The 57,425-nt window shown below is 59.0% G+C and carries 54 protein-coding genes (1 of these 54 running past the window's edge); 23 read left to right on the top strand and 31 right to left on the bottom strand.

Going from position 1 to position 57,425, the window contains the following annotated elements; translation table 11 throughout:
• The first annotated feature begins 275 nt into the window (after positions 1-275).
• A complete protein-coding gene (locus JZX89_RS07500) occupies positions 276-479 on the top strand; it encodes a hypothetical protein (RefSeq protein ID WP_188356049.1) in 204 nt (67 codons plus the stop codon).
• Between the two features lie 49 nt (positions 480-528).
• Here JZX89_RS07500 and JZX89_RS07495 read toward each other — a convergent pair whose 3' ends face one another.
• Positions 529-1,374 (bottom strand): endonuclease/exonuclease/phosphatase family protein, encoded by an 846-nt coding sequence (locus tag JZX89_RS07495; protein WP_207133697.1) that lies wholly within the window; start codon positions 1,372-1,374, stop codon positions 529-531.
• Between the two features lie 16 nt (positions 1,375-1,390).
• Positions 1,391-2,851: a phospholipase D-like domain-containing protein gene (locus JZX89_RS07490; RefSeq protein WP_153516456.1), complete on the bottom strand. Its 1,461-nt coding sequence runs from the start codon at positions 2,849-2,851 to the stop codon at positions 1,391-1,393.
• Between the two features lie 213 nt (positions 2,852-3,064).
• On the opposite strand from JZX89_RS07490, the gene pdxY reads away from it, so the two are divergent.
• Positions 3,065-3,940 (top strand): pyridoxal kinase PdxY, encoded by an 876-nt coding sequence (pdxY, locus tag JZX89_RS07485; RefSeq protein ID WP_207133696.1) that lies wholly within the window; start codon positions 3,065-3,067, stop codon positions 3,938-3,940.
• 174 nt (positions 3,941-4,114) lie between these two features.
• Positions 4,115-4,756: a carbonic anhydrase gene (locus tag JZX89_RS07480; protein WP_149899832.1), complete on the top strand. Its 642-nt coding sequence runs from the start codon at positions 4,115-4,117 to the stop codon at positions 4,754-4,756.
• Between the two features lie 33 nt (positions 4,757-4,789).
• On the opposite strand, the gene JZX89_RS07475 is transcribed toward JZX89_RS07480, so the two are convergent.
• From JZX89_RS07475 to JZX89_RS07465, 3 genes are all read right to left on the bottom strand, one after another.
• Entirely contained in the window at positions 4,790-5,605 is an 816-nt protein-coding gene (locus JZX89_RS07475) for a lytic murein transglycosylase (RefSeq protein WP_149899831.1), read from the bottom strand.
• 214 nt (positions 5,606-5,819) lie between these two features.
• A complete protein-coding gene (locus JZX89_RS07470) occupies positions 5,820-6,854 on the bottom strand; it encodes an aspartate-semialdehyde dehydrogenase (protein WP_149899830.1) in 1,035 nt (344 codons plus the stop codon).
• A gap of 111 nt (positions 6,855-6,965) precedes the next feature.
• Positions 6,966-7,196 carry a hypothetical protein gene (locus tag JZX89_RS07465; RefSeq protein WP_207133695.1) on the bottom strand — a complete coding sequence of 77 codons (231 nt, stop codon included), beginning with the start codon at positions 7,194-7,196 and terminating at the stop codon, positions 6,966-6,968.
• A gap of 167 nt (positions 7,197-7,363) precedes the next feature.
• Here JZX89_RS07465 and JZX89_RS07460 point away from each other — a divergent pair, with 167 nt between their 5' ends.
• The 3 genes from JZX89_RS07460 to JZX89_RS07450 all read left to right on the top strand — a co-directional run bounded on the left by JZX89_RS07460 (position 7,364) and on the right by JZX89_RS07450 (position 12,463).
• Positions 7,364-9,247, top strand: coding sequence for an MFS transporter (locus JZX89_RS07460; protein ID WP_174373201.1), 1,884 nt, complete (start codon positions 7,364-7,366; stop codon positions 9,245-9,247).
• A 191-nt stretch (positions 9,248-9,438) separates the two neighbouring features.
• The gene (locus JZX89_RS07455; RefSeq protein WP_207133694.1) at positions 9,439-11,010 is read left to right on the top strand and encodes a Re/Si-specific NAD(P)(+) transhydrogenase subunit alpha; all 1,572 of its coding nucleotides are present in this window, start codon (positions 9,439-9,441) and stop codon (positions 11,008-11,010) included.
• A gap of 19 nt (positions 11,011-11,029) precedes the next feature.
• The gene (locus JZX89_RS07450) at positions 11,030-12,463 is read left to right on the top strand and encodes an NAD(P)(+) transhydrogenase (Re/Si-specific) subunit beta (RefSeq protein ID WP_207133693.1); all 1,434 of its coding nucleotides are present in this window, start codon (positions 11,030-11,032) and stop codon (positions 12,461-12,463) included.
• Between the two features lie 204 nt (positions 12,464-12,667).
• Here JZX89_RS07450 and rutF read toward each other — a convergent pair whose 3' ends face one another.
• From rutF to JZX89_RS07415, 7 genes are all read right to left on the bottom strand, one after another.
• Positions 12,668-13,192 (bottom strand): NADH-dependent FMN reductase RutF, encoded by a 525-nt coding sequence (rutF, locus tag JZX89_RS07445; protein WP_149899826.1) that lies wholly within the window; start codon positions 13,190-13,192, stop codon positions 12,668-12,670.
• A gap of 26 nt (positions 13,193-13,218) precedes the next feature.
• A complete protein-coding gene (locus tag JZX89_RS07440; protein WP_149899825.1) occupies positions 13,219-13,827 on the bottom strand; it encodes a malonic semialdehyde reductase in 609 nt (202 codons plus the stop codon).
• Positions 13,828-13,844: 17 nt separating this feature from the next.
• Complete coding sequence (gene rutD / locus JZX89_RS07435; protein ID WP_207133692.1) at positions 13,845-14,636, bottom strand: pyrimidine utilization protein D; 792 nt, start codon at positions 14,634-14,636, stop codon at positions 13,845-13,847.
• 13 nt (positions 14,637-14,649) lie between these two features.
• Positions 14,650-15,036 (bottom strand): pyrimidine utilization protein C, encoded by a 387-nt coding sequence (gene rutC / locus JZX89_RS07430; RefSeq protein ID WP_149899824.1) that lies wholly within the window; start codon positions 15,034-15,036, stop codon positions 14,650-14,652.
• 26 nt (positions 15,037-15,062) lie between these two features.
• Positions 15,063-15,803 (bottom strand): pyrimidine utilization protein B, encoded by a 741-nt coding sequence (rutB, locus tag JZX89_RS07425; RefSeq protein ID WP_153516453.1) that lies wholly within the window; start codon positions 15,801-15,803, stop codon positions 15,063-15,065.
• On the bottom strand, positions 15,800-16,891 hold the full coding sequence (rutA, locus tag JZX89_RS07420) for a pyrimidine utilization protein A (RefSeq protein ID WP_207133691.1): 1,092 nt from the start codon (positions 16,889-16,891) through the stop codon (positions 15,800-15,802). The genes rutB and rutA overlap by 4 nt, the downstream gene beginning before the upstream one ends.
• 403 nt (positions 16,892-17,294) lie before the next feature.
• Complete coding sequence (locus tag JZX89_RS07415) at positions 17,295-17,906, bottom strand: biliverdin-producing heme oxygenase (RefSeq protein ID WP_174373192.1); 612 nt, start codon at positions 17,904-17,906, stop codon at positions 17,295-17,297.
• 313 nt (positions 17,907-18,219) lie between these two features.
• Here JZX89_RS07415 and JZX89_RS07410 point away from each other — a divergent pair, with 313 nt between their 5' ends.
• The 9 genes from JZX89_RS07410 to JZX89_RS07370 all read left to right on the top strand — a co-directional run bounded on the left by JZX89_RS07410 (position 18,220) and on the right by JZX89_RS07370 (position 27,149).
• A complete protein-coding gene (locus JZX89_RS07410) occupies positions 18,220-19,104 on the top strand; it encodes a dihydrodipicolinate synthase family protein (RefSeq protein WP_207133690.1) in 885 nt (294 codons plus the stop codon).
• Between the two features lie 21 nt (positions 19,105-19,125).
• Complete coding sequence (locus JZX89_RS07405) at positions 19,126-19,782, top strand: GntR family transcriptional regulator (protein WP_207133689.1); 657 nt, start codon at positions 19,126-19,128, stop codon at positions 19,780-19,782.
• 103 nt (positions 19,783-19,885) lie between these two features.
• On the top strand, positions 19,886-21,217 hold the full coding sequence (locus JZX89_RS07400) for an ABC transporter substrate-binding protein (RefSeq protein WP_149899818.1): 1,332 nt from the start codon (positions 19,886-19,888) through the stop codon (positions 21,215-21,217).
• Positions 21,217-22,155, top strand: a complete 939-nt coding sequence (locus JZX89_RS07395; protein ID WP_207133688.1) for a carbohydrate ABC transporter permease — start codon at positions 21,217-21,219, stop codon at positions 22,153-22,155. Before JZX89_RS07400 ends, JZX89_RS07395 begins: the two co-directional genes overlap by 1 nt.
• A complete protein-coding gene (locus JZX89_RS07390) occupies positions 22,155-22,991 on the top strand; it encodes a carbohydrate ABC transporter permease (protein WP_207133687.1) in 837 nt (278 codons plus the stop codon). The genes JZX89_RS07395 and JZX89_RS07390 overlap by 1 nt, the downstream gene beginning before the upstream one ends.
• A 27-nt stretch (positions 22,992-23,018) precedes the next feature.
• Positions 23,019-24,077, top strand: a complete 1,059-nt coding sequence (locus tag JZX89_RS07385) for an ABC transporter ATP-binding protein (protein WP_207133686.1) — start codon at positions 23,019-23,021, stop codon at positions 24,075-24,077.
• Positions 24,078-24,098: 21 nt separating this feature from the next.
• Positions 24,099-25,061 (top strand): sugar kinase, encoded by a 963-nt coding sequence (locus JZX89_RS07380; protein ID WP_207133685.1) that lies wholly within the window; start codon positions 24,099-24,101, stop codon positions 25,059-25,061.
• A gap of 142 nt (positions 25,062-25,203) precedes the next feature.
• Positions 25,204-26,262: a P1 family peptidase gene (locus tag JZX89_RS07375; RefSeq protein ID WP_207133684.1), complete on the top strand. Its 1,059-nt coding sequence runs from the start codon at positions 25,204-25,206 to the stop codon at positions 26,260-26,262.
• Positions 26,263-26,282: 20 nt separating this feature from the next.
• Positions 26,283-27,149: a D-amino-acid transaminase gene (locus JZX89_RS07370; RefSeq protein ID WP_207133683.1), complete on the top strand. Its 867-nt coding sequence runs from the start codon at positions 26,283-26,285 to the stop codon at positions 27,147-27,149.
• 7 nt (positions 27,150-27,156) lie between these two features.
• Here the strand turns inward: JZX89_RS07370 and JZX89_RS07365 are convergent, their stop codons facing one another.
• From JZX89_RS07365 to JZX89_RS07335, 7 genes are all read right to left on the bottom strand, one after another.
• Positions 27,157-28,053: a LysR substrate-binding domain-containing protein gene (locus JZX89_RS07365; protein WP_207133682.1), complete on the bottom strand. Its 897-nt coding sequence runs from the start codon at positions 28,051-28,053 to the stop codon at positions 27,157-27,159.
• Between the two features lie 87 nt (positions 28,054-28,140).
• Complete coding sequence (locus tag JZX89_RS07360) at positions 28,141-29,652, bottom strand: serine hydrolase domain-containing protein (RefSeq protein ID WP_207133681.1); 1,512 nt, start codon at positions 29,650-29,652, stop codon at positions 28,141-28,143.
• Positions 29,653-29,879: 227 nt separating this feature from the next.
• Complete coding sequence (locus JZX89_RS07355; protein WP_207133680.1) at positions 29,880-30,620, bottom strand: ABC transporter ATP-binding protein; 741 nt, start codon at positions 30,618-30,620, stop codon at positions 29,880-29,882.
• Positions 30,617-31,447, bottom strand: a complete 831-nt coding sequence (locus JZX89_RS07350) for an ABC transporter ATP-binding protein (RefSeq protein WP_006312136.1) — start codon at positions 31,445-31,447, stop codon at positions 30,617-30,619. The genes JZX89_RS07355 and JZX89_RS07350 overlap by 4 nt, the downstream gene beginning before the upstream one ends.
• Before the next feature lie 3 nt (positions 31,448-31,450).
• Positions 31,451-32,353, bottom strand: coding sequence for a nickel transporter permease (nikC, locus tag JZX89_RS07345; protein WP_080807181.1), 903 nt, complete (start codon positions 32,351-32,353; stop codon positions 31,451-31,453).
• Positions 32,350-33,363, bottom strand: coding sequence for an ABC transporter permease (locus JZX89_RS07340; RefSeq protein WP_207133848.1), 1,014 nt, complete (start codon positions 33,361-33,363; stop codon positions 32,350-32,352). Before JZX89_RS07340 ends, nikC begins: the two co-directional genes overlap by 4 nt.
• A 2-nt stretch (positions 33,364-33,365) precedes the next feature.
• On the bottom strand, positions 33,366-34,961 hold the full coding sequence (locus JZX89_RS07335; RefSeq protein WP_207133678.1) for an ABC transporter substrate-binding protein: 1,596 nt from the start codon (positions 34,959-34,961) through the stop codon (positions 33,366-33,368).
• A gap of 236 nt (positions 34,962-35,197) precedes the next feature.
• On the opposite strand from JZX89_RS07335, the gene JZX89_RS07330 reads away from it, so the two are divergent.
• The gene (locus JZX89_RS07330) at positions 35,198-36,238 is read left to right on the top strand and encodes a dipeptidase (RefSeq protein WP_207133676.1); all 1,041 of its coding nucleotides are present in this window, start codon (positions 35,198-35,200) and stop codon (positions 36,236-36,238) included.
• A gap of 59 nt (positions 36,239-36,297) precedes the next feature.
• Here the strand turns inward: JZX89_RS07330 and JZX89_RS07325 are convergent, their stop codons facing one another.
• Positions 36,298-36,591, bottom strand: coding sequence for a hypothetical protein (locus JZX89_RS07325; RefSeq protein WP_142840594.1), 294 nt, complete (start codon positions 36,589-36,591; stop codon positions 36,298-36,300).
• A 277-nt stretch (positions 36,592-36,868) separates the two neighbouring features.
• Here JZX89_RS07325 and mprF point away from each other — a divergent pair, with 277 nt between their 5' ends.
• From mprF to JZX89_RS07305, 4 genes are all read left to right on the top strand, one after another.
• Positions 36,869-39,469: a bifunctional lysylphosphatidylglycerol flippase/synthetase MprF gene (gene mprF / locus JZX89_RS07320; RefSeq protein WP_142840595.1), complete on the top strand. Its 2,601-nt coding sequence runs from the start codon at positions 36,869-36,871 to the stop codon at positions 39,467-39,469.
• On the top strand, positions 39,466-40,836 hold the full coding sequence (locus tag JZX89_RS07315; protein WP_207133674.1) for a virulence factor: 1,371 nt from the start codon (positions 39,466-39,468) through the stop codon (positions 40,834-40,836). Before mprF ends, JZX89_RS07315 begins: the two co-directional genes overlap by 4 nt.
• Before the next feature lie 285 nt (positions 40,837-41,121).
• Entirely contained in the window at positions 41,122-42,453 is a 1,332-nt protein-coding gene (gene telA / locus JZX89_RS07310) for a telomere resolvase TelA (RefSeq protein WP_207133672.1), read from the top strand.
• Between the two features lie 311 nt (positions 42,454-42,764).
• On the top strand, positions 42,765-45,089 hold the full coding sequence (locus tag JZX89_RS07305; protein ID WP_207133670.1) for a DUF1217 domain-containing protein: 2,325 nt from the start codon (positions 42,765-42,767) through the stop codon (positions 45,087-45,089).
• Between the two features lie 105 nt (positions 45,090-45,194).
• Here the strand turns inward: JZX89_RS07305 and JZX89_RS07300 are convergent, their stop codons facing one another.
• The 7 genes from JZX89_RS07300 to graD form a co-directional block, all read right to left on the bottom strand.
• Positions 45,195-46,481, bottom strand: coding sequence for an MFS transporter (locus JZX89_RS07300; RefSeq protein WP_207133669.1), 1,287 nt, complete (start codon positions 46,479-46,481; stop codon positions 45,195-45,197).
• 220 nt (positions 46,482-46,701) lie between these two features.
• Positions 46,702-47,040: a YciI family protein gene (locus JZX89_RS07295; protein WP_207133667.1), complete on the bottom strand. Its 339-nt coding sequence runs from the start codon at positions 47,038-47,040 to the stop codon at positions 46,702-46,704.
• Positions 47,037-47,924 (bottom strand): hydroxyquinol 1,2-dioxygenase, encoded by an 888-nt coding sequence (graB, locus tag JZX89_RS07290; protein WP_207133847.1) that lies wholly within the window; start codon positions 47,922-47,924, stop codon positions 47,037-47,039. Before graB ends, JZX89_RS07295 begins: the two co-directional genes overlap by 4 nt.
• A 15-nt stretch (positions 47,925-47,939) precedes the next feature.
• Complete coding sequence (locus JZX89_RS07285; RefSeq protein WP_207133665.1) at positions 47,940-48,995, bottom strand: maleylacetate reductase; 1,056 nt, start codon at positions 48,993-48,995, stop codon at positions 47,940-47,942.
• A 3-nt stretch (positions 48,996-48,998) separates the two neighbouring features.
• The gene (gene tsdA / locus JZX89_RS07280) at positions 48,999-49,982 is read right to left on the bottom strand and encodes a gamma-resorcylate decarboxylase (protein ID WP_207133663.1); all 984 of its coding nucleotides are present in this window, start codon (positions 49,980-49,982) and stop codon (positions 48,999-49,001) included.
• A 45-nt stretch (positions 49,983-50,027) separates the two neighbouring features.
• On the bottom strand, positions 50,028-51,254 hold the full coding sequence (graA, locus tag JZX89_RS07275) for an FADH(2)-dependent resorcinol hydroxylase oxygenase component (protein WP_207133653.1): 1,227 nt from the start codon (positions 51,252-51,254) through the stop codon (positions 50,028-50,030).
• A gap of 51 nt (positions 51,255-51,305) precedes the next feature.
• Positions 51,306-51,845 carry an FADH(2)-dependent resorcinol hydroxylase reductase component gene (gene graD / locus JZX89_RS07270; RefSeq protein WP_207133650.1) on the bottom strand — a complete coding sequence of 180 codons (540 nt, stop codon included), beginning with the start codon at positions 51,843-51,845 and terminating at the stop codon, positions 51,306-51,308.
• A gap of 205 nt (positions 51,846-52,050) precedes the next feature.
• Between graD and JZX89_RS07265 the strand changes: the two genes are divergently transcribed.
• Positions 52,051-52,482, top strand: a complete 432-nt coding sequence (locus tag JZX89_RS07265) for a MarR family winged helix-turn-helix transcriptional regulator (RefSeq protein ID WP_149899797.1) — start codon at positions 52,051-52,053, stop codon at positions 52,480-52,482.
• Positions 52,483-52,582: 100 nt separating this feature from the next.
• On the top strand, positions 52,583-52,972 hold the full coding sequence (locus JZX89_RS07260; protein WP_174373172.1) for a hypothetical protein: 390 nt from the start codon (positions 52,583-52,585) through the stop codon (positions 52,970-52,972).
• 131 nt (positions 52,973-53,103) lie between these two features.
• Here the strand turns inward: JZX89_RS07260 and JZX89_RS07255 are convergent, their stop codons facing one another.
• The 4 genes from JZX89_RS07255 to JZX89_RS07240 form a co-directional block, all read right to left on the bottom strand.
• Positions 53,104-53,730, bottom strand: coding sequence for an outer membrane protein (locus JZX89_RS07255; RefSeq protein ID WP_174373171.1), 627 nt, complete (start codon positions 53,728-53,730; stop codon positions 53,104-53,106).
• A 272-nt stretch (positions 53,731-54,002) separates the two neighbouring features.
• Positions 54,003-55,400, bottom strand: coding sequence for a sensor histidine kinase (locus JZX89_RS07250; protein ID WP_207133648.1), 1,398 nt, complete (start codon positions 55,398-55,400; stop codon positions 54,003-54,005).
• A 35-nt stretch (positions 55,401-55,435) separates the two neighbouring features.
• Complete coding sequence (locus JZX89_RS07245) at positions 55,436-56,110, bottom strand: response regulator transcription factor (RefSeq protein ID WP_149899793.1); 675 nt, start codon at positions 56,108-56,110, stop codon at positions 55,436-55,438.
• Between the two features lie 99 nt (positions 56,111-56,209).
• Positions 56,210-56,848 (bottom strand): TetR/AcrR family transcriptional regulator, encoded by a 639-nt coding sequence (locus JZX89_RS07240; RefSeq protein WP_207133646.1) that lies wholly within the window; start codon positions 56,846-56,848, stop codon positions 56,210-56,212.
• 143 nt (positions 56,849-56,991) lie between these two features.
• Between JZX89_RS07240 and JZX89_RS07235 the strand changes: the two genes are divergently transcribed.
• Positions 56,992-57,425 carry the beginning of an NADH:flavin oxidoreductase gene (locus tag JZX89_RS07235; protein WP_207133645.1) on the top strand. It continues 1,603 nt past the right edge of the window, so 434 of the gene's 2,037 nt are visible here — the first part of the coding sequence; it begins with the start codon at positions 56,992-56,994; its stop codon lies beyond the right edge, outside the window.

Here is a 57,425-nt window from a genome sequence, read left to right as displayed (position 1 = left end):
CACCGCCACCTTCGAAGCAAGCCCGCCGCGCATCATCAGATGCGCGGCGTTTTTTATGGACAGAAATGTCTATGCGAATCTCCTGAAATTGAATCAGTTTCAAATGCTTAACTGGAATAAGCACCTATATCGCACCGCAATAGAACTGCTAAAAAGCAATATAGCCTCACCAATTGACGGAAACCCAAAGAAACAATGCTATTTTATGCTTTGTATTTTGTGGTAATTTCCAAGAACTGGGTGATTCGGACTAAATGATTTAGTTCAGGGGCGACATGATGGAGCAGGACGACGAAAACTGGGCAACAACCGTTGCCTATTCGATAGTGATGCATGAGGGTCTTGATCTCGCGCTTTCCGCGCAAAATCTCGACAGGGGCAAGACCCGAAACAATCGTGAGCGGTTGATGGAAGCCATTCGCACATCGTTGCTGGAAGCGCGCTCGCGCAACCACCTGGCGGCGGCGCAGCGGCTTTAACCCGGCCCGGCTTGGGCCTCGGCTGGCGACGTGCCGTGTTGTGGCGGGATCAGGCCTGAAGCAGATCTGTCCGGACCGCGGCTTTCAACGGCAGGTGATCCGAAGCGACACGCGCCAGCGCGCTGTCATGCGCCTCCACTTGCTCGACCAGACCTTCACGGTTGGCGATGATCCTGTCGAGCGCCAGTACCGGCAGGTTGGAGGGAAAACTCGGCACCGCCGGCGGCAGCGCGCCGAAAGCGTCCCGGAACGTATTGAGCGACGAGCCATTGCCGAGACGCCATTCGTTCAGGTCTCCCATGAGGATGGTCGGGCATTCGTTGCGCGCTTCCAGAAGGCCGATCAGCGCCTTCGCCTGCTGAGCGCGGGAATGCCGCAAGAGACCGAAATGGGCGGCGATGATGCGCAATGTACCACCCAGCTTCAAATCCAGCTCCACGACAAGCGCGCCGCGTGGCTCCAGCCCCGGCAGTTTCAGCGTATGCACGTCCCGGACGGCACCTTCCCTGAACAGCACGACATTGCCATGCCACCCGTGCGCCTTTACCCCTGCCTGCACCGGCACGGGAATGAGGCCGCTTTCCCGCTCCAGCCGGGCAAGATCGAGCAGGCCGGTGCGCTCGCCAAAACGGCTGTCGGCTTCCTGAAGGGCAATGATATCAGCGCCGATTTCCTGAATGACGCGGCTGGTGCGATCCGGATCGAACTTGCGGTCGCGACCGACACATTTGTGCACATTGTAGGAAGCGATGATGGGGAAGGAATGATCTTTCGCCCCCTGCACCGCTTTCTGCCGCTGACGATGGTCGCGCAGCGACTGCATGACGAAGGCGGGCAAACTGCTATTTGTCGCCAGGGCCGTTTTTTCGCTGTTCAACAAACCGTTTTTCTTCACGCGTCAATGTCTCCGGTCAAAGATAGGGCGAAGCGAGCCACAGGACACGCTCCACAAAACGAACAACGAATGGCCGCGCATTCAGTTCGCTGAGCCGCACCGGCAAGGCGGTTGCCCGCGCATTGCGGATCCGGTCGCCGATCACCCCGGCAAATTCTTCATCCATAACTTCGAGATCGATCTCGAAGTTTAATCGCAGCGAACGCGGATCGAGATTGGAAGAACCGATATAGGTCCAGCGCCCGTCGATCACCAGAAGCTTGGAATGATTGAAAGCCCCCGTCGCCCGCCAGATGCGGCAGTAATTCTTCAACATCTGGTCGAACTGCGCTGTCATCGCCCTGTCCACAAGCACCAGATTGTTGCTTTTGGGCACGATGATATCGACCACCACTCCCCGCCTTGCTGCGGTTATGAGTGCCGAAATAAGCTCCCGATCGGGGAGAAAATAGGGCGACATGATGAGAATGGAGGAACGGGCGACGGAAAACGCACCCATCAGCATCTTGTGACTGGTCTCGATGCTTTTATCCGGTCCCGAGGAGGAAACCCGGGCGACGATCTGCGAACCCGGCACACCGTCAGGAATGGCGATATCCCACACCGGGGTGTCCAGAAGCTCCCCCGTCGTGAAACGCCAGTCTTCCGCCGCGATGGAGAAAAAATCCGATACCACCGGCCCGGTGATCTTGAAATGTGTGTCGTGCGACTGGCTTTCGCCACCGAATTCCAGGGTGAAACCCTCACGGATATTCATGCCGCCGCTAAACACGATTCGCCCGTCCACCACGAGTATTTTGCGGTGGGTGCGCAGATTGGCATAGGGCAACCGCAGTCCCATGATAACATTGCCGTTGAAGACGTCGGCGATGATGCCCTTGTCCCGGAGCGTCGGCAGGATGCTCGGCACGGAATAACGCGCGCCGACAGCATCGATAAGCACCCTCACTTCCACGCCGCGCAGTTTTGCCTGCTCAAGCGCTGCGACGAAGCGGGCGCCGATCCTGTCATTGTCGAAAATATATGTTTCGAGAATGATCGACCGCTTCGCCTCGCCTATCGCCTCCAGCATGGCGGCATAGGCAACGTCACCCGTCACAAGCGGCTCGATGGCGTTGCCCGTCGTCAGCGCGTGGCGTGTCACCCGGTCGCCGAGTGTCTTCATCGCTTCAAAACGGCGGCCGAACCGCGTAGCAATCAACTCACCGCTCGCATCCAGCCGCGCCACGCGATCCATGATCTCGTCCTGCATGAAGGATCGCTGCTGCGTGATGTTGGACCGACGAATGCGGTTGATGCCGGCAATGGCATAGATGACCGCGCCGACAATGGGCGACAGCACGATGACACCCACCCAGCCGAGTGCGGAACGGACCTCCTCCTTCGTCATCGTGGCATGTACGGCCGCCACGGTTCCCATCAAAATGGAAAGGACGGCAAGGATATGGGGCCAATAGGCGATGACGAGATCGAGCATATTACAACTATAGGGCATTGGACCGAAAAGTGTAACGCGCTTTTCGGAAACCCGGAAAGCCACTAAAAAGCACCCCGCCCATCCTTTTGCGGGACAGACCCTTGCGGGATTAACGGTGGAAACCGGCCTTGCGATATGTCATGAGAGCGCATCTTGATCTCCAGGCAGGGGCACTTGCGGGCTTCTGCAGCATTTGAAAGCAAGAAGGCCGTGATGCAGGAAAATACCCAGGGCGCCATCATCGTCATTTCCAGCCATGTCATGCGTGGATCGGTCGGCAATCGCGCCGCGGTCTTCGCGCTGGAGACCCTCGGCCATCCGGTATGGGCAGTGCCCACCATCGTTTTGCCCTGGCATCCCGGCCATGGCCCATCCACGCGGATGCGCTTTCAGGACGACGACTTCGACAAGGCCATGACCGACCTTGAAAACGCCAAATGGATTGGCGAAGTCAAAGCAGTCCTGACCGGTTATTTCGGAAGCGCAGCACAAGTGCGTTCGGTCGCGCGGCTGATCCGCAATCTCAAGGAGAAAAACCCGGCGCTGGTTTACGCCTGTGATCCCGTGATGGGTGATTTGGGCGGGCTTTATATTCCGGTTGAAACCGCCGAAGCCATCCGCGACGAACTCATCCCGCTTGCCACTGTCGCAACACCGAACCGTTACGAACTGGCGTGGATGAGCGGCGCAGAGCTTGAAACCAACAATGCCATCATGGATGCAGCACTTGCCCTCGGCCCTTCGAAAATGCTGGTCACCTCTGCCGTGCCAATGATGGCTGGCGGCACCGGCAACCTCTATCTCAGCGGCCGGCATGCCCTGCTGGCCGAGCACCGCGCCATAGAGAATGCCCCGAACGGCCTCGGCGACCTGATGGCGGCGCTTTTCCTCGCCCGCCTGCTGGAAGGCATGGACGACGAAAAAGCGCTGCAGCTGGCCACCGCCAGCGTGTTCGAAATTCTGGCCCGCACCAAAAAACGCGAGATGAACGAATTGACGCTGGAGACAGACGCTTCAAGTCTTTCCACACCCATGGCCATGGTGCAGATGCGTCATCTCTTGCATCCTTCACGCAGCAAGCGCAAATAGCGACTAAAGCATTTCCAGGAAAAGTGGCCCTCGGTTTTCCGCCCGGAAATGCGGCAACAGGAAGTTGGAGCGGTTTCGCGGTTCGAAGAAAAGCGAAAATGCTCTAAAGGATTGGTCTTCAACGCGCCAGGTTCGCCCCGTGATCTTGGTCCAAGCATAACGGTACTGCGATAGATGAAAGATTTTCCGGAAACTCTTCTGAACGGCTACAAGAACTTCATGAGCGGCCGCTATGTCGACGAGCGCGAGAGATACCGCGTTCTGGCTGATACCGGGCAGAAGCCGCAGACCCTGTTCATTGCCTGTTGTGACTCCCGTTCAGCACCGGAAACCATTTTCGACTGCGGGCCGGGAGAATTGTTCGTCATGCGAAACGTTGCCAACATGGTGCCGCCTTTCGAGCCTGATGGCCAGTATCACGCCACCTCTGCGGCCATCGAATATGCCGTGCAGGTTCTGAAGGTGAAGGATATCGTCGTCATGGGCCACGGCCGTTGCGGCGGCATTCAGGCGGCACTCGACCCTAATCTCGAACCCCTGTCGCCCGGCGACTTCATCGGCAAGTGGATGAACATGGTCAAATCGGCGGCCGAGCAGATCCAGAGCAACGATGTCATGACCGCCTCCGAGCGCCAGACCGCGCTGGAACGGGTGTCCATCCGCAACTCCCTCGCCAACCTGCGTAGCTTCCCCTTCGTCAAGGCGCAGGAAACCGCCGGCAAGGTCAAGCTGCACGGCGCATGGTTCGATATATCGACCGGCGAATTGTGGGTTATGGACGGCAAAACGGGCGACTTTCGCCGCCCGGATCTGTGAAAACAGGTTTCTGATTGAAAAAGCGAGACGGCCTTATTGGCCGTCGATCGCCTTGCCGATGAAGGCAATGGCCTGCTGGTAAACGCTTGCGGCGTTCCAGCCCTGGATGGCGGCATAATTCGCCTGTCCCTGCTGGTAACCCGCACCACGCTGCCAGCCATGGCCGACAAGGAAGTTGGCGGTGGAAGCCAGTGCATCGGCACGCGAACCGACGAGATCTACCCGTCCGTCGCGATCGAAATCCACGCCATAGCGCACGACATTGAGCGGCAGGAACTGCGTCTGGCCGATTTCACCATGCGCCGCACCCTTGGCGTTGACGTTCAGCGAACCGCTGCCGACGAGCTTAAGCGCCGCATAAAGCTGCTCGGTGAAATAATCCGAGCGTCGGCAGTCGAAGGAAAGCGTCGCCACGGCGGAAAGCGTGTGCTGGTTGCCCATGAAGCCGCCAAAGCCGGTTTCCATGCCCCAGATGGCCAGAAGCGGGCCGGCCGGCACGCCATAAGCTTTTTCGATCGAGGCGAAGAGAGAGGCATTGTTCTTCTTCATGGTCTTGCCGCGCGAAATGATCGTCTGACCGCCGCGCTTCTGCATGAATTGTTCGAAGGACAGCTTGAAGCTGTGCTGGCCGCGATCGGCGCGGATGGTCGCCTGATTATACGAGACGCCGGAGAAGGCACGATCGAGCACCGAAGCGCTGACGCCGCGGCCCGCCGCTTCCTGCTTGAAGGCGCCGACCCAGGCATCGAAGCCCGCCGAAGTGTTGCTGCATTGCGCAGCCATAACCGGCGTCGCTGCCAAAACCGAGACCATGGCTACACCAGCCAGAATTGCCTTCATTGCCCGCATCAAAATCTGCCTTCGATATCCTTTGGGGAATTTATCCCGAGAACCAACACGTCTCCGCCGCAGGGGTTCGGGTGCCAAATTGTCTTTTGGTGGCCTAAATTGCCTTTCGGCAGCAAGGCCTGCAAATAAACTGGCCGTGATCGTCGCCATTGAAAAACCCGTCTGCCCCACACAGAACAGACGGGTTATACTTAACGAACCTTAAAAAATCGTATCACGCAGCCGCCTTGCGGGGCTTGATGAGACCACGATTGACCAGGAGTTCGGCGATCTGGATGGCATTGAGGGCAGCGCCCTTGCGCAGATTGTCCGAAACGACCCAGATGTTGAGGCCGTTTTCAACCGTTGCATCTTCACGGATACGCGAAATATAGGTCGCATCTTCACCGGCGGATTCGACCGGGGTGATGTAACCGCCATCTTCATGCTTGTCGATGACGAGGCAACCCGGTGCTTCACGCAGAATATCACGCGCCTGATCGGCGGTGATCTCGTTTTCAAACTCGATATTGACCGATTCCGAATGACCGATGAAAACCGGAACGCGCACGGCCGTGCAGGTCACCTTGATCTTCGGATCGAGCATCTTCTTGGTCTCGGCCAGAACCTTCCACTCTTCCTTCGTATAACCGTCTTCCATGAAGACATCGATATGCGGAATGACGTTGAAGGCGATGCGCTTGGTGAACTTCTTGGTTTCAACCGGATCGGCCACGAACACGGCGCGGGTCTGCTGGAACAGCTCGTCCATGCCTTCCTTGCCGGCGCCGGAAACCGACTGGTAGGTGGAAACGACAACGCGCTTGATCTTGGCGAAATCATGCAGCGGCTTCAGCGCGACGACGAGCTGGGCCGTGGAGCAATTCGGGTTGGCGATGATGTTCTTGCGGGTAAAGCCCGTGATCGCATCGGCATTGACTTCCGGAACGATCAACGGAACGTCCTGGTCGTAGCGCCAGGCGGACGAGTTATCGATGACGACGCAGCCCTGCTGGCCGATCTTCGGCGACCACTTCTTGGAAACATCGCCGCCAGCCGACATCAGGCAAATATCGGTGTCGGAAAAATCGTAATTCTCGAGGTTGGAAACCTTCAGCGTGCGATCGCCGTAGGAGACTTCCGTGCCCTGCGAACGGGAGGAAGCAAGCGGCACGATCTCATCGGCCGGAAAACCACGTTCTGCAAGGATATTGAGCATTTCGCGACCGACGTTGCCGGTGGCGCCTGCAATTGCAACTTTGAAACCCATGATCAAGCTCTCTTTCTGTCTCTCCTCTTTTGGGTGAGGTGGGGAACCCGCATCGCATTGCGGCTTCCTCGATCCCCAGCCAAACCGGGGAGAGAGCGGTGGCCAGAGACGTCAGACGGTTTTAATCGTCGTTTTGGCCGTAATTCGGATGGAATAAGAAAGGCGCGGATCATCGCCGGCGGATTGTGCCGGTCCTTCCATAACACTCATGTCTGCAACATGCATGCGCAAGGTGATGCTCCTTCTTCGCGAGAAGCTATTAGAAGGTTTCTTGTTTGTGTCAAGAAAAAAGGCGCGCTTCAGGCCACCCGGCGCAATCACGCAAAAACCGGCCCGCGACATTTTTGCACGTTATACATTAGACTAAAGTCATAATCCGAAAGCATCGCTCTTATTGGGGTTAATTTTCTGTCACTCTGATGTCATGCGCATTGCACCCGAAAGGGGAGTCCGGAGGAGAGAGACGGGCTCCGCACTGCGCCGATTGGGACATCTGTGGAGGACAGACAATGGCAAATGTTGCAGCCGCAAGCGGCGCCGCCCGTCCAATGACGGGCGAAGAGAAGAAGGTGATTTTCGCCTCTTCTCTCGGAACAGTCTTCGAATGGTACGATTTTTATCTATACGGCTCGCTTGCGATCTATATCGGCGCGAACTTCTTCAGCCAATATCCGGAAACGACGCGCAACATCTTCGCGCTTCTGGCCTTTGCCGCCGGCTTCCTCGTGCGCCCCTTCGGCGCGCTGGTGTTTGGACGTCTGGGTGACATCGTCGGTCGCAAATATACCTTCCTGATCACCATTCTCATCATGGGTGTTTCCACCTTCCTCGTTGGCGTCCTGCCCGGCGCATCCCAGATTGGCATCGCCGCTCCGATCATCCTGGTCATCCTGCGCATGCTTCAGGGTCTGGCGCTCGGCGGTGAATATGGCGGTGCCGCGACCTATGTGGCCGAACACGCCCCCAATGGCCGCAGAGGCTATTACACTTCGTGGATCCAGACGACGGCGACGCTCGGCCTGTTCCTGTCGCTGGTGGTCATTCTCGGCGTGCAGTTCGCGCTCGGCAAGGAAGCCTTCGCCGCCTGGGGCTGGCGCATTCCCTTCCTCGTTTCGGTTCTGCTGCTCGGCGTATCGGTCTGGATTCGTCTGAAAATGAATGAATCCCCCGCCTTCAAGAAAATGAAGGAAGAGGGCAAGACCTCCAAGGCACCGCTCAGCGAAGCCTTCGGCCAGTGGAAAAACGCCAAGATCGCCCTGATCGCCCTCGTCGGCGCCGTCATCGGCCAGGCAGTTGTGTGGTACACCGGCCAGTTCTATGCGCTGTTCTTCCTGCAGAGCATTCTGAAGGTGGACGGCCAGTCGGCCAACATCATGGTCGCAGCGGCCCTCATCCTCGGCACGGGCTTCTTCGTGCTCTTCGGCTGGCTTTCCGACAAGATCGGCCGCAAGCCGATCATCATGGCCGGTCTCATCCTCGCGATGCTGACCTACTTCCCGCTGTTCAAGGCGCTCACATGGGCAGGCAACCCAGCGCTGGCACAGGCACAGGCCAGCGTTCGCGCCACCGTCACCGCCGCTCCGGGTGACTGCAGGTTCCAGTTCAACCCGACAGGCACGGCGAAATTCACCACATCCTGCGATATCGCCACTTCGTTCCTGACACGCAACTCCGTTCCCTATGACGTGGTTGCCGGAACGGCCGGCCAGCCGGCGAGCGTCAAGATCGGCGACGTCAACATTGTCAGCTACGATGCAGTCGCAGCTGGCGCGGATGCGGCAGCCAAGGACCGGGCCTTCCAGAAGCAGGTCAACATCGCGCTGCATGATGGCGGTTACCCGCTGGTGCGCAGCGCGGCACAGGTTCCAGACGCGAAACTGGACGCCTTCATCGCTGCAAACCCGGAACTCAGCCTCAATGCTGAGGCGGTTCGCGCCACCGACAAGAAAATGGTGGCGACCGACAAGCTGGTGGCGGACAAGCTGTTAACACCGGCCGAAACCGGTGGAGCCGCCGAGATGGCCGTCTACACCATTGCCGGCGGCGGCGCCTTCGCCATGGTGGCCGATCCGGCTGCCGTGAACTGGGTCGTCATCATCGCGGTCCTGACCGTCCTCGTCATCTACGTCACGATGGTCTATGGCCCGATCGCTGCCCTCTTGGTCGAACTGTTCCCGACCCGTATCCGCTACTCCGGCATGTCGCTGCCCTACCATATCGGCAACGGCTGGTTTGGTGGCCTTCTGCCCGCCACCGCCTTTGCGATGAGCGCGGCGAAGGGCGACATCTATTACGGTCTCTGGTATCCGATCGTTTTCGCAGGCATCACGCTGGTCATCGGCCTGCTGTTCCTGCCGGAAACCAAGGATCGTGATATCCACGCCATGGATTGATCCCCGATCATTCCGCAAACCAGAAACCCGGCGCCAACACGCCGGGTTTTTTATTGAAGCCGTACCGCCAACGCTCGAACTGGCCTTTCCCGGCCTGTCAATCCGCCGCAGGTAGAAAAATAACAGGGACGGGACAAAAATACCTGAAATAGGCTATGACGCCTTATCAAGACGGAAATGGGAGAGCAGTTTTGAAAATCGGGACACCGAAGGAATTATATGATGGCGAGGCGCGCGTCGGCATGACGCCCGATAGCGCCCAGGCCTTGCAGAAACTCGGATATGATTGCGTGATCGAGACTGGCGCAGGTAAGGCGGCGGGATTTTCCGACGATGCCTATCGCGCAGCCGGCGTCACCGTCGTCGATAGTGCGGACGCGCTCTACGCCGGTTCCGACATCATTGCCAAGGTTCGCCCGCCGGAAACGTCGGAGATTGATCGCCTGTCTTCGGACAAGACGCTGATCTCTTTCTTCTATCCAGCCCAGAACAAGGACCTTCTGGAACAGGCCAAGGAAAAGGGCGCCAACGTCATCGCCATGGACATGGTGCCGCGCATCTCGCGCGCCCAGAAGATGGATGCCCTGTCCTCCATGGCCAATATCGCCGGTTATCGCGCCGTGATCGAAGCCGGCAACAATTTCGGCCGCTTCTTCACCGGTCAGGTCACCGCCGCCGGCAAGGTGCCGCCCGCCAAGGTTCTGGTGATCGGTGCCGGCGTCGCCGGTCTTGCGGCCATCGGCACGGCCACCTCGCTCGGCGCGATCACCTATGCCTTCGACGTTCGCCCGGAAGTGGCCGAGCAGATCGAATCCATGGGCGCTGAGTTCGTCTATCTCGATTTCGCCGAACAGCAGGATGGCGCAGCGACCGGCGGTTATGCCGCCCCCTCCTCGCCGGAATTCCGCGAGAAGCAGCTGGAAAAATTCCGCGAACTGGCGCCGCAGATCGACATCGTCATTACCACGGCGCTTATTCCGGGCCGCGACGCCCCGAAACTCTGGCTCGCCGACATGGTGGCTGACATGAAGCCGGGTTCGGTCATCATCGATCTCGCCGCCGAGCGCGGCGGCAATTGTGATCTGACGGTGCCCGACCAGCGCGTCGTATCCGACAATGGCGTTATCGTCATCGGCTACACGGATTTCCCGAGCCGCATGGCGGCGCAGGCCTCGACGCTTTATTCCACCAACATCCGTCACATGATGACCGATCTGACGCCCGCCAAGGACGGCAAGCCGGTTCACAACATGGAAGACGACGTCATTCGTGGCGCAACCGTCACCTATCAGGGCGAGATAACATTCCCGCCGCCGCCGCCAAAAATCCAGGCGATTGCCGCGCAGAAGCCGAAGGAAAAAGCGAAAGAGCTGACGCCGGAGGAAAAGCACGCCAAGGAACGGGCCGAATTCAAGGCACAGACCAAGAGCCAGGTCGGGCTTCTGGTCGCCGGCACGGCGATTCTGCTTCTCGTCGGTCTGTTTGCGCCGGCAAGCTTCATGAGCCACTTCATCGTCTTCGTGCTCGCCTGCTTTATCGGCTTCTCTGTCATCTGGAATGTCAGCCACTCGCTGCACACGCCGCTGATGGCGGTGACGAACGCGATTTCCGGCATCGTCATTATCGGCGCGCTGCTGCAGATCGGTTCCGGCAACTGGCTGGTGGTGCTCCTTGCCTCGCTTTCCGTCCTGATCGCGACGATCAACATCGTCGGCGGTTTCCTCGTGACACGGCGCATGCTCGCCATGTTCCAGAAGTCCTGAGCCGTGTAGGGGACAGTTTATGACCATTGGTATCGTTTCCGCGGCCTATGTTGCCGCAGCCGTTCTGTTCATCCTTTCGCTTGGCGGCCTTTCCGGCCAGGAAAGCGCCAAACGCGCCGTCTGGTACGGCATCACGGGCATGGGCCTTGCCGTCGCCGCCACCGTCTTCGGACCTGATGTCGGCAATTGGTTCATCGTGCTTCTGATGCTGGCCGGTGGCGCCGTTCTCGGCTATTTTGTCGCAAACCGCGTGCAGATGACCGAAATGCCGCAGCTTGTGGCCGCCCTTCACTCCTTCGTTGGCCTTGCCGCCGTCTTCATCGGCTTCAACGCCCATATCGAGGAAGCGCATGTCGCCTCGCTCGATGAAACGGCGCGTTCTCTGCTGACGGGTTTTTCCGCCATCCTCGCCCATAAAACGCCTGTCGAACTGGCGATCATGAAGGTCGAGGTCTTCCTCGGCGTCTTCATCGGCGCGGTCACCTTCACCGGTTCCGTCGTCGCCTTTGGCAAGCTTGCCGGCAAGGTGGACGGCAAGGCGAAGAAGCTGCCCGGCGGACATGTTCTCAATGCCGGCGCCGCGATCCTGTCGCTGGTGTTGCTCATCATGTATTGCAACGGTGCGGGCGCATGGACGCTGGTGCTGATGACGCTTGCCGCCTTCTTCATCGGTTATCACCTGATCATGGGCATCGGCGGCGCCGACATGCCTGTCGTCGTTTCGATGCTGAACAGCTATTCCGGCTGGGCGGCCGCCGCCATCGGCTTCACGCTCGGCAACGATCTCCTGATCGTCACCGGCGCGCTGGTCGGCTCCTCGGGTGCGATCCTGTCCTACATCATGTGCAAGGCCATGAACCGCTCCTTCGTCTCGGTCATCCTCGGCGGCTTCGGCGGCACGACGGGTCCAGCGATGGAAATCGAGGGCGAGCAGGTGGCGATCGACGCCGAAGGCGTGGCGTCAGCGCTGAACGATGCCGACAGTGTCATCATCGTGCCCGGTTACGGCATGGCGGTAGCGCAGGCGCAATCGGCCGTGTCGGAACTGACCCGCAAGCTGCGCGCCGACGGCAAGACCGTGCGCTTCGCCATCCACCCGGTGGCAGGCCGTCTTCCCGGCCACATGAACGTGCTCTTGGCTGAAGCCAAGGTGCCTTACGACATCGTGCTGGAAATGGACGAGATCAACGACGACTTCCCCAATACCGACGTCGTCATCGTCATCGGCTCCAACGACATCGTCAACCCGGCAGCGCAGGACGATCCGAACTCACCGATTGCAGGCATGCCGGTTCTGGAAGTGTGGAAGTCGAAACTCGTCATCGTCTCCAAGCGCGGCCAGGGCACGGGCTACTCCGGCATCGAGAACCCGCTGTTCTACAAGGACAATACGCGGATGTTCTATGGTGACGCGAAGAAGTCGATCAACGATCTTCTGCCGCTGATCAAGTAAATGAAGAGGGCGTTTCCGGAAGACCGGAAACGCCCTTTTTATCGAGGTGACAAAGAAACCTCTCCGTCATCCTCAGGCCTGTCCCGAGGATCTATCCACGTCGAATAGAATCAATCGGTTGCAGATCCTCGGGACGAGCCCGAGGATGACGGCGTGGGAATAGGTACTGTCACGCTTTGAAAGCGTGGCCTCCGGAGACCGCGCTCAAAGCATCCGATAACGCCGGTTGAAATACATCAGCGCTTCTTCGCCCTCATTGATCTTCATATCAACGACATCACAGATCAGAATATCATGCGTGCCGCCATCATGGGCCTCGCGGATGCGGCAATCGAAGGACACCAGCGCGTCTTCCAGAACCGGCGCGCCGGTTTCAAGCACACCCCAGTTGCCGGCAGCAAAACGTTCGTCGGCGGGTGTCTTGCCACCAAAAAGCGTGCTCAGCACCTCGTGATGCGCGGCAAGCGTGTTGACGCAGATGACGCCGTTTGCCTTCACCACCTTATAGGCTGAGGCATTGCGGTTGAGGCAGACGAGAAGCGTGGGCGGATTGTCGGAAACGCTGCAAACGGCCGTTGCTGCAAAGCCCGCACGGCCAGCTGCACCGTTGGTAGTGACGATATTGACCGCCGCACCGAGCCGCGCCATGGCGTTTCTATAATCGAGGCTGCGCTGCTCTGCAGTCTTCGTCTCCATTGCCGCTTCCTTTTCAAGAGACATCATCTGCATCTAACCCATCCTTCCTTAACAGGCCATCAAGCCAGCACACAGGCGTCTTCAAAGCCAAGCCGCGGCAGGCGGCCGAAGAGCTTCGATGGATCGCCATGACCGAGATTGATCAGGAAATTGGACTTCCACGTCGTGCCGGCAAAAAACGCCGCATCCACCTTTCCCTTGTCGAAACCGGACATGGCCCCGGTATCCAGCCCCAAAGCCCGGGCCGCGAGAATGAGATAACCCGCCTGCAACGTGCCATTGCGGAAGGCGGTCTCCTCGGCCATGGCCGCGCTGGAGGTGAACCAAGAACGGGCATCGGCATGCGGAAACAGCACCGGAAGCTTCTCGTAAAATTCGCTGTCGATGGCGGCGATGACGGTCACGGGTGCCGCCATGGTCTTTTCGAGATTGCCGGAAGACAGCGCGGGCCGGAGCTTTTCCTTGGCTTCCGGGCTGCGCACGAACACGAAACGGCCGGGCGAGCAATTGGCCGAGGTCGGCCCCATCTTCGTCAGATCGTAAAGCGCCTTCAGCGTCTCGTCACTGACCGGCTTGTCCGTCCAGCCATTGTGGGTGCGCGCCTCGGTAAAAAGCGTTGCCAATGCCTTGCTGTCCAGGGGGGCCGTGTCATCAAGTGGTTTCGTCATGTTACTCTAAAATCCTGTCAGAATGTCTGGATGCCCGGCAGCAGAAACTGCAGAAGCCTTGTGTTGAAAAGCTCGGGCTCGGTGATATTGACGGCATGCGCGCCGAAATCGAGAAGACAAAGCTCGCTTTGCGGCAAGCCATCGGCGAGCCGATGCGACCGGGTATAGGGCACCAGAAGATCGTCCTTCGTTGCCACCACCAGCACCGGATTGTCGACCTCGCCAAGCCGGCTATCGACATCGAAAGCCCGAAGCGCCGCAATACGCCGCAGCACATTTGCCTTACCCTGAAAATGCGCGACGCCATGGGCATCATCCCGTGCCAGCCGCTCCTGATGGTCCGACATCCAGGCGGCCGGATAAAGAAACAGCGGCTGAGCCTTCACGAAAGCCTCGACACCGGATTTCTCCAGAAGCTCGATCCGCACATCGAAGCAGCGCCCTGAATGCGGATCGGCCTTGCTCCAGGCGTTGATGAGAACAAGCCTGTCGATAAGGCCGGGCCGGCTGAGCGCGATATCCAGGCCGATCAGGCCGCCGAGCGCATGGCCCATGAAGTGGAATTTTTCGAGGTTGAGGGCCGAGACAATCTCCAGCACGTCATCCGCCATCGCCGATATGCCGCCCTCCGCCGGCGCCTCGCCGCCCGTCCTGCCGGTTCCGCGATGGTCATAGGTGACGATGCGGAAATGGTCGGAAAGGGCTTCGATCTGCGGCGTCCAGTAAGTACCAGATCCGCCCAGCCCCGAAGACAGCAGGATAGTGGCCGTCTCAGGATCAGTCCGGCCATGAACCTCGAAATGCATCATCTGCCGCTTCGCCCTATTTGCCGATATGGGCGACGGTGGCGATTTCCACCAGCGCGTCAGGCTTTACCAGCCCGCACTGGATGCAATATCGCGCGGGCTTGTCGCCGGGGAAATATTCGGCATAGACCACATTGACGGCCTGATAGTTCGCCCAGTCGGTGATGAAGATGTGGTTCATCGTCACGTCCTCCATCGTGCCGCCGGCGGTTTCAATGACCGACTTGATGGTCTCAAGAACATGGCGGGTCTGGGCGCTGGCATCACCCACATGCACGACATTATTGTCCTTGTCGAAGGGCAGCGTGCCGGACACGTAAACCACGCCATCGGCAAGGGTTCCCGGCGAGAAGGGAGCGATAGGCTTGCTGGTGCCAACAGGTACGATGATCTTTTTCGGCATTTCGTTCTCCTCTTTGTGGTTCTTGCTTACTCGGTGACGGGTGCGGCCTGCGAGATAACGCCGCAGAAATCATTGACGGTAGCGACCCAGCCGAAAAACTTCTCGACATTGTAGACCGTCGCCTGCTGGATAAAGTCTGGCCCCAGATGATGCGTGGCGTCCTCCAGCATCACCCCGAAATATTCGAGATGGAAGGCGTCGCGCAGCGAGCTTTCGACGCAGACATTGGTGGCAATGCCGACGAAGACCAGATTGCGGATGCCGCGGGCGCGCAGCACGCTGTCCATATTGGTGTTGAAGAAACCGCTATAACGCGTCTTCGGCACCAGAATATCGCCGGGCTGCGGCTGCAACTCATCGACAATGGCATAATCCCAGGTGCCCTTGGCCAGCAGCTGGCCCTGCAATTCCGGCCTTTTGCGCATGGTCTTCAAGGCATTGGATTTATGCCAGTTGGGCGAACCCGGTCCGCCCGCCTCGACATAATCCTTGTCCCAGCCATTCTGGAAATAGATGACCTGAACGCCCGCCGCCCGCGCCGCATCCAGCGTCTTCTTGATGTTGGCGATGGTGCCCTTGGCACCGGTTATGTCGAACCCGGCTAGATCGACATAACCGCCCTCGGTCGAATAGGCGTTCTGCATATCGACCACGACAACGGCGGTCTCGCTGGGCTTGAGGGTGATGGGTTCCGGCCGGGCGGGAAGCGTCACGCTCTCCGAACGGCTTTCCGGCCCCTTGTAACCCGCAATGACGGCTTCACTCATTCCGCAGCCTCCAGCTCGGCCTGCACATGCGCGCGGCTCTTCATCAGCGGCTGCACATATTTCCCGAATTTTTCGACGCCTTCGAGGAAGTCGTCGAAGGTCAGCATCACGCCGCCCGTTCCCGGCACTTCACTCATCTCATCCAGCATGGCCGCCACTTCCTCATAGGAACCAATGAGCGTTCCCATATTGATGTTAACCGCGGAAACGGGGTTGGACATGTGACGGACATTGGTGTCGGAGCCGGATTTGGTGTCGACGGCGCTTTGCAGGCCGAGCCACTTGATGGCATCCACATCCGCACCCGCCTTGTAATGCTCCCACTTCGCCCAGGCATCCTCGGATTTTTCCTCGGCAAGCACCATCGTCAGCACGACGGATTTCACCTCGCGGCCGGACTTTTCCGTCGCCGCCAGCAGCCGCTCATTGGTGGGCGCAAAGGCCTTGGGCGTATTGACGCCGACACCGAAGCAGAAGCTGTAATCGGCGAACTTGGCCGAAAACGCCATGCCGGAATTGGAGGAGCCGGCGCAGATGAGCTTCACATCACCCTGCGGCACCGGCTTCATCCGGCAATCCTCCATTTTGAAGAACTTGCCGTTGAAATCCGATTGCCCGTCTGTCAGCAGCTCTTTCAAAACAGTGGTGTATTCGCCAAGATATTCGTAGCGATCACCGAAATAATCATCGCCCGGCCAAAGCCCCATCTGGCTATATTCCGGACGCTGCCAGCCGGTAATCAGGTTAATGCCGAAACGGCCGCCGGAAATGGAATCGATCGTCGTCGCCATGCGCGCAACAATGGCCGGCGGCATGACCAGCGTGGCGGCGGTGCCAAACAGCTTGATCTTGGAGGTGACTGCGGCAAGGCCTGCCATCAGCGTGAAGGACTCCAGATTATAATCCCAGAACTCGGTCTTGCCGCCAAAGCCGCGCAGCTTGATCATCGACAGCGCGAAGTCGAAACCATATTGCTCCGCCTTCAGCGTGATCGCCTTGTTCAGGTCGAAGCTCGGCTTGTATTGCGGCGCGTTTTCAGACAGCAGCCATCCATTGTTCCCGATCGGTATAAAAACACCAACTTCCATCTTGCTGTTCCCTTTTTTGACGTCAGGTGTCTCCTGACTTGACAAAAGAGTAGCAGGTTCCGTGCCAGACCAAATAAAATAATTTTATCAAATGGATAAAATTTTGGGGCGAAGGAAGCTTTGACCAAAAGATAAAAATTTATCATTTGGTCAAAATATTTGCCTGTTTATTCGGCAGAAGTGAATGCGAGAGTCGTATGATTGGAAGTTGTAGAAATAGTCCTGAAAGTGCGGTGAGGCGCGCTTCACACTCCTCGTCATCCCCGGGCTTGTCCCGAGGATCTATCCACGTTCAGTAAAATCAATCGGTTGCAGATCCTCGGGACAAGCCCGAGGATGACGGCGCTGGGTTTTCGAAATTACGATCAATCGCGATTAGCTCGTCAAGAGCTATGCCAAAACCTCAAACGAGGCGCTGCTGCGCATAGGCATGGACCGCTCGGAAGGCAGCCTCGGCACCCGCGACAACCCGCTCCTCCTCGTCAACCGTGAGTGCAATTTCATCAAGTGCGGCAGTGAACGTGCGCCAATGCAGGCCGCGTCCTTCCGGTGCGCCGGCCAGATGGCGCGCGCCGAATTCTTCGCCAAGACCAAGCTTGGCCGCATCTTTCAGCAGAAAAGCCGCACCAAGATTGGAACCTTCGACCACATAAAGCCAGCCCATCGCCTCCGGCAGATCGAACGGCGTTTCGCCGGTGAAACGCGCAGCCTTGGCTTCCGGAATAGCGAGACCAAGATCGGCAAGGTCCTGCTCGATCATGGCGAGGCGGCGGCGGCCTTTGAGGTCGGGAAGCATGCCATCAAGCGTAGCATTGGAAAAGAAAACGTCGAGATCGCGATGGAAAAGATATTGGGTTTCGACGAATTTGCCGAAGTTTTCCCGGCTCTCGAACGGCTTCGCGGCCATGATGAAGGTATCGAGATCGCCATGGGCGCCGCGCGTCGCTGCTTTCAGACGCTTGACGCGGCTCTGTTCGATCTCTGCTACAGGCGCTGTCGGCTCCGCAATGGTCATGGTTATGGTCCCTTTATCCCTATATTCAGACTGCCTGATAAAAATCTTTACTCCAACAGTCAAATTTTATTTTCGTATTTTTTCGTGCCCCCCTGGGAGAGAAAACACGCGGGCAAAAGGGCAGGAAACGGCATCCGCGCCAATCATCCTTGATGGCTCATCCCGGACCGCGAACAGAAAAGGCACCCGCCGCGTCGAAAACCGAATTCCTCCCCCGCCCTGAACGTTCCAGATAATCACCTTGCAATTACTGCTTTACAACTAACATGTCAGTATGCCATCAATCCGCGGTCACCTTGGAGGAGCATCTTAATTGACCCAGAAATTTGGCCTTTCGGCAGCCCTGACGACACCGTTCAAGACGAACGGAACGGTCGATATCGACGCCATGATCGCCCATGCCCGCCGCTGCCTGTCAAACGGCTGTGATAGCGTGACGCTGTTCGGCACCACCGGCGAAGGATGCTCGGTTGGCAGCCGCGAACGACAGGTCATTCTGTCCCGCTTCATCGAGGCCGGCATTGCGCCATCGCGCATCGTCACCGGCGTTCTGGTGGACTCCATTGAGGATGCGGCCGAACAATCGGCGGACGCCCTGAAATCAGGCGCCCGCAATATTCTTCTCGCCCCGCCTTCCTATTTCAAGAATGTCAGCGATGACGGATTGTTTGCCTGGTTTTCGGCGGTTTTCGCAAAGATCGGCAAGGGCGCGCGCGACATTCTCGTCTACAACATCCCTTCCGTTACCATGGTGACATTGTCCGTCGAACTGGTGGGACGGCTGAGGGAAGCGTTTCCGGGCATCGTCACCGGCGTCAAGGATTCCTCCGGCAACTGGAGCCATACCGAACGCCTGCTGAAGGAACACGGCGATCTCGCTATCCTGATCGGCGATGAGCGCGATCTCGCCAGAGGCGTTCGCCTCGGCGGCCAGGGCGCGATCTCCGGCGTCGCCAATTTCCTGACGCAGGAAGTCCGTGCCATGGCCGTTGATGGCAAGGACGACAGTCGCATCGTCGATCTTGTTGTGGAACTTCTGAAATTTCCGGTTACGCCCGCCGTCAAGGTGCTGGTATCACACACGACAGGGGAAAATATCTGGACGGATGTGCGCGCGCCGCTCGTCGCCATTTCACCTGAGGATCGGCAGCAGATCGAAGGCGCATTCGACGCGCTGTTTCGCAAACAGGCCGCTTGAACGGACCTTGAAAGGTTGAGCATGGACGATACCGGCGAACAGACATTGCGGGAACGGGCGTATGAAAGCTTTACGCATCACCTTCTCTCGCGTGATGTTCGTCCGGGGCAATTCATCTCGCAACGCCGCCTCGTGGAATTAACGGGTCTGCCGCTGGGGGCGATCCGGGAGGCAATTCCGCGGCTGGAGGCGGAAGGGCTGATCAAGACCGTGCCGCAGCGGGGTTTGCAGGTCGCCCATATCGACATCAACCTTATCCGCGAGGCGTTCCAGTTCCGTATCTTCCTCGAAAAGGAAGCCGTGGCGCTGTTTACCCGCTCGGCTTCCGACGAGACCATCGCGAAGCTGCTGAAACAGCATCGCGATATTGCCGAAGCAGCTGAAAATAGCGGGGAATCGCCGGAGCTGGACCAGCATGCCCAGCAGGTGGACTGGGGCATGCACGATGCCTTCATCGACGCGCTCGGCAATTCGATCATCTCGAATGCCTACCGGGTCAATTCCATCAAGATGCGCCTCATCAATCAGGAGCGCTTTCGCATCGCCGGCCATGTGAAGTCGGTGATGAAAGAGCATCTCGCCATTCTCGAAGCCATCGAGAAACGATCCGTTGAAGACGCCGTAGAGCGGCTGACCGCCCATATCCGCAATGCGAGGGACAGGGCGCTGGCGGTATAGGGCAATTCCGGCAGATGACAGAGCCGTCGTTCGCTGGAATTGCATGAAAATAAGCAACAAGCCGGGGTGAGGAGAATTTCCGGCTAACTGGAGGAGAACTGACATGAAGCATTCATTGCTCAACCCCACGCGCCGCGCCTTTCTGGCTGGCACGGCTGCGATTGGCGGCAGCGCGGTGCTCGGCATTCGCCCGGCATCGGCGGCGGTGAACTGGAAAAAACACGCCGGCACGACGCTTGAGGTCAACCTCGTCAAAAGCCCGCGCAGCGAAACGCTGATCAAATACCTCAGCGAATTCGAAGAGCTGACCGGCATCAAGGTCAATGCCGAGGCGACACCGGAACAGCAGCAGCGCCAGAAGGTGGTTATCGAGCTTTCCTCCGGCAAGCCGAGCTTCGACGTGGTGCATCTGAGCTACCACGTGCAGAAGCGTCAGTTCGAAAAGGGCAAATGGCTCGCCGATATCAGCGGCTTCCTGAAGGACCCGTCGCTCACCGATCCGTCGCTGGTCGAAAAGGACTTTGCCGAAGCCGGCATGCTGTTTGCCAAGGATAGCGACGGCGTGCTGCGCTCGCTGCCCTTCTCGGTGGATTACTGGATCGTCTACTGGAACAAGGACCTGTTCGAAGCCAAGGGCCTGAAATACCCTGAAACCTTCGAGGAACTGGTAACGGCGGCGGAAAAGATCACCGATCCTTCCACCAACACCTATGGTTTCGTCGCACGCGGCCTGAAGAACGCCAACACCCCGGTCTGGACATCGCTGATGCTGGGTTACGGCGCAAAGCCGATCAGCGCGGACGGAAAGATCGATACCGAATCCAAGGAGGCCGTGGAAGCGGCAAAGCTCTATCAGCGCCTGATGACCAAGGCCGCCCCTCCCGGCGTCTCCGGCTTCAACTGGGCCGAAGCGCAATCGGCCTTCCTGCAGGGCAAGATCGGCATGTGGTTCGATGGCGTCGGTTTCGCCCCGCCGATCGAGAACCCGGAAAAATCCCGCGTGGTCGGCAAGGTCGGCTATGGCGTCATGCCCAAGGGTCCGGCCGTTCAAGCCGCTGGCACTTTCGGCGATGGCCTCGGCGTCGTCGAAGCCAGCAGCAAGAAGGAAGCTGCCTATCTCTTCTGCCAATGGGCGATCTCGCATGAGATGGGCGCGCGCCTGTTGCAGGCGGGTGCCGGCGTTCCGTTCCGCCAGTCCATCCTCGAAGACCAAAAGGTGCGTGAAGGCGTGAAGATGCCGGCCGCCTGGCTGGATGCGGTCGTCGGTTCCGGCAAGGTCTCGCAGCTTGCCCTTCCCGTCATCATTCCGGTGACGGAATTCCGCGACATCTACGGCGTCGGCCTCACCAACATGATCGGCGGCGCAGATCCGGCAGCGGAGCTGAAAAAGGCGACGGAACAGTTCGCACCCGTTCTGGCACGTAGCGAGGGATAATGGCCTCCGTGAGCATCGAAAACACCAAAACAGGCGTCAGCCGCGCAGAAGGGAGCAAGCCGCCAAGGCTTGCTCCCAACTACTGGCCCTTCGTCATACCGGCACTGGTCGTCATTTCGGCTGTCATCGTTTTTCCGTGGGTGTTTACCCTATGGATGAGCGTGCACCGCTGGACGCTCGGGCAGGAGCAGAGCTTTATCGGTTTTGATAACTACATCAGGCTCGCCAGCGATCTCAGGTTCTGGGAATCGCTGTGGCACACGCTCATCTATACCGTGCTGTCGGTTGTCGCTCCCCTGTTCCTCGGAACATTGGCAGCGCTGGTTTTCGATGCGCAATTTCCGCTGCGCGGTTTTCTGCGCGGCGTTTTCGTGATGCCGATGATGGCGACCCCGGTCGCCATCGCGCTCGTCTGGACGATGATGTTCCACCCGCAGCTCGGCGTCTTGAACTATCTGCTGTCGCTCATCGGCATCGGGCCGCTGGAGTGGATCTATAACCAGTCCACCGTCATCCCCTCGCTGGTGCTGGTGGAAACCTGGCAATGGACGCCGCTCGTCATGCTGATCGTGCTCGGCGGGCTGGCTGCAGTCCCCCGCGAACCCTATGAAAGCGCCGAAATCGACGGCGCCAACGCCTGGCAGAAGTTTCGTTACCTGACCATGCCGATGATTGCGCCGTTTCTAATGATCGCCGTCATCATCCGCTCCATCGACGCCGTCAAAAGCTTCGACATCATCTATGCGATGACTCAAGGCGGACCCGGCACGGCATCCGAAACCATCAACATCTACCTCTATAACACGGCGTTCTCCTATTACGACATCGGTTACGGCTCGGCCATGGCCGTGGTCTTCTTCATCATCATCGTGGCGCTGTCCTTCGTACTTTTGATGGTGCGCCAGCGCGCGCAATGGAATGAGATGGAGGATCGCTGATGACCCGCAAATTGCTCAAACGTAAAAATATCGACCGCATCGGCCTGTTCTTCGTGGCGTTGGTGATGATCTCGCCGGTCATCCTGTTCTTCATCTGGATGATCTCGCTGTCGCTGAAATATGAAATCGACAACGGCGCCTATCCGCCGATCCTCATTCCCGAACGTTTCGCTTGGTCGAACTATGTGAAGGTATTCGAGGAGAACAATTTCTTCCTCTATTTCTGGAACTCGGTGCTCGTCACCGGTGCGGCTACTATTCTGGCGCTGGTGATCGGCGTTCCCGCCGGTTACGGCATCGCCCGGCTGAAGGCGGAAAAATCCGCCGTCGTCATCATGATCGCCCGCATGACACCCGGCCTTTCCTTCCTCATTCCACTGTTCCTGCTGTTCCAATGGCTGAACCTCTTGGGTACGCTCTGGCCGCAGATCATCATCCATCTGGTGGTGACGGTTCCGATCGTGGTCTGGATCATGATCGGTTATTTCGAGACCACCCCGAAGGAGCTGGAAGAGGCTGCAAGCATCGATGGCGCATCCTCCTGGCAGGTGTTCCGGCTGGTGGCGCTGCCGATTGCCAAGCCCGGCATCGTCGTCTCCTTCATTCTGGCGGTCATCTTCTCGTGGAACAACTTCGTCTTCGGCATCGTGCTGGCCAGCCGTGAAACACGCACCCTGCCGGTCGCGGTCTACAACATGCTGTCCTTTGAACAGGTCAGCTGGGGGCCGCTTGCCGCAGCCGCGTTGATCGTGACGCTGCCGGTGTTGTTGCTCACCATGTTCGCACAGAAACAGATCGTGGCGGGTCTCACCGCCGGCGCCGTCAAGGGCGGCTGAATTCAAATTATAACGGGAACCAAAAACATGGCACCGGTCAATATTCAAAATGTCCAGAAGCGCTTCGGCTCGGTCAATGTCATCCACGGCATCGATATCGAGATCAAGGATGGCGAATTTGTCGTGCTCGTCGGCCCTTCGGGCTGCGGCAAATCCACCCTGCTGCGCATGATCGCCGGGCTGGAGGAGCTGAGCGATGGCGAAATCCACATCGGCGCGCGTGAGGTCAGCCATCTGCCCGCCCGCGACCGTGACATCGCCATGGTCTTCCAGAACTACGCGCTTTATCCACATATGACTGTGAAGGATAATATGGGCTTTGCGCTGAAGCTGAAGAAGGTCAGCGCCGAGGAAACCAGAGCCAAGGTCGACAAGGCCGCCGCCATTCTGGGGCTGGACAAGCTGCTGGACCGTTATCCGCGCCAGCTTTCCGGCGGCCAGCGCCAGCGCGTCGCCATGGGCCGGGCGCTGGTGCGCGATCCGCAGGTCTTCCTGTTCGACGAGCCGCTCTCCAACCTCGACGCCAAGCTGCGCGTGCAGATGCGCGGCGAGATCAAGGCCATGCACCAGCGCATCGGCACCACCACCATTTACGTCACCCACGACCAGGTGGAAGCCATGACCATGGCTGACAAGATTGTGGTGCTGCATGATGGCGTGATCGAACAGATCGGCGCGCCGCTGGAACTGTACGACCATCCGGCAAATCTCTTCGTCGCCGGCTTCATCGGTTCGCCTGCGATGAATTTCATCCGTGGCCGCGTCGAAGAAGGCGTGTTCCGCACCGCAAAGGGCCTCAGCCTGCCGCTGCCCGCCAATGCCGATATCGGCAAGCTCGGCGGCCGCGACCTCGTTTATGGTGTACGCCCGGAACATATCCGCGCGGCCAGCACCGGCATTGAAGGCCGCGTCGAACTGGTCGAAGGCACCGGCTCGGAAATCTATGCCAAGCTGAGCTGCAAGGGCGACGACATCGCCTGCCTGTTCCGCGAGCGGCTGGATGTGCGGTTCGGCGATACGATCCATATCGCCATCGATCCTGCTATGGTGCATCTGTTCGACAAGGACAGCGGCAAGCGCATCTAAATGGATGAGAGAGTGACGGGCATGGACAGCGAACACAGAAGCCACAAACATGTGCTGTGCGTGGGCGCTGCCGTGCTGGACACCCTGTTCCGTGTGCACGACATGCCAAAGGGCGAAGGCAAGGTCCTGCCCTATGAAATGCTGCAGATTGCCGAAGGCATGGCGTCCAGCGCTGCCTATGCGGTGCACCGCATGGGCAGCCGCGCCAGCCTCTGGGGTGCGGTGGGCGACGATGAAACCGGTACCCGTATCCTTCGCGATCTCAGTGAAAGCGGCATAGACACGAGCGGCATGACGGTTGCGCCCAGCGCACGCTCGGCCCTGTCGACGATCATCATCGATGACCGGGGAGAACGGCTGATCGTGCCTTTTTACGATCATCGCCTGCATGAGAAAAAACGCTCCTGCACGCCGGAAGATATTGCCCCCTTTGATGCCGTTCTGGTGGATGTGCGCTGGCCGGAACTGGCGCTTGATGTGCTGACTGTTGCGCGCGCGCTTGGCAAACCCGCCATTCTGGATGGTGATGTTGCGCCGGTGGAAACGCTGGAAAAGCTCGCTCCCGCCGCAACCCATATCGTCTTTTCCGAACCCGCCGCCGCCCGGCTGACCGGGCTTGAAACGGTGAAAGACATGCTGCCGGTGCTGCATTCCCGCTATCCGCAGACCTTTATCGCCGTTACCGCCGGACCAGCGGGCTGCTGGTGGACGGAAGCCGGCGATCCGACCGCGCATTTCCAGACGACGATGCAGGTCAAAGCGGTGGACACGCTGGCGGCTGGCGATATCTTTCACGGCACATTTGCGCTCGCGATGGCGCAAGGCATGCAAAGCCGCGCCGCCATCCGCCTGTCCTCCGTTGCCGCCGCGCTCAAATGCACGGTGTTCGGCGGCCGCATCGGTGCACCCACGCGCGAAGAGACCGAGGAAGCCATGCGGCAATGGCTGGAGCGTGAAGGCGAACCCGCGCTGCGCGCCTCCTGAGCGCATCCATTGCCCGCATAAAACTATTCCATTTTTGCGATGCCGTTTCGCGGCGAACTAGGCTAACGTTCGGACAAGCAAAGCTTTTCACAAGCCGCGCTCGTCCCAATTTCAGCCTGCATTCCGCAAAAGTGATCGCCCGATGCACCAGACGACCCGCCCGAGACTGCGCGATATCGGTTTTCGGCCCGGCCATTTCGAAACCGGTCCGCTCAACGCCATCACCGATGTCGAAGGTGTGACCATCGGCCATTCGACCGTCATCGAGGGCGAGACGATCCGCACCGGCGCAACCGCGATCCTTCCGCATGGCGGCAATCTCTTTCAGGACAAAGTGCCCGCCGCCTTCGCCGTCTATAACGGCTTCGGCAAATTCGCCGGCTCCACACAGATCGAGGAACTGGGCGAACTCGAAACACCTGTTATTCTCACCAACACGCTGGCGACAGGCCGAGCCATTGAGGCGATCAACCGCCATACGCTGGCGCAGCCGGGCAATGAGAAAGTCGTCTCGATCAATGCCGTCGTCGGCGAAACCAATGATTCCCGCTTGAACGACATCCGTGCCGGCCGCCCGACCATCGAGGAAATCTCGACCGCGTTGAAAAACGCGACCACAGGCACCGTCGCCGAGGGCGGACTTGGCGCAGGGGCCGGCACCGTGGCCTTCGGCATGAAGGGCGGCATCGGCACCTCATCCCGCATCGTCACCATCGCCGGGGAAACCTATACGCTAGGCGTTCTCGTCCAATCCAATTACGGCGGCCACCTGCTGGTCTGCGGCAAGCCCTATGTCAGCCCGGAGCACAAGGACAAGGACGGCTCGATCGTCATCATTGTCGCAACCGACGCGCCGCTCTGCTCCCGCAATCTGAAACGCCTGGCGGCCAGAAGCTTTGGTGGACTGGCACGCACGGGTGCCGCACTCAGCAATGGCTCCGGTGACTATGCGCTGGCATTTTCCACCGATGAGCGGCTGCGCCGCACGCCTGCGCGCCGCAAGGCGGTGGCGGAATACCCTGAGCTTTCCAACGATGCGATTTCGCCACTCTTCGAAGCCGCGATAGAGGCGACGGAGGAGGCGATCCTCAATTCGCTCTGCACGGCCAATACGACAACTGGCTTCAATGCCGGCACCGGCAAGGTCTCCACGGTCGAGGCCATTTCCATCGACACCCTTAAAACCCTTCTTTCAGCCTGACTTTTCCAGACGGAGTTCTCATGACTAGCCAATCCGGTCGCATCGTTTACGTCAACGGCGAATTCCTGCCCGAGGCGGACGCCCGCCTTTCCATCTTCGACCGCGGTTTCCTGTTCGGCGACGGCATTTATGAAGTCACCTCCGTTCTGGAAGGCAAGCTGATCGACAGCGACCTGCACATGGCCCGGCTGGAACGCAGCGCCCGCGAAATCGATGTGCCGCTGCCGGTCACGACCAAGGACATCGTCGAGGCCGAGCGCCGCCTGATTGCCGACAACAACCTCGTCGAAGGCATGATCTACCTGCAGCTGACGCGTGGTGCGGAAGACCGCAACTTTCTGTTCTCCGCCGATCTGAAGCCGACACTGGTCATGTTCACCCAGGCCAGGAAGCTGATCGGCACGCCCGTCGAAGAAGCCGGTATCGCCGTCAAATCCGTTCCCGATCAGCGCTGGGAACGCCGCGATATAAAGACCATCTGCCTGCTGCCGCAGGTCATGGCCAAACGCATCGCCAAGGCCGAAGGCTGCGACGAGGCGTGGATGATCGAGGACGGTTTCGTCACCGAAGGTGCATCTTCCACCGCCTACATCGTCACCGCCGATAAAAAGATCATCACCCGCGGCAACAGCAACAAGACCCTGCCCGGCTGCACCCGCCTTGCCGCCCTGCAACTGGCCAAGGAAGCCGGTTTCACGCTGGAAGAACGGCCTTTCACGCTGGAAGAGGCGTTGAATGCCGACGAGGCCTGCCTCACCAGTGCCTCCAACTTCGTGGTTTCGGTCACGAAGATCGACGGCAAGCCGGTGGGTGACGGCAAGCCCGGCCCGATGGTAAGCCGCCTGCGCGCGCTCTACCTCGAAAACGCCCGCCGCACGGCCATCTGAACCGGCTCTAACCTTCGAGAACCGCCCAGATGCGCTCGACAACGGGCCGGCGGTTCTCCTTGGAACGATAAAGCCTGATATCGACGGCAATATCGAAACTTGAATCAGCGGCGCGCACCAGAGCGCCGCTATCAAGCTCCTGCCGCATCAGGCTCTCCGGCACCCAGGCGACACCCCAGCCGGCCATCGCCATGGCTTTCAGCCCCACCGACATGCTGCCTTCATGCACCCGCTCGAATTGCGGCAGCCGCGCGCTCAGGAGATCGCGCAGCAACGGCCCGAAGAACGAAGCCTTTTCATAATCCAGATAGGCAAAGGGTTTTTTCGCATTTTCCGCCAGCGCATGCAGCGGTGAGCCATCCGCAGCGGGCGCGGAAACGGGAATGATGTTTTCCGCACCCAGTACACGAAACTCGAAGGTCTGCGCATCGAGCAGCATCGGCACTTCGGGATGGGCATAGGTCAGCAGAAAATCACTCTGCCCGTCCACCAGCGAATTGAGGTTTTCCTCCATGCTGCCGGAATCGGGCCGCAAAACCGAAAAAAGCGGCCCGGCCTTCTCGTTCACCCGTTTCAGCCAGTCGGGAAAGAAGGTGAAGGACAGGGTATGCAGCGCCGTCAGCCGCACGGTTTTGGCATCGGCCCCTTCTTCCTGCAGCAGGGTGCGCCGCGCATGGTAGAGCTGTTTCAGCGTCTCCTGCGCCACCGGCACGAACTTCACGCCCGCCTCGGTGAGCCGCGACGGATAGGAAGCGCGGTCGACCAGCGTCGCCCCCACCCAGGCTTCCAGCTGCTTGATGCGCCGGCTGAAGGCGGATTGCGTCACATGCCGCTCATCCGCCGCCTTCGAGAAATTGAGCGTTCCGGCCAGCGCCAGGAAATCCTCGAGCCATTTGACTTCCAAGGGCCTGTTCTCCCACAAAGATGTTGTCCCGGCCTGCCGGGAACACGGGTCTTTATTAGGAGCATTCAGGCGTCTTTGAAATCCCCTTTACCGCGCGCGGGAATATTCGATCATCCGCGCCCGGCTGGAAACCAGCTCGATCCGGTCGTCACCCAGACGATTGAGGCAAACGCGCTTCGCCCATGGCCCATCAATCAGCGTGAAGAGGAAACGGCCATTGCCGAGCGCCGTCAAGGGCATGCTGCGGCGCGTGGGGCCGATGCCCATCGTCAGCGACGAGCCGCTGATCGCAAATTCTGCGCCCTCATCGGAGCGCCATGATCCCGAAAGATCATCCGGCACGACATGATCGCCGACCGGCAGGAAGCGGCGGGCGGCGTGGCCGGCCTCACCGACAATGGCGGCACCATCCAGCCTGAGACGCATCGGAGAGGATGCAGAGCGGGAAGACACCCAGCCATCGGCATCTTCATAAAGCGTGTCGTCGCCATCGATGAAGGTGGAGGTGCTACCCTTGATCTCCAGCCACCACGGCCCGCTTTCGGTGACATAGAGGCCTTCCGGCAGGCTGGCAGCGGGTTTGGGCAAAGGCAGGCCGGTCAAAGCCGCCATGCTTTCCAGCGCGATCTTGAAACCGTTGGTATCCTCGCGGTTCGACACAACGACGAAGCCAGTGCCGTTTTGTGGATCAAGCAGGAAATAAGTCTTGTAGCCGGGATGCGAACCGCCATGGCCGACGAAGCGCCGGTCGCCGAGATGCGACCAGCGCAAGCCCAGGCCATATTCGCTCATCCGCCCATCGGCGAGCGGCCGTTCAGTGGAAAGCCCGGCAAGAACGCCGGCAAAGCTGCCCTCGCCCCGCATCAGGCCCTGCAGCCAGCGGGTCAGCGCTTCGGCACTGCCGACAAGGCTGCCGGAAGCGGAAATATGCAGGCCGGCCGACGAAAGCTGCCAGTTGTCTTCGGACTTCCAATAACCGGGCGCCAGACCGTCGACAGGATCGTTCCAGACATCCGGCGCCTTCAGAAACACACCAAAGGGACCGGCAATCTGCGTCTGCACGAAATCATCGAAGCGGAAACCGCAGCGCTCCAGCGCCGCTTCCACCAGACGGTAACCGGTATTGGAATAGGATACCTCACTGCCGGCAGGAAAATTCAGCCGGGTGAGCCGTGACAGATACTCGAGAAGCGATCCGGCCTTCGTCTCGGTGTAGACGGAAAGGCCAAGCAGCGACAGGCATTCGCGCGTATCCGGCAACCCGCCGCTCATATCCAGTGCCTGCCCAACCGTGACATCGCGGAGCGGCGACTGCAACTCCGGCAGATGTTTGCCGAGTGGGTCGTCAAAGCCGATCAGGTCGGAATGGGCGAGCACCATGGCGCAGAAAGCATGTTTGGTGACGGAGGCATACCGCACCACGCTCTGCGGCGTGAAGGGTGCGAAGGTTGAAAGACTTTCGACACCGCCCGCATGGGCGAACCGGATGCCATCGAGATCAAAACCGATGACCGCCCCGCCCGGCTCGTTGTCCGCCCATTGCGAGACGAAGCTCTCTGAAAGGGTTGAAGCGGCGTTCCAGTCGAATTGCTGTGGCATTGTTCGGTCTCGTGTCTTGTGGTCTTTGCAGAAAGCCTCGGCATCGCCGCTTGTTTCTTCTCCCCGCCGGGGAGAAGGTGGCCCGAAGGGTCGGATGAGGGGGCAAGGTTGCCGGATATCTCTACTCTTGCCCCCTCATCCCGCTGCCGCGACCTTCTCCCCCACGGGGAGAAGAAGCGAGCGGCACCCGCTCGATCTATGGGCAACCTCAGTTAGGCGGCCAGCCCTCAGGCCGGTTCTTCCAGCCGGATGCTCAAACTACGCAGCTCTTCCGTATGCGGATGTGTCGTGCGGCCATCGCGCAGATCGCCGGCACTCAGCTGCTCCACCATGTCCCCGTTCAGCATCACGCCAACCTGCGGGCACAGATGCGCAATGACCGCCAGATTGTGGCTGACGAGGATATAGGTGAGGTTGCGCGCCGCGCGCAGGTCCTGCAACAGGTTGAGGATTTCCGCCTGCACCGAGACATCGAGCGCCGAAGTCGGTTCATCGAGCAGCAGCACCTGCGGATCGGCAATCAGCGCGCGGGCAATGGCCACGCGCTGCCTCTGGCCGCCGGAGAGCTGGTGCGGAAAACGGAAGCGCACCGCCTGCGGCAGCGCCACATCGGACAAGGCCTGCTGGATGCGTTTTTCGATATTGTCCATGCCATGCACCAGCGGCAATTCGCTGAGAATGCGGTCGATGGTCTGGCGCGGATGCAGCGACCCATAGGGGTCCTGAAACACCATCTGCACCTGCCGGAAGAAGTCCGGCGTGCGCTTCAGCGGTGCATCCTTGCCGGCAAAGGCGATGCGGCCTTCCCAGCTTTCATTGAGACCGGCCATGGCGCGCAGGATGGTCGACTTGCCCGAGCCGCTTTCGCCGACGATGCCAAAGCTGCCGCCCTTTTCCACCGAAAAGGACACGCCCTTCACCACTTCGCGGTCGCCGAACTTGATACGGAGGTTTTCGACATCGATCATTGGCTGGACCACGCTGCATCACGGTTGAGAACGGGAAGACGCTCGCGCGGATGCGTCAGCGAGGGAATGCAGTTCAGAAGTCCCTTTGTATAGGGATGCTCGGCTTTCAGGAGTTCGGACGCCTTCAGCTCCTCCATCACCCGGCCGGAATACATCACGGCGACGCGGTCGCAGAAATGCGAGACGAGCGGCAGATCGTGGCTGATGAGGATGAGGCCCATGCCGCGTTCCGACACCAGCTCCTCGATCAGCCGCAGGATTTCCGCCTGCACCGTCGCATCAAGCGCGCTGGTCGGCTCGTCGGCGATCAGAAGCTCGGGATCGGGCGCCAACATCATGGCGATCATCACGCGCTGACCCATGCCGCCGGAAACCTCATGCGCATAGGACGAGGCGACCTGACGCGGATTGCGGATCTTCACCTGATCAAGCAGGGCGATGGCCGCTTCCATCGCGGCCCGCTTGCTGCCGCCCTTATGGGCGCGCCAGGCTTCCGCGATCTGTGCACCCATGGTCTTCACCGGGTTCAGCGAATATTTCGGGTCCTGCAGAATGAAACCGGCCCGCTTGCCACGGATCTGGCGCATCTGCTTTTCACTGGCGGAGAGCACGTCGATACCGTCGAAGGCGAGCTTGTCGGCGCGGATATCCGCATTGGAAGGCAGAAGCTTCATCAGCGCCCGCGCCGTCAAGCTCTTGCCCGAACCGGATTCACCGACAATACCGAGCTTTTCAGTGCCGAGCTTCATGGAGACACCGCGCACCGCCTCGAAACGGCTGGTGCGGGTCTGGAAAGCGATCTTCAGATTTTCGATTTCGACCAGCATGGCTCAATGTCCCTTCGGGTCGAGAACGTCGCGCAGGCCATCGCCGAGGAAGTTGAAGGCGAGCGAAACGAGGAAGATGGCGATGCCGGGAATGGTGGCGACCCACCATTGTTCAAAGATGAAGCGCTTGGCCGTCGCAATCATCGCACCCCATTCCGGCGAAGGCGGCTGTGCACCCATGCCGAGGAAGCCGAGGCTGGCGGCGGTGATGATGATCGAGCTCATGTCGAGCGTGATGCGCACGATAAGGCTCGGCACGCAGAGCGGCGCAATGTGACGCGCAATGATGCGCCAGGCGGAAGCACCCGTCAGCCGGTAGGCCGCGACGAAGTCGCTGCCGCGCACCGTCATGGTTTCGGCGCGGGCAAGACGCGCATAGGGAGGCCATGCCGTGAGCGCGATGGCGAGAATGGCGCTTTCAACGCCGGGCTTCAGCGCCGCGACGAAGGCGAGCGCCAGAATGAGGCGCGGGAAGGCCAGGAACACATCCGTCACCCGCATCAACACCGTATCGACGATACCGCCGAAATAACCGGCGATGCAGCCGATGGCGAGACCGATGGGTGCGACAAGAACGACGACGGCAATGACCATGCCGAGCGTGACGCGGCCGCCATAGAGAATACGCGAGAGAATGTCGCGGCCCAGCTCATCCGTGCCGAACCAGTGTTCGGCATTTGGAAACGCTAAGCGATTGCCGAGATTCTGCGTTGCCGGATCATAGGGCGCGAGCAGCGGTGCCAGCAGCGACAGCGCGATAAAGAGGACGATGATGGTCAGACCGATCACCGCCAGCGGATTGGACTTGAGGTTGAGCCAGATGCGATACCGGTTCCCCCAAGCAGCCTGTGTGCGGGAATGCGGCGTCTCGTCAAGCGCCCAGTTTCTGAAATTAGCTAACATCATCGAACGCGAGGATCCATAACTCTGTAAAGCACGTCTGCGAGCAGGTTGAGGGCGACATAGATGAAGCCTATCAACAGGGTTGCTCCAACGACCGGGTTCATGTCCGCGTTCATGAGCGAGACGGTGAGGTATTGGCCGAGGCCCGGCCAGCTGAAGACGGTTTCCGTCACCACGGCGCCTTCGAGAAGGCCGGCATAGGTGAGCGCGATAACCGTGACAAGCTGCACGGCAACCGTCGGGAAGGCGTGTCCCCAGATGACGGTCATTGCCGACAGCCCCTTGGCGCGGGCGGTAATGACATATTCACCCTTCAGCGCATCGATCATGAAAGCGCGCGTCATGCGGGTGATATAGGCCATGCTGAAATAGGCGAGAATGCATACCGGCTGCACCATATGGGCAACGGCGTCGTAAAACGCGCCCCAGTCGCCGGCAAGCAGGGTGTCGACCGTCATCAGGCCGGTGATCTGGGTGATCATGCCGTCATAGATGATGTCCTGCCGGCCCGGTCCGGGTGCGACGCCGAGCGTTGCGTAGAAGACCAGCAGCGAAATCAGCGCCAGCATGAAGACAGGGACCGAATGGCCGGCAAGGCAGACGACGCGGATGATCTGGTCCGTTACCTTGCCCTGCTTCACGGCGGCCCAGACGCCGAGCGGAATGCCGATCAGGGCAGCCAGAATAAGCGCTGCCGTGGCCAGTTCGAAAGTAGCAGGGAAAACACGCTTGATATCAATCCAGACCGGATTGCGGGTCAGGATGGAATTGCCGAAATCGCCATGCAGGACCTGCGAGACATAATGGAAAAACTGCACGACCAGCGGCTGGTCGAGGCCCATTTCGGCCCGCACCCGCACGATGACGTCTTCAGGAGCGTTGTCGCCCACCGCCGCAATGACCGGATCGACGGGCATGACGCGGCCGATCATGAAGGTGATGATCATCAAACCGAACAGCGTCAGGATGACGCTGCTCAGTATCGACGATATGCTTTTGACGCGCTTGTTCAATGTCACGCTTTCTTCGCATCGTGGTAGGAATTGCCCTCGGACAGAACACCGAGTTCAAAGCCGGAAACGCCCTTACGGAAAGCGGCCGTCTTCGTGGTCTGGAACATGAACACGAACGGGCTGTTTTCCATGGATTCGCGCTGCAGGGCTTCATAAAGCTCCACGCGCTTTGCCGGGTCCTGCTCGTCGCGGGCAGCTTCCGCCTTGGCGGCAAAGTCGTCATTCTTGAAACGCGAACGCCACAGGAAGGGCTTCGACTTGGCGTCGTCGCCATTATCCTTGTTGATGTTGAAGACATCAGCGTTGGAATGCGGATCGAAATAATCCGTACCCCATGCGGAGAGCGCCATCTGGTGTTCGCGCGCACGCATCTTGGTCAGAACCTGACGGTTTTCAGCCGATTGCAGACGCACCTTGATGCCGATATCGGCAAGGTTGGCCTGAATGGCCTGCGCCAGATCCGGGTAAGGCTGCGCGGAATAGTGGTCCATGCTGATCTCGAAACCGTCGGCAAGACCGGCCTCGGCCATCAGCGCCTTGGCCTTTTCGACATCGCGCTGATAGGGCGTATCGTTAACCGCACCGGGGAAACCTTCCGGCTCGAAGCTCTGGTGAACCTTGTGGGTCAGCGGCACGAGGTTTTCCTGCATGCCCTTATAGTCCAGCGCCCATTTGATCGCCTGCCAGACCTGCGGCTTGGCAAGGTTCTCATTGCCCTGATTAAGCGAGATCAGAACCAGCGAGGCGATGGATTTGCGCTCCAGTTCGATATTGGCGTCGTCCTTGACGGTGCGCAGCTGTTCCGAGGTCAAGTCGCGGGCAATGTCGATATCGCCCTTCTGCAACATCAGAAGCTGGGAGGACGGATCGGTGACGTGGCGCAGCACGATGCGCTTGATATTGCCCTTGTAGGGACCGTTCGGATTGACGGTGAGCGCGACGCTTTCACTCGGCTTCCAGGCCTGGAGCATGAAATCGCCGGAACCGGCGCTGTTCTTCTGCAGCCAGCCATTGCCGAGGTCTTCGCCCGATGCATTGCCGAGAACCGCCTTCTTTTCGACGATCGCACCGATATTGGCGGAGAGGCAATAAAGCAGGAAGGAAATGGCGGTCGGCTTTGCGGTCGTCAGCTTCACCGTCTTGTCGTCGGCAGCAACGATGGTCGTCTCGGCATTGTCAGGCGTGAAGCCGAACTGGCTGATGATGAAGGCCGGGCTCTTGTTCATCTTGATAGCGCGCTGCAGCGAGAAGGCGACGTCTTCCGCGGTCACTTTAGCACCGCTCGCGAAGGTCGCTTCGTCACCGATCACGAAGGTGAAAATCTTGCTGTCCGCATCGGCTTCCCAGGACTTTGCGATGACGGGATCAACCTTGGTGGAATCCTCACGATTGGCGCGCACCAGCTTCTGGTACATGTTGGAGATGATTTCACCGCCGACAGCCTCGAAACCTTCATGTGGGTCAAGGCTCGTCATATTGTCCAGCTGCTGGGCAACGACCAGAATATCCTTCGGTGTCGCGGCAAATGCCGGAATGCGCGCATAGGACAGGAACGGCACGGCAGCGCCAGCGATCAGCAGGTTGCGTCTTGAAATCATCGAAAATCCCCTTTCGGACCTTATTTTTCGGAAACGGTGTGGGCTTGCCCCAATCCAGTCATTTTTTTTATGTTTTCCCGCGATTAACACGAGCAAACGAGGCCCGACCAATTCCAAATTTGGCAGAGCCTATGCACGGATTGCATTTGCTCCGGCCTTGACCTTTCCTCTACCAATTCCCAAAAGTCTGAATAGGCGCGCATCCGCGCCCTCCCCCTATCCGAAGGTGAATGACCATGACCGATGAAAAAACCGTACCCGTCTTCGACGGCCACAACGATGTGCTTCTGCGGTTATGGCGATCGGGCAATGCCTCTCCCGAAACCCTCCTCATCGAGGGTGACACGGTTGGCCACATCGACCTACCACGTGCCAGGAAGGGTGGACTGGCCGGTGGCCTCTGCGCCATCTACGTGCCGTCGCCAAGCATGGAGAAGGACGCCAACGGCGATTTTTCGACACCGGCAGAAGCGGACGCGCTGAAGGCGACGCTCGCCATGGCCGGCCTGCTGTTCCGCGCCGAAAAACAATCCGCCGGCGCACTCAAGGTCTGCCGCACGGCCGCCGATATTCGCTGCGCCATGGCCGAAGGCGCCTTCGCCTCCGTCTTCCATATTGAAGGTGCGGAAGCGATCGGCGCCGATCTCGATGCGCTGCACGTGCTCTACGAGGCGGGCCTTCGCACACTCGGACCGGTCTGGAGCCGCCCAAACATTTTCGCTTATGGCGTTCCCTTCCGTTTCCCCTCGACGCCGGATATCGGCCCCGGCCTCACCGATGCCGGCAAGCGGCTGGTGAAGACCTGCAACGAACTGAAGATCATGGTCGACCTTTCGCACATGAATGAGCAGGGTTTCTGGGACATCGCCAGGATTTCAGACGCGCCGCTCGTCGCCTCTCATTCCAACGCCTATGCGCTGTGTAACCACAGCCGCAACCTGACGGATCGCCAGCTGGATGCCATCCGCGACACGGGTGGTCTTGCCGGCATCAATTTCGGCGTTTTGTTCCTGCGCCAGGACGGCGTAAAGAACCCGGATACCGATCTTGGCGAACTTGTCCGCCATGTGGACTATATCGTCAACCGCATCGGCATCGATCACGTGGCCCTCGGTTCGGATTTCGACGGCACCACCATTCCCGCCGCCATGAAGGATGCAGGCGATCTGCAATTGCTGGTCGAAGCCCTGCGCAAGGGCGGTTACGACAACGAGGCGCTTGCCAAGATCTGCCACGGCAACTGGGTCCGCGTGCTGGAAAAAACCTGGGGCGCATAAGGCTCAGCGTAAAATCCATCTCCGGCGCGGAACGCCGGAGATATGAAGCGGCAGGCTCCTTAAGCCTTTGCCGCTTTTTTCTTGCCGCTCGCCCGGAAAGCCAGAAGCCCGGCAACCACACCGATCATCGCCCATTTCATCGGCAATACATCCGCCGTTTCACTGCGGATCGGCAACACGGTCACTGTGCCCGGGCGGGATTCATAACCCATCTGCCCTTTTGCCTTGGCCTCCGCAATCTGCTGCGGCGAAACGACCCATTCGGCACCACGCATCTTGTCCACTGCCATGTATCCGCCGCCCGCCACGAGGGCGACGACGAGCGAAAGCGCTATTCTTGTGGGCGTGTTCATCTGCATCTCCTTCAATCAAAAGGAGCGTGTAATGGCATCAAACGCCACCACCAAGCAACCGCAGCGCTCAATTTGATATCTTTCGGAACAATCCGGCAAATCATGCATTTCATAGTTGCATTTCTGCCTTTAGGATTGGCGAAAATCCACCGACGAGCGGGCCAAACTCTACATCGACACTTCATGCTTTTCTGCTAATCACATTTCCTCAACCGAAACGAATTAGCGACACATTCCTGTGGTTCGCCAAGCTGGGAATGGGCGCTGGATAAAGCAAATGGCAGACAAGAGCGAAATCACACAAACCGATGTCGCGGAATCCGCGGTTGAAAGCTTCATTGCCCGAAACCGCCCCTATCTGACCGCGATCGCCATCACGCTCGTCTTCGTGATGATGACTTTCGCCATCTATCACCTGACCTCCGAGGTGCGTTATGACGACGTCATCGACGCGCTGACGCAGACCTCGGCTTCGGCGGTTCTGCTTGCCATTTTCTTCACTGCGCTCAGCTTTCTGGCGCTGATACTCTACGACGCCAATGCGATCGAATATATCGGCCGCAAATTGCCGCTTCCGCCCATGGCGGCGACAGCTTTTGCCGCTTATGCGATCGGCAATACTGCCGGTTTCGGCCCCTTGAGCGGTGGCGCCATCCGCTTTCGCGCCTATTCGCGGCTTGGGCTGTCGCCCGGTGAAATCGCCCGCGTCATCGCCTTTGTCACGCTGTCCTTCGGGCTTGGCCTGCTTTCGGTCAGCGCCATCTCCACCTTCATCGTCGCACCACGCATCGCCGCCATCATCGGCGTTGATGCGCTGATCCTCAGAGGGGCGGCGCTCGCCGTCATCGCCGTTCTCGTGGTGGCCGCCTATATCGGGCGCAACGGCCGCACGATCCGTCTCGGCGCATGGCGTCTTCGCCTTCCCGACAGCCGCACATCGTCGCGCCAGTTCCTCGTCTCGGCTTTCGATATCGCCGCCTCCGCTTCCGTGCTTTACGTGCTGCTGCCCGACACGCATCTCGGCTGGCCGACATTTTTCGCCATCTACGCCACCGCCGTCGGCCTCGGCGTGCTCAGCCATGTGCCGGCCGGTCTTGGCGTCTTTGAAACCGTGATGGTCGCAGGGCTTGGCAACGCCATCAGCGTCGACCAGCTGCTCGGCAGCCTTGTTCTATACCGCGTGATCTATCACGTCCTGCCGCTGGTGGTCGCCATTCTGGTGATGCTGGTCTCGGAGATGAAGCAGTTCGCCGCAAAGCCTGTTGTTTCCGATATCAGCCAGCTTGCCGTGCGGCTTGCGCCGCCGCTGCTATCCACCTTCGCGATGATCCTCGGTACCATGCTGATCTTCTCGAGTGTGACGCCGACGCCCGACAGCAATCTGGATTTCCTTTCCAATTTCGTGCCGCTGCCGATCATCGAAGCCGCGCATTTTCTCACCAGCATTCTCGGCCTTGTGCTCGTCGTCGCCTCGCGTGGCCTCGGCCAGCGGCTTGATGGAGCCTGGTGGATTGCGCTGGTCGCCGCCTCGCTGGCGCTGGTTCTCTCCATCCTCAAGGCCATCGCCGTCTTTGAAGCCGCTATCCTCGGCGTCTTCATCATCGCACTCGCCGCCAATATGCGCAGCTTCAACCGCCATGCCTCATTGGTGAAGCAGGCGCTGGGGCCAAGCTGGCTCGCTGCCATGGCCGTCATCGTTGCCGGCGCGGCAACCATCCTGCTCTTTGTCTATCGCGATACGGATTACAGTCAGACCCTGTGGTGGCAGTTCGAATTCTCCGAAGAAGCGCCACGCGGTTTGCGCGCCCTTCTCGGTCTCGTGCTCGCCTCATCCACCATCGCCATCTTCAGCCTCATGCGGCCGGTGGCCTACAGGCCGGATGCGATCGAGCCCGAAGACGTGGTAAACGCAACCGGCATCGTCATGAAACAGGACGCCGCCGACGCAAACCTTGTGCGCATGGGCGACAAACACGTAATGTTCTCCGAGAGCGGCAACGCCTTCATCATGTACGGCATTCAGGGCCGTTCCTGGATTGCCTTTGCCGATCCGGTTGGCGACGAGGAGGATTTTCCCGATCTCGTCTGGCAATTTGTGGAAGCCGCCCGTTCGGCGGGCGCGCGCGCCGCTTTTTATCAGATTTCGCCTTTCCTGCTCTCCCATTGCGCCGATGCCGGCCTGCGCGCCTTCAAGCTCGGCGAACTGGCGCTGGTCGACCTAACCGCATTCGAACTGAAGGGCGGCAAGCTCGCCACCCTTCGCCAGTCCTTGAGCCGCGGCGCACGCGACGGGCTCACCTTCGAGGTTGTCGAACAATCGCAGGTGCCGGATATTCTCGATGAATTGAAACAGGTCTCCGATGGCTGGCTTGCGCATCACAATACGCGGGAAAAACGCTTCTCGCTCGGTGCTTTCGAACCGGATTACATCCTGTCCCAGCCCGTTGCCATTCTTCGCAAAGATGGAAAGATCACCGCCTTCGCCAATCTGATGGTGACGGAAACGAAAAAGGAAGCCACCGTCGATCTCATGCGCTTTTCGGCGGATGCGCCGCGCGGCGCGATGGATTTCCTCTTCGTCAGTATCATGCAATATCTGCGTGAGGCGGGTTATGAGAGCTTCAATCTCGGCATGGCGCCCATGTCCGGCATGTCGAAGCGCGATGCGGCACCCGTCTGGGATCGCATTGGCAGCACGCTGTTCGAACACGGCGAACGCTTCTACAACTTCAAGGGCCTTCGTGCGTTCAAGACGAAGTTCCACCCGAAATGGGAACCGCGTTACCTTGCCGTTCAGAACGGCGCAGACGCCGCGCTGGCGCTGATGGACGCAACGGTTCTGATCAGCGGCGGCGTCAGAGGAGTGATCGGAAAATGAGAAAATCCACCATCATGAAGGCGGTCATCGCCGCTTCCGCCCTGTTCGCTTCTACCTCCGCTTTTGCGCAGGACAAGCCAGCCTATGAGACCGGCATGATCCCGGCCGAGCACATCATGGTACCGGACGGCGATATTCTCGCCAGCGTCTTCCTGATTTCGGACGCGGACGGCTGGACAGCCGCCGACGAAGAGCGCGCCAAGGCGCTGGTTGCAAAGGGTGCCGCCGTGGTCGGCATCGACTTCAAGGAATATCTGAAGGCGCTCGAAGCCGATGACGACGAGTGCATTTACATGATCTCGGACGTCGAGTCGCTGTCGCAGCAGATCCAGCGCACCGCCGGCACCAGCAGCTATCGCCAGCCCATTCTCACCGGCATCGGCAAGGGCGGAACGCTGGCGCTGGCGATGATCGCGCAAAGCCCGGTCTCCACCGTCCGCGACGCCATCGCCGTCGACCCCAAGGCGGGCCTGCCGCTCGAGAAGATACTCTGCACGCCCGCCACCAAGGACAAGGTGGATGGCGAAACGGTCTATGGCCTGACCGACGGTCCGCTGCCGGCGCCCGTCAGCGTGCTGTTTACGCCCGCTGCGGACCAGAAGGGCCGCGACCACGTCAACGCACTCGTCAAGCTGCATCCCGATATCGACGTGACTGACGTGGATGACAAGGCGGACGAAATCCTGACACAGACCCTGTCCGACCAGATCGACGCCGCCGGCGACACCGATAGCCCGCTCGGCCTGCCGATCAAGGTTCTCGAAACAAGCCCTGTCATGGACACCATGGCGGTGATCTATTCCGGCGACGGCGGCTGGCGCGATCTCGACGAGGAAGTGGGCGGTGCGCTGCAAAAACAGGGCATTCCCGTGATCGGCGTCGACGCCCTGCGGTATTTCTGGAAAGAAAAGCAGCCACAGGAAGTGGCAAGCGACCTTGGCCGCATCATCGACACCTATCGCAAGCAATGGAAGGTTCGCAACGTCGTGCTGATCGGCTATTCCTTCGGTGCCGACATCATTCCTGCAACCTACAATCTTCTGCCGGAACGCGCGAAATCCCACGTCGTGCAGCTCTCGCTGCTGGGCCTGTCGACGGAAGTGGATTTCGAAATTTCCGTTCAGGGCTGGCTTGGCGTGGCTGGCGAAGGCAAGGGCGGCAAGACGGTGGATGACATCGCCAAGATCGATCCGAAGCTGGTGCAGTGCGTATATGGCACGGAGGAGGAGGATGAAGACCCCTGCCCCGGTCTGAAGGCGAAGGGTGTGGAAACCATCGCCATTGAAGGCGGCCACCATTTCGACGAAGACTATGAGGCACTCGCAAAGCGGATTGTGACATCGCTGAAGACCCGCCTGCCCAAATAGAGTATTTTGACCTGAGGGGCTTCGGGAGAATTTCCGAAGCTCCGAACATGAATTTGCAGGCTCCCTCCCCGGAAACATCATCTCCCGCAGCCTTCAGCCCCGGTTGAATGACCGGCGGCAGTTCGAAACCCGTCTTCGATCGCCACCCACGCTTGCGGAATCGATTAAATTATTATTCAAAAGAACCCGGCCGGCGGCGAATGTTCATGGCGTTTCCTCAACCATGCTTCTGTTGATTGCCAACCATGGATTTTATATTTTCGGACCGGTTCAGGGAGCCGCCGCATGCCCGCCTTAAAGCGCAAGACAAAAACACCCGTCCTCGTGGAACGCATCGACCAGTTCGTCGCCGGCGTCAGAGAAGCGATGAAAAGCAGCGACGCTGTGCGGAACAAGAAAATCCGCGATCTGTGGGATGCCGAGGTCCGCTACCATTTCGACAATGGCCGCACCGAAAAGACGCTCGAACTCTACATCATGAAATATAGGTATGCCCTGAAGGCCGAATTCGGCCCAAAGAGCACACCGCTTGCCATCTGCAACATGAAAAAACTGCGCGAACGGCTGAATACCTATATCGAACGGGCCGACTATCCGAAAACCGGCGTAGCGGCATCCATCGTCGAAAAAATCGAACGGGCGGAATTCAACACCGCGGGACGAAAGCCCACGGTTCTTCTGCGTATCGCGGATTTCATTGCAGCGATGAATGGTGTGGCCAAGAAAGATGAAATGCAGGCCCTGTGGAACGCTGAACTCAGCACCATGAAGGACAGGGCGCAGACGACGATCATCTCCTACATCACCAAATACCGTAACGCCATTCGCGAGGCCTTCGGCGACGAGCACCCGATGCTGAAGATCGCGACCGGCGATGCGGCGATGTATGACGACGCCCGCAAGGTCAAGATGGAAAAGATCGCCAACAAGCATGGCGCGCTGATCACATTCGACAACTACCGGCAGGTTCTGAAGATCTGCGCCGATTGCCTGCAGTCGGCCGATCCGCTGATGATCGGCATAGGCCTGATCGGCATGACGGGACGGCGTCCTTACGAGGTCTTTACCCAGGCCGAGTTTTCCCCCGCCCCCTATGGCAAGGGCGTTTCCAAATGGAGCATCCTGTTCAACGGCCAGGCCAAGACGAAACAGGGAGAAGGAACGAAGTTCGGCGTCACCTACGAAATTCCGGTCCTAGCCCGCTCCGCCACCATTCTCTCCGCCTATGAACGGCTGCGCGCTAGCGGGCAGGGAAAACTGTGGCACGGCATGTCGATCGACGATTTTTCATCGGAAACCCGTCTATTGCTTCGGGACACGGTTTTTAACCTGTTCGAGGACCTGTGGCCGAAGGAAGAACCCGCCAAGCCCTATGGCCTGCGGCACCTCTATGCCGAAGTCGCCTATCACAATTTCGCCCCGCCCCACGTCACCAAGAACAGCTATTTCGCTGCTATTCTGGGGCACAATAACAACGACCTCGAAACCTCGTTGTCCTACATGACCTACACGCTGCCCGAAGATCGCGACGATGCGCTGGCGCGCGCCAAGCGCACGAATGAGCGGACATTGCAGCAAATGGCGAGCATCACGCCTGTCTCCGGCAAAAAGCCCTAAGGCAGCCGCAGCCGCTCCCCCAAAAAAACTGGCACACCTTGAAACTGCACAGAAACTGCGGCCGGCGCGTTTCCGCATACCGCTTTCGGCTTACTGTTGGCCATGTGCAGCTTTCATCTGGGCGAAAACCCTAGGAGATAAGATCAAGAAAAATTCGCCATATCAGAATATAAACTTATAATATAAAAATATACAATACTTAACATAAATACAATTTCAACAAATACAGTCTCGCACAAGACAATACTGCGATAATTCAATTATAGTATTTGTTCACACATAGATTTCGGCAACAATTTTCCCGGAGGCACATGGTGCTGCCCGCATACACGACTTATGCCCTCTATAATCGTGACCTCGGCCTGTCGCTGAAACGTGTCGCGAATGACCCCGTCATATCGCGGGACGCCAGATATTATGCGGACAATATCGGCAAGGTTAAAAACCTCGACGAGTTTCTGAAGGACTACAAACTCTATTCCTACGCCATGAAAGCGTTTGGGCTGGAAGACATGATTTACGCCACCGCCTTCATGAAGAAGGTGCTGGAAAGTGACCTCAACGACACGAACAGTTTCGCCAACAAGATGAAGGACACACGCTACCGCGATTTCGCGGCGGCGTTCGATTTCGGCAATATCAAAGCGCAAAAATCGGTTCAGACCGAATCCCAGCAGGACCGGCTGGTTGCCGCGTATAACAGCACGATCGAGCAACGAAACGAGGAACTGAAGGAGGAAACGCGATATTACAACATCCTCATCGACAAGGTCGGTCATTTGGATGACATATTCAAAAACACGCGGCTTCGGGACTATGTTTTCAAATCTTTCGGCATCGATGCCCAGAGCTTCAGCTACAAGCATCTCAAAGATGTTCTGACCAGCGATATCAGCAGTGCCGATAGCTACGTCAACAAGACCTACGAACCGCTGGTCAATGAGTGGCAGTTAAAAACGGCAGGTCTGCGAATTGAGCGGGACAATATTCCCACCACCGACAAGCCGGCGCGCGACAAGGTCCAATATCTGATCGACCAGTACAATAAACGCATCGCCGATGCCTATAAATTGTTCGAAATGGCGGCGGCGTTCAACTTCCGCGACGATGGCGCCGTCGATACCGGCACGCCAGCGCAGACGACGGCCCAGAAACGGCTGATCAACGAAACCTACGTTCTTTCTAGCCCGCGCCTGACGCAGGCCGGCGCGATTCTTAATCGTGATTTCTTCGTGGACAAGATCAAGAGCGTCACCGATGCAGGGCAGATGACCAGCAATGGCCGCCTGAGAGAAATGTTGATCGTCGCCTTTAATCTGCTCGACAACGTCGACATCGACAAGAAAATCCAGTGGGCCCTTCGCCAAAATCCTGAGGACGCGCAAAGCCCGCTTTATCAGGAGAAGGACAAAGGCCTCATCGACTTGGCAAAAGCTTTCAATTTCGGTGACGACGGCAAAGTCGCGCCTGGAAAGGCAGTGCAGACCGATGTGCAGCTTAGCACGATGATGAACTTTTACTTTAGCCGCTACGATGACGACGACGTGGCCGACGACGAAAGGCTAATCAAGGACTACAAACGCTATATCGGCCTGACGAAAAACCTGGAGGACTTTCTGTCGAATGCGCCGGCCGCAGTCACGGTTCGCAATTTCGCGCTGAAGGCGTTCAATATCAGCACGGAGGAAGCCTCGACCTTCAAATTGAAAAAAGCCCTCACAAGCGATCTGTCAGACCCGAAAAGCTATGTTCGCAGCTTGAACGATGACAGGTTCGTGCGGCTGGCAAAGGCATATAATTTCGATTCAGAAGGCAAAATCGGCTCACCGCGCCTTGCCCAGGCGGAAAACGAGATCACCCGCATTTCACGCCGTTATCTCACCGAAGTCACCCGTTGGGACAAGGACAAGAAAGTCAGGGAGAAGGGAGAGAAGGAAGTCTCCTACTATCGCGAGAAAATGGAGACGCTGGAAACAGTCGATCAATTGCTTGCCGACCGCCGCCTGCTCGATTTCATGTTGGTTGCTCAACGCATCGACCCCAAATCGGTGACCACCGATTATCTGAAGAAGATTTTCAAGTCCGACCTTAAAGACCCCAAAAGCTTTGCCAACACCGAAAAAGATACCCGCTTTCGCGCGCTTGCCGGTTCTTTCAACTTTGATACCAAGGGAAATATCCGCGCGACAACCGGCCAGACGATCCAGAATACCCGCAGCCTGATGGAAACGCGCGACAACTATGTGCGCCAGACGCTGGAGGAGCGGGCGGGAGAGGAAAACTCCGGTGTCCGACTGGCGCTCTATTTCAAGCGAATGGCCGGCGGCATTTCCAATCCTTACGACATCCTCGCCGACAATGCGCTGGCGGAATTCACCCGCACCGCCCTTGGAATGCCTGCCGAAACGGCAAATTCCAAAGTGGATGTGCAGGCAAAGATGATCGAGAAGAGGCTGAAGATGAAAGACCTGCAGGACCCTGCAAAGGTCGAAAAGCTGGTCAGCCGCTTTCTGGTGATGTTCGAAGCGAACAGCGCCGAATCCGATCCGCGTATGGCTTTGTTCAGCAATAACGGCGGGATCAGCGGCAATACGCTTGCGACCCTCGCACAACTCCGCAGCGGTCGCAGAAGCTAGATCATTCGTTGCAGTGAAAATTCAGAACCGTGTCGTCGCTGAATGCATGAGGCATCAGCCATTCTGCTGGCCGCAGGTTTCACCCGGCGGCCAGCACCTCGTTCATCAAACCCGCTCGTCACCCGAGGTGCGGTATAGCAGGGTCAACACGGTCAGCAACAACCCCACCAACGCGACCGACCCGAAAATGTAGAAATTCCACTCGGGAGCCAGCCCCCTTTGCAGCACGAGGCCGCCGATCATCGGGCCGGCAATACCGCCGAGCCGTCCGACCGCCAGCGAAAAGCCGAGGCCCGTGCCGCGAATATGGACGGGATAAAGCCGGCCCACCAAAACATTGGCAAGGATCTGGGTTCCAATCGTTCCGGCACCGGCAAGGGCGACGAAGACATACAGCAGCGGCCCTTTGTTTACCGTCAGAGCCCAGATAGAGGCCGCACCGATGGCAAACAGCACCGCCACCACCACCTTGACGTTGCCCTTATCGGCAAACCGCCCGCCAATGAGAATGCCGATAGCGGCCCCGACATTCAGCATGATCGAGAAGCTGAGCGCCGAACTGATATCATAACCCATCTTGTTCATGATGGTCGGCAACCAGTTGACCATGCCGAAGGTCAGAAGCAGCGAGCAGAAGTGAATGCCCCAGGCGTTCAGCGTCGAAAGCAGCCGGCCTTCCGAAAACAGCGCGCTGACACCACCCTTTTGAATTTTGGCGTGCGGCACGATGCGTTGCAGGCCATAAGTGTCGCAAATACCGTCCGCTTCCGCCTGCCGGCCCTTGCTTGCCAGCCATTCCGGCGATTCCGGCAGGAAGCGCATGAATAGCGGCAGGAGAATAAGCGGCAGACCGCCGATCAGCATCAACGGCCGCCAGCCATAGGTTTCCAGCAGAAGGATGCCCATCAGGCCGGAGATGATGCCGCCGATAAGATAGCCGAGGAAAGACAGGGAATTCGCCTGCGCCTTGCGTTTGGGCGGCGAAAATTCCAGCACCAGCGCGGTCACTGTCGGCAAAAGCGCGCCAAGCCCGAGACCAGCGAGGAAGCGCGTGATTTCAAAAGCCAGAAAGTTCGGCGTCATGGCCGAGGCGATCATCATAGCCGAAAATACGGCAAGGCTGATAAGCACGACCTTGCGGCGGCCGATACGGTCGGCCATGGTGCCGGCAAACAGAGCGCCCAGCAGCATTCCCACCAGCGTCAGCGCCGCAGCGCGACCGACCATGGCAGGATTGAGCGCCCATGCGCCCTCTTTAAGCAGCGCCGGCGCAACCGCGCCATAAACGACCAGATCGTAACCGTCGAACATGATCATCAGACCACATGTCGCGATGACGCCAGCCGGGTTTTTCGTCCGCACTGAGGCGGCGCTCATATAATTCGTGGACATCTTCCTCCCTTTCACGCCTGAACGCGCTATCCGGAATGGATTGCGTCTCCCGTTCTTGGCGATAGCTCCGCGAGTGCCCGGCCTGCTCCACCCTGATATGTGTCCCGCTCCTGTCAAGACACATATCGCCGATATCACCCGTCTTCGATTAAGTATTGCATTTGCAAAAATTGCAAATGCAATATTGATCATTGTCAGGCCCCAGGACCCGACAGAAATGTCAGTCAGGCTTCAGCCCGGGAACCCTCGACAGTGTCGGCGTCCAGCGCAGGATACGAACGCGCTTATAGACGCCGTGAATGACAAATGGATCGGCATCGCTGAAGGCAATCATATCTTCAATGCAATGGGCTTCGGCGATCACGAGTGCGGCGAATGACCCGCTGCTTTCCGCGTGCATGGGGCCAGACGCCAGAATTCTGAACCCCAGGGGCGCGGTTTCCTCACTGCGCAAATAGGCCTTGTGAGCATCCATCTGCACCTTCCGCTGCTCAGCGGTTGCGGGGTCGCTTTCGGCAAAACGAACATAGAGGCCGGGACGGTCGCTGCCGCCACTCATCGGGCCAGCACGAAATCATGGTTCACCGACCAGAACCAGTCGCCGATGAAACCCAGTTGCCGGGCCTTTTCCGCATCCTCCACCCGCTGGAAATCGGCCAGCAGGCTCTCCTTCACACCGAACACCGCATCCGAACGGATATAGGGATCATCCGGATCAAAAATATGCGTGACGAGCGTGCCAAAACCTTCTGCCGAAACGATATAATGCAGATGCGCCGGCCGGTAAGGATGACGCCCCATGGCCCGCAGCAATCGCCCGACCGGGCCGTCATCCGGTATCGGATAATATTTCGGTTTCGTCGCCCGGAACCAGTAGCGCCCGTCCTCGCCGGTGACGAAAACACCGCGCAGATTGAAATCGGGCTGAATGCCCTTCTGCTGCACGTCGTAGAAGCCCTCGTCATTGGCCTGCCAGACATCGATGCGCGCACCGGCAACCGGTGCGCCTTCGGTATCGAGAATACGGCCGGTCACCAGCATATCCTCGCCCTTGCCATCGAGGCAGATATTGGCGCCCATCGGCATTTCCGGCGCATCGGCCACATGGAAAGGCCCAAGAACGGTGGATTCCGACGCGCCGCTCGGTTTGCGGTGATTGATGGCGTCGACCAGCATGGAAACGCCGAGAATATCGGAAAACAGAATCCACTCCTGCCGCCATTCATTGCAGATCTGGCCAACCTCGGTGAGAAAATGGATCGCCTTCATCCACTCTTCCTCGCTCGGCTCGATTTCCTTCACCGCCTCATGCAGCTTGCGCGTAACGACGGCCATGATCTCCTTCAGGCGCGGATCGTTACAGTCGCGCATGCGGGCAATCACGGTTTCAGCCGAACGCTCCTCAACGAAATAGCCATCATCGCTGGTCATCTTCGTATCCATCATGTCTTCCTCCCATCACTCCGGCCTCGCGCCCTCAAAGGCGCGCTGCAGCAGGTCGCGGATCGCAGTTTTTTCGATTGGCCGCGGGCACCAATAGGGATTGGCTGTCGCAAGCTCGGCCATGGGATCGAGATCGCTCCGCTGCACACCAAGCGCTGCGAGGCTCGATGGCGCGCCAAGTCGAGCAGCAAAATCGAAAAGCCCTGCCCCGGCCTTCCCACCGAAAAGTGCGGCAAGCGGCGAGAGCAGATCAGGCACCGCTTGCTCCACATAAGCGATGGTATGCGGCAAAAGCACCGCATGGGTTTCCGCATGCGGCAGATCAAGACTGCCGCCAAGGGTGTGGCAAAGCTTGTGATGCAACGACATGCCGACAGCGCCGAGCACCGTGCCGCACAGCCATGCGCCATAAAGTGCCGTCTCGCGCGCCGCGATATCCTGCGGCTCGGCCTTCACACGGGCAAGCGCTTCGACCATTGCCCGCAATCCCTCCACCGCCATCAGGCTGGCGATGGGGTTTCGGTCCTGGGCATAAAGCGCCTCGGCCGCATGCGCCATGGCGTTCAGCCCGCTCGTCATACTGATGGCCACGGGCAGCCCGAGCGTCAGTTCCGCATCGTAAATCACTACCTCAGGCAGGATTTCCGGGCCGCGCATGGTGGTCTTCACCCCATTTTCCGTCTGGCCGAGAATGGGCGTCACCTCCGAGCCGGCATAGGTCGTCGGAATGACGATCTGCGCCGCATCGCTGCGCAGCGCAATGGCCTTGCCGAGACCGGTGGTCGAACCGCCGCCCAGCGCCACGACACAATCCGCATTGGCGGCGCGATAATCTTCAACCGCCCTTTTCGTCACCTCAACCGGCGTGTGCATGGCAGCCTCGGAGAAGACGCCAACCGCGAGACCACCGAGCCGGGCAGCCAGCGCTTCCGCATCCGCCTTCTGCTGTGGCGTAGAGAGCACCAGCGCCCGCGACAGGCCAAGGCGGCGGATTTCCTCCGCCACCCCCACTGAGCTTCCCGCGCCGAAAACGATGCGGGCCGGCGCTGCCATGTAGACGAAGGGCTGCATGGCTCAAGCCCCGTCGAGCTTGAACAGGCGGCGCGCATTGGTGCGGCCGATCTTCACCCGGTCGGCCTCGGCGATGCTCGTCGCGTTGAACCAGTCGGAGGCATGGTCGATATTCTCGAAGGGCCAGTCGGTGGAAAACAGGATACGGTCCGCCCCAACTTCCAGAATGGCGTCGATCAGCGTCTGGGTTCGGAAATTGCCCGAGGTGGTGATGTGGAAATTCTCGTTGAAATAATCCACGAAACGGCGCTTGGCCGGATAACGCGGTGGCAGCTTCACCCAGGCATTGCGGTGATCGATGCGCCACATCATGTAGGGCAGCCCCTCGCCCATATGACCGAGAATGATGTTGAGGCGCGGATGCTCATCGAACAGGCCGGACGCCATGAGACGCAGCGCGTGTACCGCCGTTTCCTGCGCAAAGGCCCAGGTGGGGCCAAGCAGCCAGGGATGGCCGTCATAGATGCGCGAATCCTGAGGCAGCGGATTGCGCGGATGCAGGTAAAACGGCACGCCGAGCTTTTCGACCTCACCCCAGAAGGGGCGATATTGCGGCAGGTCGTAATAAAGCGGCGTCTGGCCGTCGCCTTCCTGGCTGAAACCGTTGACGAGCGCACCGACGAAACCGAGATCGTTGATGCAGCGCTGAAGTTCCTCGGTCGCCGCATCCGGATCCTGCAAAGGTAAAGCGGCAAAGCCAAGGAAACGATCCGGTCGCTTGGCGCATTCTTCGGCAAGCACGTCATTGGCCCGCCGGGCAATCTCGATCGCCTTCTTCTTATCCGGAATAGCCTGCACCGCCGGGGCATTCAGCGACAGGATCATGGTCTCGATACCATGCGCATCCATCAGCTTCAGCCGCGTATCCTGAATATCGAGCAGGCGATGCTGCAGTTCCGTCCAGTAGTCACCGGGCACAAACCCGGCCGAATCCTGAAGTGTCTCCGGGATTGCGAAATGCTCCTCGAGAGCGACCTTGCCTTGCATGTTGTTTCCTCCGAAATTGCTGTTCACGTGCCGCTCGATGCGCGGTCAATATTGGCCCTTGGGTTCCAGCCCGAGCATGCTCTGGCCGATCATGGTACCTACGGCATCCCAGTTCATGCTGATGTGGCGGCCGACCGCATTGGCATCGCGCCAGGCCCGCTGCACGGGATTGGCAAGATCAAGCCCGACGCCGCCGGTAGAGTCGTTGAGTGCCTGCACGGCGCGCAGCGCCAGAGACACCGCAAAGGCCTGGCCGCGACGGCTCAAAAGGCGGTCATCTACGGTGAATTCCGCCCGGCCTTCGACCCGGGCCTGCGCCAGCACCTGTGCACGTGCCACATCGCGCAGCAGGATTTCACAAGCCGCATCGACACTCGCCGCCGCTTCGGCAACGCGCAGCTGAATGGTCGGGAATTCGGCCATGCGGTTATTGCCACCCGCCACAGCACCGCGCGTCACCCGGCCGCCGACATGATCGACGTAACCCGCAAGCGCCCCCTTGGCCGCTCCGACGCCAGCCGCCGCAAGACAGGAAGGAATGCCGGTCAGAAGCGGCATGTTGAACAGGCCTTCCTCCGCATAATATTGCCCGCCGGGCGTCTTGCCGCTGGTGGCGTCCGGAAAGGTCAGAACCCGATGTTTGGGAACGAAGACATCGTCGAGAACCAGCGTCTTGGAGCCCGTGCCGGCCAGCCCCACCACATGCCATGTGTCTTCAATGACATATTGGCTGGCGGGAACGAGAAGGAAGGCGGGAACCGGCCTGCCCTCACCCTGCGGCGGCAGAATGGCGGCGCAGAGAGACCATTGCGCGTTTTCGCAACCCGAGGCGAAGGCCCATTTGCCGCTGAGGCGATAACCGCCCTCAGCCACGTCAGCCATTTTCACCGGCGCATAGGAACCGCACAACAGCGCGTCAGGGTTTTCACCCCAGACATCGGCCTGCGCCTCTTCCGGAAACATCGCCAGCAGCCATTGATGAGCGGAAAGCAGTCCGGCAACCCAGCCGGTTGACGCACAGGCGGCCGAAAGCTCGATATTGGCCGCAACCAGTTCAGCAAACTCACCGCCCTTTCCGCCGAAAGCGCGGGGTTTGACGATATCGAAATAACCGATACCGCGTAGCGCCTCGATATGGCTGGCGGGAACGCGCCGCGCCTCTTCCGTCTGGCGGGCGCTCGACCGGAAAAGATCGGCTATGCCGGCAACGCGGCTGGTGAGGATACGCGGGGTCGTTTGCGCCGGCTGCGGCGCATGGCTCATATCGTTCATGATTGTCTCCCTCCGGAAGTGACTTGGCCGGGAATTATCTGGCCGGAAATATCAGGCCTGCACACCTGCCGGGCTTGCGGCGCAATATTGGGCGTTTTCGTAGAGCAATGGCCTTGTTGTCTCGCTGACATCGGCCGAAACCACCTGCCCGATGAACACGGTATGCGTTCCATAGGGCATCGCCGCCACCCGGCGGCAGGCGATGGCCGCATGCGCCGTGGGCAGATAGAGAACACCGTTTTCGTGACGCTGCCAGTCACCATTGCCGAAGCGCGCCTCCGGCGACACCTTGCCGCTGAAAGCATCCGAGAGCGCGATCTGATCCTGCGTCAGCACGTTGACGATGAAATCCGGTCGGCAGAGCAGCAGCTCGTGCAGCAGTGTGCGGTTGTTCAGGCAAACCAGAAGAGAGGGCGGCTCCATCGAGACCGAAGTGACGGCGGTCACGGTCATGCCGTGATCACGCTGATCGCCGGAAGCACAGGCAGTGATAACCGTCACGGTTGCCGGAAAACGGCGCATCGTCGTGCGGAAAGTCTGGCCGACGCCTTCCGGTGCAAGGTTGTTCAGGCCGAACAGTGCTGATGTCATGAGATCCTCCCAAATCCTGCATTCTTATTTATTTGCATTTGCAATGTTTGTCAATGCAAATGTTTTTTGTCATTTTAAACGTTCAGACAATCGCCCATTCCGCAGCCTTCTGGAGCGAAGCTATTGAAACGGATGAATTGTGCCGGTACAGCCGATAGGCGCACATCAGCATCTGCGCAGATGGCTCTCAAACGGGAATTGCTTCGTGTCTTATCAGTTCACCGACTCGGTACCCTACCTGCTCAACTGGGTGGGCGTTCGGCTTGGCGAGCGTTTTTCCCTGAGACTGGCTTCCTATGACATCACCCTGCCGATGTATCGCGTGCTGGCGACGCTGAGACAGCAGGAGAGCAAGACGCTGACCGAGCTTGCCGACCTCGTGTCGGTGGAGATCTCCACGCTTTCCCGGCTCGTCGGCCTGCTCGTCAGGCGCAACCTTGTCAGCCGCGAGCGACCGGCCGACAATGCCCGCATCGTGCGCATCACGCTCACGACAAAAGGCGAGGAGCTTGCGGAAGAACTGATGCCCATCGCGGCCATGTTCGAAAAAACCGCAATCGAAGGTCTCGATCCTGCGGAAGTAAAACTTTTCAAAAGCATCCTGCGCCATATCGGCCGCAATATCGCCGGCCTCTGACGCGGGAAGCCCCGCTCGCCTCACGATCTTCACGTGCAATGTACTTGCAATGACCGGTTCCTATCCCTGCGGAAATCCACCGCAGCTGAAAGGAATTTTCATGTCCGACAGATCGTCATTTGCAGCCCCGGCAGCGATTATCTTCATCGCTGTCGCATCGGCCGTGCTCACCGCCTGCGCCTCGACAGTCATGAAAAGCTATATCGGCGCGCCCATCACCAGCGTGATGCTGGATTACGGGCCGCCTGACAATATTTATAGCATGGGTCCCGGCCAGCAGGCTTATCAATGGCGGAAGAACAAGACACAGGTCGTTGCCGGATCATCGAGCGGTGAAGTGCGGACAACACGGCGTGGCGAGCGTTACGAAGTCTCGGAGACACCGGGTTATGTCGAACGCATCGATTGTTTCTATACGTTCTACACCCGCAATTCCGGGAGTGAGTGGTATGTGACGAGCTTCCGGCAACCTTCGCTTGAATGCGAATGATGGTTTGGGGATTTCAAATCTCCACCCGGCCCCGCCCGTTTCGCGCCATGCGCTGTTTTACCGCCGCTTCCAAGCTGAAAGCGGCGGTATTCTTTTGAATTCTCCCTGAAATCTGTCATCGGATCGGTCGCTCAGAAACGATAGTTCAGGCCGGCCTTGATGACATGATCGGTCACATCGGTTTTTGACCGCCCGCTGGAGGTCGTCGTGGTGACATCTCCGGTGCTCACATAATTATATTCAAGCTTGGCCGACAGACCACCGCCGAAGCTCTGTTCCAGACCCGCTCCCAGCAGATAGCCCTGTTTCCAGCCATCGGGACCGGTGACGCCATTCGTATCCTTGAATTTCGTCGTGGTCAGGCCGGCGGTGCCGTAAACGAGCGTGCGGTCAAGCGCAACACCGGCCTTCAGCTTGGCCGCACCCCGGAAGCGCTCTCTCAACCGGCCGTTCGGCACACGTGCTTCGTTGCCAAGATAGGAGCCTTCCAGTTCCGCACCGACAACACCGGAGCCGAACTGGAAATTATAGCCGGCCTGTACGCCACCCGTCAGACCCCGGCCGCTGGCCAGCGGATTAAATCTTGGGGAGGCGATGCCGCCATGGGCACCGACATAGGCCCCACCCCAGGAAAAGGCCGGCGGGTTGGCATAGTCGAATTGCTGCGCATTATAGTTGGTAAGATCAGCCGAATAGGCACTGGTTGCGACCATGACGGCAGCCGTTACGGTGACAAGCGATTTTGCGATGAACGACATGAATGACTCCAGACGAAACCGATGCGCCATGCTCTGACAGCTGCAGGGTTTCCGTTCGCGTTGAAGAACCGGAAACCGGCTCCCGTTGATCTCCTGTGCGGATAAGCTCAGCAGATACGGACATTTTCCCCACGAGAATTACGTCTGGATTGCACGAAACGAATTTATTGAAAAATAATTCAGTAATTTAATATAGTTAGACGAAATCCCTTAACTAAATTGTAAGAAATTTCCCCATCGGGACACCGGCTCGCCGCCTGTAATCTCCACAGCTACACAACATCAACCACAGCGCTTCGTGAAGCAATGGATCGAATTTCCAGCCGAACGCCAAAGCCGGGATTGAGGTCGAGGAACAGGACCCGTCCACGATGAAGCTCCGCCGCCTTCTGGACCAGATTAAGACCCAGACCGGCGCCAGACGAATTGGTATTGATGCGATGAAACGGCTCGAATACCTGCTCACGTTCCGAAACGGGTATGCCAGGCCCCTCATCGCAGACGTCTATCGTTCCCGTCGCACCGACCCGGATCGTGATAGCGCCCTTGCCACCACCATGATCGATGGCATTGCGAATGAGGTTGACGACCGCCATCTCGATGATCGAGGTCTGGATCGTGAATAGCGCCTTTCCTTCGCTCGGTTCGAAATCAAATTCATAACCGGCATCCATCGCAATCGGCGCAAGATCGGTCGCGATGCGTTCGACGAGAACGTTCAGATCCTGCTCTTCGGCAGGCAGTTCCACCGCGCCCACCGCTTGCATCTCGAGAAGCTGGTGCGCAACGCGCGTGAGGCGATCAATGTCCGCTCGCAATTGTCGGCTCAGCTCGTCATCGGGCAAAAGATCGGCCCGGATGCGCGCAATCGCAATCGGCGTCCTCAGCTCATGAGCGGCATCGGCCAGGAAGCGGTTACGGCGATTATAGCCCTCGTCCAGTTTCGAGAGCGCGACATTGAAGGCATCCACGAGCGGAATGATTTCACTCGGCACCTTCGAACGATCGATCCGGGCGGACCGGTTCTCGAAATTGATCGATTGCGCCTGGGCGACCGTTTCCATGAGGCCACTCAGCGAACGGCCAACCGCACGGGGCGTCACCAGCAATGTCGCAATACCCGTCAGGAGCAACATAGGCACGACGGCAAAAAGGATGATGAAGCCGACACCGGGCAGCACGGTCAGCCAGCGAATGGCGCCATCGGCATCCTTTTCCAGATCCAGCTGTACATTGATCCAGAGACTGATGCCGTCATTCGGGAGACCTTTTTCCGTCCCGGCAATGAACTGCAGCCGGCCGGCCGGCGTATCGCGGTTTTCCATGGTGGCCCGGACTGTTTCCCCGGCCTCCAGACGCGCCCTTTCGATGCTCCGGGGAAACACCGCCTCCAGAGCAGGCGCCGGGATATCCCCATATTGCAGGACGATTTCGTCAGCGTCCCGCACGACAAACCAGAGATCGGGATAGCGCTGTTTCAGCGCTTTCAGATCGGGCGTAGCCGATACCTGTGTCCTGCCCTGCCCATCCTTTGCCACGCTTTCGGCGATGATCCGGGCAGCCTCTTCATTGGCGCCTTCCAGCCGCGGATCGATGATCCAGATCCAGCCGACGAGAAGAATGACGAAAAGAACGAGAAAAAATGCCTGCAAGGCGAAAAGGCGCTTCATCAGCCCCCATCGCAGGGATCGGTTGCGCTCCTGCCTCATGTCTTTGCCCGGATGAGATAACCGATATTGCGCACGGCCCTTATTTCCACCGTGGCTTCGGCCTGCGCCAGCTTCTTCCTAATGCGCGAGATATGCGCATCGAGCGCATTGGACTCGATCTCATCGTCGAGCGTATAAACCGCCTCGATCAGGCTGGACCGCGTCACGATGCGGTTCGGACGACGCATCAGAGCTTCAAGCGCCAGATATTCCCGACGCCGAAACTCGATGATGGAGCCGGCAACGCTGATTTCATTGCTTCTCGGATCAATGCTCAGATTTCCGAAACTTGTATATTTATCGGAGATCGAAGGGCCGCGTCTGTGAAGAGCCCTGAGGCGGGCGAGCAATTCCTCGATTGCGAAAGGCTTGGCAAGATAATCATCCGCCCCCGCATCCAGCCCGTCGACCCGGTGATCGACGCTTCCAAGCGCCGTCAGGACAAGGATCGGTACGGTATGTTTGCTCCGGCGAAGCGAAGACACGAGGTTCAGCCCCTCGCCATCGGGAAGGCGGCGATCCAGAACCAGCACATCGTAAGAGCCATCACGCGCAAGGGCGTCGGCATCGCTGATGGTGCTGACGTGGTCCGCGAGCACATCGCGCCGGCGCAGGGCCTCAAGCAGCGCGCGCGCCATTTCGGGTTCGTCCTCAAGAAGCAAGATTCGCAATGACTTTCCCCAAAGGTGAACCCTTGCCAGCCTCACCACTCGTCGGTGAATGTTGCAACTACATTGCAGGCGGGCGGGCATCGCTCATGTGTTCGGGCGTTATGTGTCCGGCCCCGGTTTGTATCCGTGTCTTGCATAAAAGCGGTCAAGCTCGCGCTGCTGCGGCACTTCGCCGGTATAGATGGCGATATAGTCCGCAATCCTTTTCATCCGCACTGCCACATCTTCCTCGACCTGCATGGAAATGTACCCTATCTGCACGAGATAAGTGGTGCGGGCACGCACGTCTGCCTTATTTTCAGGGTGGCCGAAACGCATGAACATACGCGAAAGCGCCTCCATTCTCATCTGGTCGGCTTTGCGAAGCTCGGCAAGAATATCATCGGACTGCAGCGCCCAGCTGCGAACCGCGAATTCGAATTTGCTGTCGAAAAGCGAGGAATCCAGCCAGCAATCGAACACATTCAGCATCGCCTCGGCCAGGGTTTCCGCATAGGCCTCCGATTGCCTGAGGATGCTTCCCGTGTTCTTCTCGCGCCAGCGGGACAACAGCGCCGCCAGCAATTCCTCCCGGTCCTTGAAGAACCAGTAGAAGCTGGTGCGCGAGAGATTGAGCTTTTTCGCCAAAGGCAGGATCTTGACGGAATCCACCCCGGATTCCAGCAGCGCCTCGTAGGCGGCCTCAAGCCAACCCTCCTGAGATCCACGCCAACCGGTTTCGTTCAATGTCGCTTCCATGACAATTGCGTAGCAAATCAGTCCCTGCGCGACAAGGCAAAGCGTACACTCTTGTTTATCTCGTAAACACCAGTGTTTTCTTAATTGACACATATGTACATTTTCTCTTAGCCTTGTCGCACAACCGTTCTGGGAGCAGGCACATGTCGAACGATCCCCTTCTTCAGCCCTATCAGCTAAAGCATCTGACGCTGCGCAACCGCATCATCGTCACCTCTCACGAACCCGCCTACCCCGAAGACGGTATGCCGAAAGGGCGCTACCGCGCCTATACCGTCGAGCGGGCGAAGGGCGGCGTGGCGCTGACGATGACGGCGGGTTCGGCCGCCGTGTCGAAAGACAGCCCGCCCGTCTTCAACAATCTCTTGGCCTACAAGGATGAAATCGTTCCGTGGATTCGGGAAATGACCGACGCCGTGCATGAGGCGGGTTCGGCGATCATGATCCAGCTGACGCATCTTGGCCGCCGCACCCGCTGGGACAAGGGCGACTGGCTGCCGGTCCTCGCGCCATCGCACCAGCGGGAAGCGGCGCACCGGGCCTTTCCGAAGAAGATCGAGGACTGGGATATCGAGCG

The organism is Agrobacterium burrii (assembly GCF_017313405.1).
GTDB lineage: Bacteria > Pseudomonadota > Alphaproteobacteria > Rhizobiales > Rhizobiaceae > Agrobacterium > Agrobacterium burrii.
The sequence above is the reverse complement of the archived record's forward strand: the minus strand, read 5'-3'. Positions and strand labels throughout refer to the sequence as shown.

What these genes read in the sequence shown, in the direction of transcription:
- JZX89_RS07470 (WP_149899830.1), bottom strand. Translation starts at nt 6,854, where the DNA reads ATGGGTTTCAAAGTTGCAATTGCAGGCGCCACCGGCAACGTCGGTCGC.
- JZX89_RS07405 (WP_207133689.1), top strand. Translation starts at nt 19,126, where the DNA reads ATGGACGATACCGGCGAACAGACATTGCGGGAACGGGCGTATGAAAGC.
- JZX89_RS07315 (WP_207133674.1), top strand. Translation starts at nt 39,466, where the DNA reads ATGAGAAAATCCACCATCATGAAGGCGGTCATCGCCGCTTCCGCCCTG.
- rutC (WP_149899824.1), bottom strand. Translation starts at nt 15,036, where the DNA reads ATGCCGAAAAAGATCATCGTACCTGTTGGCACCAGCAAGCCTATCGCT.
- JZX89_RS07330 (WP_207133676.1), top strand. Translation starts at nt 35,198, where the DNA reads ATGACCGATGAAAAAACCGTACCCGTCTTCGACGGCCACAACGATGTG.
- rutF (WP_149899826.1), bottom strand. Translation starts at nt 13,192, where the DNA reads ATGCAGATGATGTCTCTTGAAAAGGAAGCGGCAATGGAGACGAAGACT.
- rutD (WP_207133692.1), bottom strand. Translation starts at nt 14,636, where the DNA reads ATGATGCATTTCGAGGTTCATGGCCGGACTGATCCTGAGACGGCCACT.
- rutA (WP_207133691.1), bottom strand. Translation starts at nt 16,891, where the DNA reads ATGGAAGTTGGTGTTTTTATACCGATCGGGAACAATGGATGGCTGCTG.
- JZX89_RS07350 (WP_006312136.1), bottom strand. Translation starts at nt 31,447, where the DNA reads ATGCTGGTCGAAATCGAAAATCTGAAGATCGCTTTCCAGACCCGCACC.
- JZX89_RS07335 (WP_207133678.1), bottom strand. Translation starts at nt 34,961, where the DNA reads ATGATTTCAAGACGCAACCTGCTGATCGCTGGCGCTGCCGTGCCGTTC.
- JZX89_RS07385 (WP_207133686.1), top strand. Translation starts at nt 23,019, where the DNA reads ATGGCACCGGTCAATATTCAAAATGTCCAGAAGCGCTTCGGCTCGGTC.
- rutB (WP_153516453.1), bottom strand. Translation starts at nt 15,803, where the DNA reads ATGAGTGAAGCCGTCATTGCGGGTTACAAGGGGCCGGAAAGCCGTTCG.
- JZX89_RS07395 (WP_207133688.1), top strand. Translation starts at nt 21,217, where the DNA reads ATGGCCTCCGTGAGCATCGAAAACACCAAAACAGGCGTCAGCCGCGCA.
- JZX89_RS07285 (WP_207133665.1), bottom strand. Translation starts at nt 48,995, where the DNA reads ATGCAGCCCTTCGTCTACATGGCAGCGCCGGCCCGCATCGTTTTCGGC.
- telA (WP_207133672.1), top strand. Translation starts at nt 41,122, where the DNA reads ATGCCCGCCTTAAAGCGCAAGACAAAAACACCCGTCCTCGTGGAACGC.
- JZX89_RS07370 (WP_207133683.1), top strand. Translation starts at nt 26,283, where the DNA reads ATGACTAGCCAATCCGGTCGCATCGTTTACGTCAACGGCGAATTCCTG.
- JZX89_RS07415 (WP_174373192.1), bottom strand. Translation starts at nt 17,906, where the DNA reads ATGACCATTGCGGAGCCGACAGCGCCTGTAGCAGAGATCGAACAGAGC.
- JZX89_RS07480 (WP_149899832.1), top strand. Translation starts at nt 4,115, where the DNA reads ATGAAAGATTTTCCGGAAACTCTTCTGAACGGCTACAAGAACTTCATG.
- JZX89_RS07390 (WP_207133687.1), top strand. Translation starts at nt 22,155, where the DNA reads ATGACCCGCAAATTGCTCAAACGTAAAAATATCGACCGCATCGGCCTG.
- nikC (WP_080807181.1), bottom strand. Translation starts at nt 32,353, where the DNA reads ATGATGTTAGCTAATTTCAGAAACTGGGCGCTTGACGAGACGCCGCAT.
- JZX89_RS07360 (WP_207133681.1), bottom strand. Translation starts at nt 29,652, where the DNA reads ATGCCACAGCAATTCGACTGGAACGCCGCTTCAACCCTTTCAGAGAGC.
- JZX89_RS07325 (WP_142840594.1), bottom strand. Translation starts at nt 36,591, where the DNA reads ATGAACACGCCCACAAGAATAGCGCTTTCGCTCGTCGTCGCCCTCGTG.
- JZX89_RS07380 (WP_207133685.1), top strand. Translation starts at nt 24,099, where the DNA reads ATGGACAGCGAACACAGAAGCCACAAACATGTGCTGTGCGTGGGCGCT.
- pdxY (WP_207133696.1), top strand. Translation starts at nt 3,065, where the DNA reads ATGCAGGAAAATACCCAGGGCGCCATCATCGTCATTTCCAGCCATGTC.
- JZX89_RS07240 (WP_207133646.1), bottom strand. Translation starts at nt 56,848, where the DNA reads ATGGAAGCGACATTGAACGAAACCGGTTGGCGTGGATCTCAGGAGGGT.
- graD (WP_207133650.1), bottom strand. Translation starts at nt 51,845, where the DNA reads ATGACATCAGCACTGTTCGGCCTGAACAACCTTGCACCGGAAGGCGTC.
- tsdA (WP_207133663.1), bottom strand. Translation starts at nt 49,982, where the DNA reads ATGCAAGGCAAGGTCGCTCTCGAGGAGCATTTCGCAATCCCGGAGACA.
- JZX89_RS07295 (WP_207133667.1), bottom strand. Translation starts at nt 47,040, where the DNA reads ATGAGTGGCGGCAGCGACCGTCCCGGCCTCTATGTTCGTTTTGCCGAA.
- JZX89_RS07355 (WP_207133680.1), bottom strand. Translation starts at nt 30,620, where the DNA reads ATGATCGATGTCGAAAACCTCCGTATCAAGTTCGGCGACCGCGAAGTG.
- JZX89_RS07490 (WP_153516456.1), bottom strand. Translation starts at nt 2,851, where the DNA reads ATGCTCGATCTCGTCATCGCCTATTGGCCCCATATCCTTGCCGTCCTT.
- JZX89_RS07475 (WP_149899831.1), bottom strand. Translation starts at nt 5,605, where the DNA reads ATGCGGGCAATGAAGGCAATTCTGGCTGGTGTAGCCATGGTCTCGGTT.
- mprF (WP_142840595.1), top strand. Translation starts at nt 36,869, where the DNA reads ATGGCAGACAAGAGCGAAATCACACAAACCGATGTCGCGGAATCCGCG.
- JZX89_RS07500 (WP_188356049.1), top strand. Translation starts at nt 276, where the DNA reads ATGATGGAGCAGGACGACGAAAACTGGGCAACAACCGTTGCCTATTCG.
- JZX89_RS07375 (WP_207133684.1), top strand. Translation starts at nt 25,204, where the DNA reads ATGCACCAGACGACCCGCCCGAGACTGCGCGATATCGGTTTTCGGCCC.
- JZX89_RS07250 (WP_207133648.1), bottom strand. Translation starts at nt 55,400, where the DNA reads ATGAAGCGCCTTTTCGCCTTGCAGGCATTTTTTCTCGTTCTTTTCGTC.
- JZX89_RS07450 (WP_207133693.1), top strand. Translation starts at nt 11,030, where the DNA reads ATGACCATTGGTATCGTTTCCGCGGCCTATGTTGCCGCAGCCGTTCTG.
- JZX89_RS07460 (WP_174373201.1), top strand. Translation starts at nt 7,364, where the DNA reads ATGGCAAATGTTGCAGCCGCAAGCGGCGCCGCCCGTCCAATGACGGGC.
- JZX89_RS07260 (WP_174373172.1), top strand. Translation starts at nt 52,583, where the DNA reads ATGTCCGACAGATCGTCATTTGCAGCCCCGGCAGCGATTATCTTCATC.
- graB (WP_207133847.1), bottom strand. Translation starts at nt 47,924, where the DNA reads ATGGATACGAAGATGACCAGCGATGATGGCTATTTCGTTGAGGAGCGT.
- graA (WP_207133653.1), bottom strand. Translation starts at nt 51,254, where the DNA reads ATGAACGATATGAGCCATGCGCCGCAGCCGGCGCAAACGACCCCGCGT.
- JZX89_RS07305 (WP_207133670.1), top strand. Translation starts at nt 42,765, where the DNA reads ATGGTGCTGCCCGCATACACGACTTATGCCCTCTATAATCGTGACCTC.
- JZX89_RS07465 (WP_207133695.1), bottom strand. Translation starts at nt 7,196, where the DNA reads ATGTCGCGGGCCGGTTTTTGCGTGATTGCGCCGGGTGGCCTGAAGCGC.
- JZX89_RS07300 (WP_207133669.1), bottom strand. Translation starts at nt 46,481, where the DNA reads ATGTCCACGAATTATATGAGCGCCGCCTCAGTGCGGACGAAAAACCCG.
- JZX89_RS07400 (WP_149899818.1), top strand. Translation starts at nt 19,886, where the DNA reads ATGAAGCATTCATTGCTCAACCCCACGCGCCGCGCCTTTCTGGCTGGC.
- JZX89_RS07440 (WP_149899825.1), bottom strand. Translation starts at nt 13,827, where the DNA reads ATGACGAAACCACTTGATGACACGGCCCCCCTGGACAGCAAGGCATTG.
- JZX89_RS07255 (WP_174373171.1), bottom strand. Translation starts at nt 53,730, where the DNA reads ATGTCGTTCATCGCAAAATCGCTTGTCACCGTAACGGCTGCCGTCATG.